At 58.9% G+C, this 57,671-nt stretch carries 49 protein-coding genes and 2 riboswitches (2 of these 51 cut by a window edge); of the genes, 36 read left to right on the top strand and 13 right to left on the bottom strand.

Translation table 11 applies throughout. The features are described from left to right. The 6 genes from PHU01S_RS10390 to PHU01S_RS10365 form a co-directional block, all read left to right on the top strand. Positions 1-558, top strand: partial view of a phospholipase D family protein gene (locus PHU01S_RS10390; protein WP_084781540.1) — the 3' portion only. It extends 969 nt beyond the left edge of the window; the window shows 558 of its 1,527 coding nt (coding positions 970-1,527); the start codon falls outside the window, past its left edge; its stop codon occupies positions 556-558. 294 nt (positions 559-852) lie between these two features. Further along, positions 853-1,623: an HAD family hydrolase gene (locus tag PHU01S_RS10385; protein ID WP_049868520.1), complete on the top strand. Its 771-nt coding sequence runs from the start codon at positions 853-855 to the stop codon at positions 1,621-1,623. Positions 1,624-1,716: 93 nt separating this feature from the next. Continuing rightward, positions 1,717-2,919 (top strand): MFS transporter, encoded by a 1,203-nt coding sequence (locus PHU01S_RS10380; RefSeq protein ID WP_127507506.1) that lies wholly within the window; start codon positions 1,717-1,719, stop codon positions 2,917-2,919. A 151-nt stretch (positions 2,920-3,070) separates the two neighbouring features. Beyond that, on the top strand, positions 3,071-3,847 hold the full coding sequence (locus PHU01S_RS10375; protein WP_049868518.1) for a tyrosine-protein phosphatase: 777 nt from the start codon (positions 3,071-3,073) through the stop codon (positions 3,845-3,847). 23 nt (positions 3,848-3,870) lie between these two features. After that, positions 3,871-4,623, top strand: a complete 753-nt coding sequence (locus tag PHU01S_RS10370; protein ID WP_069202613.1) for a GNAT family N-acetyltransferase — start codon at positions 3,871-3,873, stop codon at positions 4,621-4,623. A 95-nt stretch (positions 4,624-4,718) separates the two neighbouring features. Then, complete coding sequence (locus PHU01S_RS10365; protein WP_164763047.1) at positions 4,719-5,729, top strand: hypothetical protein; 1,011 nt, start codon at positions 4,719-4,721, stop codon at positions 5,727-5,729. An 81-nt stretch (positions 5,730-5,810) separates the two neighbouring features. Here PHU01S_RS10365 and PHU01S_RS10360 read toward each other — a convergent pair whose 3' ends face one another. Beyond that, the gene (locus tag PHU01S_RS10360; protein ID WP_048745776.1) at positions 5,811-6,755 is read right to left on the bottom strand and encodes an aldo/keto reductase family protein; all 945 of its coding nucleotides are present in this window, start codon (positions 6,753-6,755) and stop codon (positions 5,811-5,813) included. A 154-nt stretch (positions 6,756-6,909) separates the two neighbouring features. On the opposite strand from PHU01S_RS10360, the gene PHU01S_RS10355 reads away from it, so the two are divergent. Beyond that, on the top strand, positions 6,910-7,242 hold the full coding sequence (locus PHU01S_RS10355; RefSeq protein ID WP_048745775.1) for a winged helix-turn-helix transcriptional regulator: 333 nt from the start codon (positions 6,910-6,912) through the stop codon (positions 7,240-7,242). A 95-nt stretch (positions 7,243-7,337) separates the two neighbouring features. Here PHU01S_RS10355 and PHU01S_RS10350 read toward each other — a convergent pair whose 3' ends face one another. Continuing rightward, the gene (locus PHU01S_RS10350; protein ID WP_127507501.1) at positions 7,338-8,288 is read right to left on the bottom strand and encodes a cation diffusion facilitator family transporter; all 951 of its coding nucleotides are present in this window, start codon (positions 8,286-8,288) and stop codon (positions 7,338-7,340) included. 269 nt (positions 8,289-8,557) lie between these two features. On the opposite strand from PHU01S_RS10350, the gene rlmN reads away from it, so the two are divergent. The 4 genes from rlmN to greA all read left to right on the top strand — a co-directional run bounded on the left by rlmN (position 8,558) and on the right by greA (position 12,032). After that, the gene (gene rlmN / locus PHU01S_RS10345; RefSeq protein WP_021878700.1) at positions 8,558-9,649 is read left to right on the top strand and encodes a dual-specificity RNA methyltransferase RlmN; all 1,092 of its coding nucleotides are present in this window, start codon (positions 8,558-8,560) and stop codon (positions 9,647-9,649) included. Between the two features lie 255 nt (positions 9,650-9,904). Then, positions 9,905-10,231: a YnfA family protein gene (locus PHU01S_RS10340; RefSeq protein ID WP_048745773.1), complete on the top strand. Its 327-nt coding sequence runs from the start codon at positions 9,905-9,907 to the stop codon at positions 10,229-10,231. A 99-nt stretch (positions 10,232-10,330) separates the two neighbouring features. Then, positions 10,331-11,386, top strand: a complete 1,056-nt coding sequence (locus tag PHU01S_RS10335) for a GNAT family N-acetyltransferase (RefSeq protein WP_164763046.1) — start codon at positions 10,331-10,333, stop codon at positions 11,384-11,386. A gap of 172 nt (positions 11,387-11,558) precedes the next feature. Continuing rightward, positions 11,559-12,032 carry a transcription elongation factor GreA gene (greA, locus tag PHU01S_RS10330; protein ID WP_048745770.1) on the top strand — a complete coding sequence of 158 codons (474 nt, stop codon included), beginning with the start codon at positions 11,559-11,561 and terminating at the stop codon, positions 12,030-12,032. A 128-nt stretch (positions 12,033-12,160) separates the two neighbouring features. On the opposite strand, the gene PHU01S_RS10325 is transcribed toward greA, so the two are convergent. Both PHU01S_RS10325 and thrC read right to left on the bottom strand, forming a co-directional pair. After that, positions 12,161-12,775 carry an HD domain-containing protein gene (locus PHU01S_RS10325; RefSeq protein WP_049868511.1) on the bottom strand — a complete coding sequence of 205 codons (615 nt, stop codon included), beginning with the start codon at positions 12,773-12,775 and terminating at the stop codon, positions 12,161-12,163. Between the two features lie 195 nt (positions 12,776-12,970). Beyond that, positions 12,971-14,359, bottom strand: coding sequence for a threonine synthase (gene thrC / locus PHU01S_RS10320; protein WP_048745768.1), 1,389 nt, complete (start codon positions 14,357-14,359; stop codon positions 12,971-12,973). Positions 14,360-14,555: 196 nt separating this feature from the next. On the opposite strand from thrC, the gene PHU01S_RS10315 reads away from it, so the two are divergent. Beyond that, entirely contained in the window at positions 14,556-15,143 is a 588-nt protein-coding gene (locus PHU01S_RS10315; protein WP_127507499.1) for a DNA-3-methyladenine glycosylase, read from the top strand. A gap of 227 nt (positions 15,144-15,370) precedes the next feature. Here the strand turns inward: PHU01S_RS10315 and PHU01S_RS26285 are convergent, their stop codons facing one another. Further along, complete coding sequence (locus PHU01S_RS26285) at positions 15,371-15,508, bottom strand: hypothetical protein (RefSeq protein ID WP_218032439.1); 138 nt, start codon at positions 15,506-15,508, stop codon at positions 15,371-15,373. A 1,007-nt stretch (positions 15,509-16,515) separates the two neighbouring features. Here PHU01S_RS26285 and PHU01S_RS10310 point away from each other — a divergent pair. The 9 genes from PHU01S_RS10310 (at position 16,516) to PHU01S_RS10270 (ending at position 29,926) form a co-directional block, all read left to right on the top strand. Next, positions 16,516-17,955, top strand: a complete 1,440-nt coding sequence (locus PHU01S_RS10310; protein ID WP_127507497.1) for an FAD-binding oxidoreductase — start codon at positions 16,516-16,518, stop codon at positions 17,953-17,955. After that, positions 17,952-18,521 (top strand): MFS transporter, encoded by a 570-nt coding sequence (locus PHU01S_RS10305; RefSeq protein ID WP_049868506.1) that lies wholly within the window; start codon positions 17,952-17,954, stop codon positions 18,519-18,521. Before PHU01S_RS10310 ends, PHU01S_RS10305 begins: the two co-directional genes overlap by 4 nt. A 62-nt stretch (positions 18,522-18,583) precedes the next feature. After that, a riboswitch (purine riboswitch) is annotated at positions 18,584-18,687 on the top strand. Positions 18,688-18,843: 156 nt separating this feature from the next. Further along, a complete protein-coding gene (locus PHU01S_RS10300) occupies positions 18,844-19,473 on the top strand; it encodes a xanthine phosphoribosyltransferase (RefSeq protein WP_127507495.1) in 630 nt (209 codons plus the stop codon). Next, positions 19,467-20,771 (top strand): nucleobase:cation symporter-2 family protein, encoded by a 1,305-nt coding sequence (locus PHU01S_RS10295; protein ID WP_127507493.1) that lies wholly within the window; start codon positions 19,467-19,469, stop codon positions 20,769-20,771. The genes PHU01S_RS10300 and PHU01S_RS10295 overlap by 7 nt, the downstream gene beginning before the upstream one ends. A 96-nt stretch (positions 20,772-20,867) precedes the next feature. Next, a riboswitch (cyclic di-GMP riboswitch) is annotated at positions 20,868-20,953 on the top strand. A 127-nt stretch (positions 20,954-21,080) separates the two neighbouring features. Then, a complete protein-coding gene (locus PHU01S_RS10290) occupies positions 21,081-21,974 on the top strand; it encodes an amidase (RefSeq protein ID WP_127507491.1) in 894 nt (297 codons plus the stop codon). Between the two features lie 123 nt (positions 21,975-22,097). Further along, complete coding sequence (locus PHU01S_RS10285) at positions 22,098-24,305, top strand: family 2 glycosyl transferase (RefSeq protein ID WP_218032438.1); 2,208 nt, start codon at positions 22,098-22,100, stop codon at positions 24,303-24,305. Positions 24,306-24,357: 52 nt separating this feature from the next. Next, entirely contained in the window at positions 24,358-27,384 is a 3,027-nt protein-coding gene (locus PHU01S_RS10280) for a hypothetical protein (protein ID WP_127507489.1), read from the top strand. Positions 27,385-27,421: 37 nt separating this feature from the next. After that, on the top strand, positions 27,422-28,471 hold the full coding sequence (locus PHU01S_RS10275; RefSeq protein ID WP_127507487.1) for a HEAT repeat domain-containing protein: 1,050 nt from the start codon (positions 27,422-27,424) through the stop codon (positions 28,469-28,471). A gap of 30 nt (positions 28,472-28,501) precedes the next feature. Continuing rightward, positions 28,502-29,926, top strand: coding sequence for a glycosyltransferase family 2 protein (locus tag PHU01S_RS10270; protein ID WP_127507485.1), 1,425 nt, complete (start codon positions 28,502-28,504; stop codon positions 29,924-29,926). 144 nt (positions 29,927-30,070) lie between these two features. On the opposite strand, the gene PHU01S_RS27135 is transcribed toward PHU01S_RS10270, so the two are convergent. Next, complete coding sequence (locus PHU01S_RS27135) at positions 30,071-30,958, bottom strand: general stress protein (RefSeq protein ID WP_127507483.1); 888 nt, start codon at positions 30,956-30,958, stop codon at positions 30,071-30,073. A gap of 316 nt (positions 30,959-31,274) precedes the next feature. On the opposite strand from PHU01S_RS27135, the gene PHU01S_RS10260 reads away from it, so the two are divergent. From PHU01S_RS10260 to lepB, 4 genes are all read left to right on the top strand, one after another. Beyond that, on the top strand, positions 31,275-31,769 hold the full coding sequence (locus PHU01S_RS10260) for a hypothetical protein (RefSeq protein ID WP_127507481.1): 495 nt from the start codon (positions 31,275-31,277) through the stop codon (positions 31,767-31,769). An 83-nt stretch (positions 31,770-31,852) separates the two neighbouring features. After that, positions 31,853-32,635: a hypothetical protein gene (locus tag PHU01S_RS10255; RefSeq protein ID WP_048745762.1), complete on the top strand. Its 783-nt coding sequence runs from the start codon at positions 31,853-31,855 to the stop codon at positions 32,633-32,635. 79 nt (positions 32,636-32,714) lie between these two features. Further along, on the top strand, positions 32,715-33,227 hold the full coding sequence (locus tag PHU01S_RS10250) for a hypothetical protein (protein ID WP_127507479.1): 513 nt from the start codon (positions 32,715-32,717) through the stop codon (positions 33,225-33,227). Positions 33,228-33,262: 35 nt separating this feature from the next. Next, positions 33,263-33,883, top strand: a complete 621-nt coding sequence (gene lepB / locus PHU01S_RS10245; RefSeq protein ID WP_049868498.1) for a signal peptidase I — start codon at positions 33,263-33,265, stop codon at positions 33,881-33,883. Between the two features lie 80 nt (positions 33,884-33,963). On the opposite strand, the gene PHU01S_RS10240 is transcribed toward lepB, so the two are convergent. The 3 genes from PHU01S_RS10240 to PHU01S_RS10230 form a co-directional block, all read right to left on the bottom strand. Continuing rightward, entirely contained in the window at positions 33,964-34,161 is a 198-nt protein-coding gene (locus tag PHU01S_RS10240; RefSeq protein WP_281279762.1) for a response regulator transcription factor, read from the bottom strand. Between the two features lie 6 nt (positions 34,162-34,167). Next, entirely contained in the window at positions 34,168-34,596 is a 429-nt protein-coding gene (locus PHU01S_RS10235; RefSeq protein ID WP_164763043.1) for a response regulator, read from the bottom strand. A 188-nt stretch (positions 34,597-34,784) separates the two neighbouring features. Next, on the bottom strand, positions 34,785-35,807 hold the full coding sequence (locus tag PHU01S_RS10230) for an LLM class flavin-dependent oxidoreductase (RefSeq protein ID WP_049868497.1): 1,023 nt from the start codon (positions 35,805-35,807) through the stop codon (positions 34,785-34,787). A 331-nt stretch (positions 35,808-36,138) separates the two neighbouring features. Between PHU01S_RS10230 and PHU01S_RS10225 the strand changes: the two genes are divergently transcribed. Together PHU01S_RS10225 and PHU01S_RS10220 are read left to right on the top strand one after the other, a co-directional pair. Then, positions 36,139-37,890: a methyl-accepting chemotaxis protein gene (locus PHU01S_RS10225; RefSeq protein WP_127507473.1), complete on the top strand. Its 1,752-nt coding sequence runs from the start codon at positions 36,139-36,141 to the stop codon at positions 37,888-37,890. A 139-nt stretch (positions 37,891-38,029) separates the two neighbouring features. Further along, positions 38,030-40,090: a catalase gene (locus PHU01S_RS10220; RefSeq protein WP_049868495.1), complete on the top strand. Its 2,061-nt coding sequence runs from the start codon at positions 38,030-38,032 to the stop codon at positions 40,088-40,090. A 53-nt stretch (positions 40,091-40,143) separates the two neighbouring features. Here PHU01S_RS10220 and PHU01S_RS10215 read toward each other — a convergent pair whose 3' ends face one another. Next, entirely contained in the window at positions 40,144-41,313 is a 1,170-nt protein-coding gene (locus tag PHU01S_RS10215) for an MFS transporter (protein ID WP_164763042.1), read from the bottom strand. Positions 41,314-41,645: 332 nt separating this feature from the next. Between PHU01S_RS10215 and PHU01S_RS10210 the strand changes: the two genes are divergently transcribed. The 3 genes from PHU01S_RS10210 to PHU01S_RS10200 all read left to right on the top strand — a co-directional run bounded on the left by PHU01S_RS10210 (position 41,646) and on the right by PHU01S_RS10200 (position 45,723). Then, a complete protein-coding gene (locus tag PHU01S_RS10210; RefSeq protein WP_164763041.1) occupies positions 41,646-43,469 on the top strand; it encodes an ABC transporter substrate-binding protein in 1,824 nt (607 codons plus the stop codon). Positions 43,470-43,565: 96 nt separating this feature from the next. Continuing rightward, positions 43,566-44,468 (top strand): LysR family transcriptional regulator, encoded by a 903-nt coding sequence (locus tag PHU01S_RS10205; protein WP_049868493.1) that lies wholly within the window; start codon positions 43,566-43,568, stop codon positions 44,466-44,468. A gap of 115 nt (positions 44,469-44,583) precedes the next feature. Continuing rightward, positions 44,584-45,723, top strand: a complete 1,140-nt coding sequence (locus PHU01S_RS10200) for a 5-methyltetrahydropteroyltriglutamate--homocysteine S-methyltransferase (protein ID WP_049868492.1) — start codon at positions 44,584-44,586, stop codon at positions 45,721-45,723. Between the two features lie 253 nt (positions 45,724-45,976). On the opposite strand, the gene PHU01S_RS10195 is transcribed toward PHU01S_RS10200, so the two are convergent. Continuing rightward, entirely contained in the window at positions 45,977-46,474 is a 498-nt protein-coding gene (locus tag PHU01S_RS10195) for a GNAT family N-acetyltransferase (RefSeq protein WP_246029201.1), read from the bottom strand. 332 nt (positions 46,475-46,806) lie between these two features. Between PHU01S_RS10195 and PHU01S_RS10190 the strand changes: the two genes are divergently transcribed. The 3 genes from PHU01S_RS10190 to PHU01S_RS10180 all read left to right on the top strand — a co-directional run bounded on the left by PHU01S_RS10190 (position 46,807) and on the right by PHU01S_RS10180 (position 51,350). After that, positions 46,807-49,860 (top strand): efflux RND transporter permease subunit, encoded by a 3,054-nt coding sequence (locus tag PHU01S_RS10190; protein ID WP_049868491.1) that lies wholly within the window; start codon positions 46,807-46,809, stop codon positions 49,858-49,860. A gap of 306 nt (positions 49,861-50,166) precedes the next feature. Continuing rightward, positions 50,167-50,607 (top strand): GrpB family protein, encoded by a 441-nt coding sequence (locus PHU01S_RS10185; protein ID WP_232313075.1) that lies wholly within the window; start codon positions 50,167-50,169, stop codon positions 50,605-50,607. A 242-nt stretch (positions 50,608-50,849) separates the two neighbouring features. Then, a complete protein-coding gene (locus PHU01S_RS10180; protein ID WP_049868490.1) occupies positions 50,850-51,350 on the top strand; it encodes a GyrI-like domain-containing protein in 501 nt (166 codons plus the stop codon). Positions 51,351-51,516: 166 nt separating this feature from the next. Here PHU01S_RS10180 and PHU01S_RS10175 read toward each other — a convergent pair whose 3' ends face one another. Continuing rightward, entirely contained in the window at positions 51,517-52,680 is a 1,164-nt protein-coding gene (locus PHU01S_RS10175; protein WP_049868489.1) for a glycosyltransferase family 4 protein, read from the bottom strand. Positions 52,681-53,052: 372 nt separating this feature from the next. Continuing rightward, a complete protein-coding gene (pepT, locus tag PHU01S_RS10170) occupies positions 53,053-54,285 on the bottom strand; it encodes a peptidase T (protein WP_049869763.1) in 1,233 nt (410 codons plus the stop codon). A gap of 195 nt (positions 54,286-54,480) precedes the next feature. Between pepT and PHU01S_RS10165 the strand changes: the two genes are divergently transcribed. The 3 genes from PHU01S_RS10165 to PHU01S_RS10155 form a co-directional block, all read left to right on the top strand. Next, entirely contained in the window at positions 54,481-55,377 is an 897-nt protein-coding gene (locus tag PHU01S_RS10165) for a DUF6492 family protein (RefSeq protein WP_069202484.1), read from the top strand. Beyond that, complete coding sequence (locus tag PHU01S_RS10160; RefSeq protein ID WP_069202483.1) at positions 55,377-56,771, top strand: glycosyltransferase family 4 protein; 1,395 nt, start codon at positions 55,377-55,379, stop codon at positions 56,769-56,771. Before PHU01S_RS10165 ends, PHU01S_RS10160 begins: the two co-directional genes overlap by 1 nt. A gap of 82 nt (positions 56,772-56,853) precedes the next feature. After that, a protein-coding gene (locus tag PHU01S_RS10155) for a sugar phosphate nucleotidyltransferase (protein WP_164763040.1) crosses the window boundary here: on the top strand, positions 56,854-57,671 show its 5' portion. It continues 559 nt past the right edge of the window; the window shows 818 of its 1,377 coding nt (coding positions 1-818); its start codon is at positions 56,854-56,856; its stop codon lies beyond the right edge, outside the window.

The raw sequence follows: 57,671 nt of genomic DNA, 5'->3' as shown, positions 1-57,671 counted from the left end.
CGCAAGCATGTGCTTGCCGATCTGAAGGAGGCCGGCGCCGGCGACACCGTCTGGATGGGCATGTTCTATCTGGCCGACCGCAGCGTCGTGCGGGCTCTCCTCGATGCGTCCGGGCGGGGCGCCGAAATCCGGCTGATCCTGGACCCCAACGAAGTCGCCTTCGGCAACAGCAAGATCGGCATCCCGAACCGTCCCGTGGCGCAGGAGCTTGCTAACAAGTCGGACGGGAACATCCAGATCCGCTGGTACAACACGGACAAGGAGCAGTATCATGTCAAGGCGATGCTCATCGCAGGTCCGGAAGGCTCGGTCATCCACAACGGCTCCGCCAACTTCACGGCCCGCAACCTCGACGATCTGAACCTGGAATCGAATCTGAGAATAACGGCCCCTTCCGGAAGCCGTGCGGCGATGGAGGCGGAGGCATATTTTCAGCGGCTCTGGTCCAATGAGGATGCGCCGTATACGGCCGAATATGGCCAGTACGAGAATGACACGGTCTGGATCAAGCGCGTGCTTTACCGAGTGCAGGATTTGCTTGGCTTTACGACATTTTGACAAATCAAGCCGCATTCGGCCCTAAGGGGCCGGGGCGGTTTTTTGCCGCTTGCGGCGAAGCGTCCTGGATTGCCATGAACAGCAGCGGATGGCATGGGCCGCACAGACGACGCTTGAGGAGGTTGTCTCTGAAAGTAGGGGGCATTGCGGCCTAATAGCCAGAGACAAGCGCGGAAAGCCGCCTTGCCGGCCTTCCGCATGGCTATGCAAGTGCTATGCCGATCCTATATAGTGGAAAAAAAAGAGCGCTCCGCACAACGGACGGGAAGCGCGACAAGGGAGAGGACAAGCCATATGCCGCAAATTCTCGCAGCAGGCCGCATATTCGAAGCGGAAGCCATTTTGTTCGACAAGGACGGAACGCTCCTTGATTTCGTCCATACCTGGGGAGCTTGGGCGCGCCATATGAAGCAGCATTTCAGCGACAAGCTCGAGGAGCGGGGGCTTGAGCCTCTCTCTCTGGAAGAACTGGGCAACGAGTGGGGAATCTCGTTCTCGAAGGACGGCAAAGCCGAGAGCTACGACCGCAGCGGCCCCCTGTCGATGGGAACGCTGCATGAGCTGCTGGCGCTGCTGAGCGCATGCGGCTACCGGCGCGGCCTGTCCTGGGCCGATGCCCGGGTGGCGGTGCACGAGAGCTGGCAGCATGCCGATCGGGAGCTCGACCGGGAGCGTGCCGCTCTAGCCCTGCCAGGCGTAACGGAGCTGCTCGATGCCTGCCGCGCTGCAGGCATCCCGATGGCTGTCGTGACGGCGGACGAAACGATCGCGGCGGTCAAGCATCTTTCCTGGCTCGGCCTCGACGGACACTTCGGCGAAATCATCGGCACCGACCTTGTCGAACGCGGCAAGCCCTATCCCGACATGGCGGAGCTCGCCTGCCGCCGGATGGGACTGGACATCTCCAAGGTCGTCATCATCGGCGACTCCAACGGGGATATGCTCATGGCCAAGGCGGCCGGAGCGGCGGCTGCGATCGGACTGGCTGCGGGCGAGGCGGCCCTTCAGCTGCCGGATGCCGACGTCGTCGCGGCCTCCTGCGAGGATATTCGGCTGCTGCCATAGTGCCGAAGCTGTCACATTTTCCTTATTGTGGAACATGGAATCCGTGATAGATTGAAGAAAACGGTTTCTTTTCCACGAGGAGGATAGACAGCCTTGAAATCCTGGAAGCATGCAGCCCTTCTCGTCGGCGGGTTGGGGTTTTCGCATCTCGGCAACTGGATTTATTTCGTCGCCATCAACATCGCCCTGCTGGAGCTGACGGACGGCTCCGCTGCCGCTATGGCGGGACTGTTCGTCATCCGGCCGATCGCGCTTCTGCTGACCAATTTCTGGTCGGGCAGCATCGTCGACCGCACCGATGTGCGCAAGCTCATGGTTTTGACCGACGTCGTGCGCGGCACGCTCATGCTTTTTATTCCGTTCGCCTCCTCGGTATGGCTCATCTTCGGGCTCCTTTTCCTCATCAGCCTGGCCGGCTCGTTCTTCGGCCCAAGCCAGTCGGTCTACATCACGAAGCTCATCCCGGCGGAAGACCGCCAGCGGTTCAACTCCATTCTCGGCATGAGCAGCTCGGGCGCCTTCCTGCTCGGGCCTGCCCTATCGGGGCTGCTCATCTACCGTTTCGGCACGGACTTCAGCATCTATTTCAACGCCGCCACCTTCTTCGTCTGCGCCTTGATGATCTCCCTGCTGCCCGCGGTTCCCCGGCTTGAAGGGACGGCCCGGGAGCCCGTCACGCTGCGCATGCTTCGAGCCGATTGGGGCGCCGTGCGCAGCTTCGTCCTGACCGCGCCGTCCTTCCTGGCCATCTATCTGCTGTTCCAAAGCGCCGTCATCATCGGCTACTCGATCGACTCCCAAGAATTGACGTATATCAAGCAGCATCTCAAGCTCTCCACGGAGCAATACGGGTTCATCGTCAGCGTGACGGGCATCGGAGCGCTGGCGGGCTCCTTTACGGCAGCCCTGCTCGCAAAGCGGATCTCCTGGCGCTGGTATCTCGGTCCGGCGACGCTTCTGACGTGCATCTTTTACTTTCTTTTCTATTTGTCGCATACGTTCTTCCTGGCTGCAGCAGCCTTTGTCCTGCTCGGGTTTTTCATGTCCTATGCCGGAGCCGGCTACGCCACCTGGTTTCAGAAGCAGGTTCCTGCCGACAAGATAGGCCGTGTAGCCAGCCTTGCCGACGCCGCGCAAGGTGCGCTTCAGATCGGCCTCACTCTTGCGGTCGGAGGGCTTGCGGATGGACTCGGTCTTCAAGCGGTCTGTCTCATCTTCTCTGCCGCAGCTATCGTGCTCGGCTTGTTCTTGAGCATCAAGGTGCTGGGTCAAAATCCGTCTAAACCGATTGCGTAATACTTAGAGTTACTTTGTATGACTTGGCCAAGCCAATCGGGCTTGTGGCGGCCGATGCCGCAACCAGGCGGCTTTTGCAGGATGAGACCCTGGCAGCCGCCAGCTTTTCGACTTGCGTTTTCCAGAGCGGATGAATAGGGGAGTGAAATCCATGAAGAAACAGCTGGAGGCCCGCTTGAACATGAGAGAGCTCGGCGGGTTCATATCGGCGGATGGAAGGCAGGTGAAGGAAGGCGTTCTGTTCCGTTCGGGCGAGCTGCACGGCTTGACGGCGGCGGAGGCCGCTTATGTGGAATCGCTCGGCTTGGCGGCCGTCTGCGATCTGCGCACCGAGGAGAAGAGCTCTTCCAAGCCTAATCCGGAGCTGAAGGGTGTGCGGCTCGTCTCGCTGCCCGTCATCGGGGGAGAATTCAGCCTGAGCGAGATGCCCCGTTTATTGCAGCAGTGGAAGGATGAAGGCGGCAAGGGCAATCCGATCCTGGAAATTTACCGCAGGTTCGTGACCGACAGCCAAGCTCTGGCGGCTTATCGCGGGCTGATGCAGGTGCTGCTGCAAGCGGAGGGACGTCCCGTTCTGTGGAACTGCACGCTCGGCAAGGATCGAACCGGCTTCGCCGCGGCGGTCGTGCTGCTGGCGCTTGGCGTACCGGAGGCTGCGATTGCGGCGGACTATATGCGTACCGGGGAAAACCGCCGGGAAGCCAACGAAGCCATTCTTCGCCAAGCCTCCGCTTTTTTGAACGACGAGTCTCATCTGGAGCTGGTGCGTACGGTTCTGGCCGTGAGAGAGGAATATATTCAGGCCGCATTCGACGAAATCCGCCGCGTCCACGGGACGGCGGAAGCCTATCTGAGGGATGGAATCGGCTTGACGGAGCCGCAGCTGAAGCAGCTGAGGGATCGGTATCTGGAGCCGGCCGCGTGTTGATCCCGACCGCCAAGGCCTGCGCCATGGATGAGATCGGTGCTCTGATGGACGAATATTTGAAGAGCTTGGCGGCGCCGTTCGATTCCTTCCTGGAGGAGCACATTACGGAATCCGTCTTCTATTCGTTCCGATCCGGTACCGAATGGGCCGGCTATTATGCCATCCATGGCGAAGCGCTGCTGACGCAATTTCACATCCGCCCTCCTTGGCTGAAGCACTCTCAGGAGCTGTTCGGACAAGTGATGGAGGTTCATTCGATCCATTCGCTGCTGCTCCCGACCTGCGACGAGCTGTTCCTCAGTCTGGCGCTCGACAGGGGCTTCCCCATCCGGAAGCAGGCCTATATGTTTCAGGAAGGCATCCCGTGGCACGCCGTTCCGGCGCCGGCTTCATCGGAAGCTCATTTCCGTCCGGCCGAGCTCGGGGATGCGGAGAAGATCGGGAGCGTGTGCGGCGAGTTTCTGGACCAGTACGAGCAGCGGATCGCCAGCGGCGAGCTGTTCGTCCTTTTCAGGGGAGACCTGCTGCTCGGAATCGGGGTGCTGGAGAAGTCGAGGCTGTTCGAAGGGACAGCGAGCATCGGGATGTTCGTGAACGAATCGTGCCGCAATCAGGGCGCTGGACGGAGCCTCATCCTGCGGCTGAGGCAATGGTGCGCGGAGCGCGGCCTTACGCCGGTCTGCGGCTGCGGGTACGGCAACGAGGCTTCCAAGCGGACCTTGGAGAGCGCGGGCATGGTAACGAAGACGAGGCTGCTGAGAATCGCCTTGGGTTGAAAAGCGAAGCCTCTGAGAAAAGCGGGAACCTGGAAACATGTTGAAGACGAAGCCCGTCGGGAAAGAAAGACGATGGAGAACGGGGGGCGGCGGGGATGATTCAAGTCTCGAACAAACGACGACTCGGCAGATCAAGCGGGGCCGCAGCCGCGAGGGCTCCGCTCTTCCGGCTAAGCTTGGCGCTGCTGCTCCTGCTGGCGCTCGTTTTGTCGGGATGCTCCGACCAGGCCAACAGCGGACCTCCTGTACCCGAGGGGAAGAACGAGATCAGCGGATACGTCGTCAAGCGGGACAAGAACCGATTCCTGCTTACCTCCTACAGCTCCGGCCAAGGCCGGGGAACCGAGGCCCTATGGATTCGGTTCAAGGGAGATGTTCCTTTGGGCGGCCGTGTAGCGGTGGAACTGGAAGGGGATATTCGGACGAGCTATCCGGGCATGGGACAAGCCAAGTCGGCAAGGCTGCTGGATAGCTCTGCCACGGCCGGATCCGCCAGGCCGGAGAGCAGCGCCGTCGCGGAGGCTCTTGCCCGGCATGCCGGCCTTCGGGTGCCCGTCATCAAGGAAACCCGGCTTGACCAAGCCTCCGGACAGTGGGCGGTCATTCTGTTCGATGACGATGCTTCTCCTCGCCGGGAGCGGACGGCAAGGGTCAAGGGCTTGGACTGGGGCTTCAGCAGCCGGAAAGACAGCACACTGTTCACCGGTTACGTCGTTCGGAAGGTCGGGGGCCGCTATCTCCTCACCGCCTATAACGGAGCGCCGTCAAGCGGCAGGGCGGAAGCCTTGCTCATCCATACGGGCAAAAGTCTGAGGCCGGGCCAATTGGTGGAGGCTTTCGTGAGCGGAGGAATCGATGAATCTTATCCGGCTCAGGGCAAGGCAGAGGACGTCCAGGCCATTGAAACGGACCGGCCGTCCGGGGCTTTCCTGCTTCCCGAGCAGGCTGTGGCGCGAGCGTTGGAGCGCCGCCTGGACCCGCCTCTGTCTGTTCCCGCAGTCAAGGATATCCGTTATGAGGCGGGAACGAAGAGCTGGACGATCCTGCTGATGGATGCTATGGCGGAGGACGATGGGGAGAGTACGATCGAGGTCGCGGATCAATAGGCGGCGAGGCGGCAACTAAAAAAGAGTCCGAGCGGTCTGGATACCCAGATGCCCGGACTCTTTTGATCGAATGGGAAGCCGTTACTTTCCTTCGAGAATGGTTTCGATCTTGTCGACGATTTCCTGCGTCAGCTTGACGCCGGAAGCCTTGGCGTTCTCGACGACCTGCTCCGGACGGCTCGCGCCGACGAGGGCGCTGGCTACGTTCGGCTGGCGCAAAATCCAGGCGAGCGCCAGCTGGCCGACGGTCAGGTCCAGGTCGGAAGCAATCGCGCCGAGCTCTTGGACTTTGGCGATCTTCTCTTCCGTAATGCCGTTTTTCATCCACTCGAGCTTGGCGGCGCGGCTGTCGGCCGGGATGTTGTCCACGGAAGTGTACTTGCCCGTCAACAGGCCTTGGGCGAGCGGCGAGAAGACGACTTGTCCCACTCCGCTGCGCTCGCTGTACGGAATGATCTCCGGCTCGATGTAGCGGTTGAACATGTTGTACTGCGGCTGGTTGACGACGATGCGGTCCAGCAGGTAGCGGTCGGCGATGGCATGCGCTTCCGCGATCTGGGAGGCGGTCCACTCGCTGACTCCGACGTACAGCACCTTGCCTGCGCGGACGAGATCGTCCAGCGTGCGCAGCGTTTCATAGAGAGGCGTCTCCGGATCGTGGCGGTGGCAGTACATGATGTCCACGTAATCGACGTCGAGGCGCTTCAGGCTCGCATGGAACTGATCCGTCAGATGCTTGCGCGAGAGGCCCCGGTCGTTGGGCAGATCGCCCATCGGCCAGAATGCCTTCGTCGCGAGCAGGTAGGAGTGGCGGGGGAACGCTTTGATCGTTTCGCCGACGAGCGTTTCGGCCGCTCCTCTTTCGTACACGTTGGCCGTATCAAAAAAGTTGATTCCCAAATCGTAAGCGGCATGAATGGCCTTCACCGCGTTCTCGCGCTCCACGTAGCCGCCGTAGGTCAGCCAGCTGCCGAGGCTGATCTCGCTCACCTTGGCGCCGGTGCTTCCGAGCCTGCGATAATCCATAGAGAATACCTCCTATAATCAAATGCTTGCCCTGACACGGCTAATTGTACGCACGTTTCTATCTCAGGGAAAGTAGTGAAAATATCCTCACTTTATTATATGAAGGATATCTACTATACTGAGGTTTACTAGCTTTCAAAAAGGAGATTTTTCCATGGCAAGCAGCAACTACATTCCCAAAAACCCCGACACGATCGATTGCAACATCGAAAAAACGCTGGATGTCATCGGCGGCAAATGGGCCTTCCTCGTCCTGCGGGAGCTGTTCTGCGGCACCCGCCGCTTCGGCGAGCTGCAGCGCCTGATTCCGGCCGTCAGCCCCCGGGCGCTTACGAGCACCCTTCGCCATATGGAGGAGAAGGGCGTGCTGGAACGCAAGGTCTATCCGACCGTGCCTGTCACGGTAGAATATACGCTCACCCCCAAGGGCGAGGATCTGCATCAGATTATCAAGGAAATGAAGCTGTGGGCGGCCAGATGGACATGAAAAAACGCCCGGACAAGGGCGCTTAATTGAAGGTGTTATTCAATAATCCTAAGTAATGCCTATCTGGCATGTGTGCAACTCGACTCGCGCTGGGCTCAAACTCGGCTTTCAGCCAGCGTACGGCGGCTTTTCAAAAATTCCCGTCCGTATTCCCCGTGCGGATTGATGCCGGCATGCTCGATCTGAATTGTCGAGTGGGAGATGCCGTACTTCTCTTTCAACGTCTCGTTGATATTGAGGATGATGCAGAAAGGCTGAATGTTCTCATTGGCGAAGACATGCGCCGTAAGCGAATAATGCTCGGTCGAAACGGCCCATAGATGCATCTCATGCACATCCTCGACGCCTTCGACCTCACGGATCGAGGCGCGGATCGCCTCCAGATCGAATTCGCGGGGCACGGACTCCATCAGCACGAGATAGGCTTCGCGCGTAATGCGGGCGCCGCCGATGAAGATGATGCCTCCGATGACGAGACTGATGAGAGGATCGAACCAGACTCTGCCGGTCAGCAGGATGAGCAGCGCCGAGACGATGACGCCGACCGAGCTCAGCAGATCGCCGAAGAAATGCCAGAGGGCGCTCTTCACGTTCAGATTGTCCTCTTCCTTCATGCTGCGGCTGAGGACGATCGTCAGCACGAGGTTGACGACGAGGCCGATGGCAGCGATGGCGAGCATCAGGCCGTACTGGATCGGCTCCGGATGAAGGAAGCGGCGGATGCCCTCGATGAAGATGCCGAGCGAGATGACGCCGAGCGCGAGCCCGTTGAGGAAGGATGCGATGATCTCGAAGCGCAGGTAGCCGAACGTGAACCTTGCATCGGGCTGCCGGGAGGCCATGTAGATGGCCGTCATGCTGAGCCCCAGGGCGATGACGTCGGAGATCATATGGGCGGAGTCGGACAGCAGGGCGAGCGAGTTCGACAGGAGGCCGCCGACGATCTCGACGATCGTGAAGAACAAGGTCAGAAGCAGCGTGATCCATAACGTCTTCTTGGACCGGGATTGCTCCTTGACGTGCTGGAGATGATGAAAATCAGCCAAACGGATCCCGACCTTTCATTTAAATTATATTTATTATTATATTACTCCGATTATTAGATGGTTACAATTCTTTTAATTGAGACTCGTTTTCAGCGCAATGACGATGATTATCAGCTTCATAGCGGACTTTTCCGGCGAAAGGATGCAGGTCGTCGGGCCCTGCGTGCCCGCGTGCATGGCCAGGCCTGTCCCGGCTTGAAATATCGGGCGGCTTATGGGACGATAAAGCGAGCCTGGATGCTGAAAAGAAGAAAGAGGTTTGAATATAGATGAACACGCTGTACGGACTTACCCAGGAGCAGCTGGAAGCTTGGCTCGGGGAACGCGGACACCGCAAATTTCATGCGATGCAGGTATGGGAAAGCCTCTACCGCAGACGCGTCCGGACATTCGGCGAAATGGCCGAAGCCGGAGTGAAAAAGGAATGCGTTCAGCTGCTGGAGGACAACTGGCGGCTCGGCACGCTTGAGGAGCATACGCGCCAGGAGTCGGTGGACGGCACGGTCAAGTTCCTGTTCCGTCTGCAGGACGGCAATCTGATCGAGACGGTGCTCATGAAGCACAAGTTCGGCTTGTCGGTATGCGTCACGACCCAGGTCGGCTGCAACATCGGCTGCAGCTTCTGCGCGAGCGGCCTGCTCGCCAAGAGCCGCGACCTCACTGCCGGCGAGATCGCGGAGCAGATCATGCGGGTGCAGCTGTATCTGGACGAAGCCGGCCTGGACCAGCGGGTCAGCCATATCGTCGTGATGGGCATCGGCGAGCCGTTCGACAATTACACCCATCTCATGAATTTCCTCGCGATCGTGCAGCATCCGAAGGGACTGGCGATCGGTCCGCGGCATATCACCGTCTCGACGAGCGGCCTTTCCGCCAAAATCCGCGACTTCGCCGACAGCGGCGTGCAGGCCAATCTGGCCGTGTCGCTGCATGCGCCGAACAACGAGCTGCGTACGCGGATCATGAAGATCAACAAGGCGATTCCGATCGAGAAGCTGCTGGAGAGCATCGATTATTATCTCGACCGGACGCGCCGCCGCATCACGATCGAGTATATCCTTCTCAAGGATGTCAACGATCTGCGGGAGCATGCGCAGGAGCTGTCGGATCTGATGTCCTCGCGGCCGCAGCTGATGAAGCTGGCCAACGTGAATCTGATCCCGTACAATCCGGTCGACGAGCACAGCCAGTACCAGCGCAGCACGCCGGAGGCGATCGACGGCTTCTACGACACGCTCAAGAAGAACGGCGTCAGCTGCAGCGTGCGGCTGGAGCATGGCGCGGACATTGATGCGGCCTGCGGCCAGCTGCGAAGCAAGCAGCTGCGTTCGGACGGCGGCAAGAGCGAGGCGGCGGTCTGAGCCGTCCCAGCCATTCCAAGACACCGGCAGTCCGCTTAGGCGGGCTGCTTTTTTTCGCTTGTGCGCACCCCCAGGCTGAGAAGCCGGGGCGGGAGCCTGTCCGCCATTTGCAGGGACAGGAACGGCAGGATTCCAGCATCCCGGCATCGGATCGGTACGCCGCTCTGCGGCTGGACAATCGGTTTTCCCGTGTATACGATAAGCGGAGACAAAAGCATGGAGCCGGGAGGCTTGCACGGAAGGATGTGAATAAGTATGGGAAAAGCGCTGCTGCTGTTCTTTCTGGCGGGACTTGCCGAGATTGGCGGAGGTTATATGGTTTGGCTGTGGCTGCGGGAGTCCAAGCCGCTCTGGTTCGGAATCGCAGGTGGCATCCTCCTCGTCTCCTACGGAGTCATCCCGGCGCTGCAGGGCTTTCCATCCTTCGGCAGAGTGTTTGCCGCATACGGCGGCGTGTTCATCGCGATGGCGGTTCTTTGGGGATGGCTCGTCGACCGCAAGCCGCCGGATCTGTACGACTGGCTTGGCGCGGCGGTATGCCTGGCGGGGGTATCGATCATGCTGTGGGCTCCGCGCGGTTAAAGGCGGATATAGCGGTCTTTTACCTTTACCTGGAAATGGGTGGACTCCATAATGAATCTCATGAACAGCGGGAAACCGCGCTATAAGGGGGATTCGAACATGGAGTTCAACATACGTCCGCTGGTCTTGCCGGATGACTACGAGGGCATTGCCGCTGTATGGAATGAGGAGCTGGCTGAGCCGACGACGGCGGAGAGCCTGGAGGAAGCCGACAGCAAGCTGTATGAGCACGGACATCTGTATGTGAATGAGGATGGCCTGCTGGAAGGGTATGACCGCTTCCGGAGAGCGGCGGTCGATGAAGACGGCCGCATTGTCGGCTATTTGTGGACCTGGCGCGCTCCGTGGACAGAGGCGGGCGGATTGTACCACACCTTGGTCGTATCCAAGGCATTCAGAGGCCGCGGCGTTGGCCAAGCCTTGCTTGCGGAGGCGGCCGCTTGGGCGTCATCCATCGGGGCCGGCCAGATCTATACCGAAGTATGGGACGACGATCTGCGCTCGCTTCGGTTCGCCGAGCAGTCCGGATTCGGGATCGAGCGCCGTTCCTGGCAATCGGTGCTCGAGCTCAAGCAAGCGGAGGAGGCGGCGTTCCACGCGGATCTCTCCGTCATCGAGCGTCTCGAGAGCGAGGGCATCCGCTTCGTTTCGTTGGCGGCTATGCCGGAGGAGGAAAGAGAGCAGCTGCTTTACGAGCTGGAGTCTCCCACCTTCAAGGATATCCCGGGGTTTCTGGGGACGCCTCCGGGCTTCGGGGATTGGCAGAAATGGTATTTGCGCGGGGACGGCTATGCGCCGGAACGGGTTATTCTTGCGCTGGACGGCGACCGGTATGTGGGCGCTTGCAGCCTGCGTTACTTTGAGGAGACGCGCGGGATGTACCATGAATATACTTGCGTGCATCGGGACTACCGGGGCCGCGGCATCGCCATTGCGCTGAAACTTCTTTCCATTCGGCTCGCTCAGCGGACCGGGGCTCTCTATCTGCGCACGGACAACGACTCTCTGAACGAGCCGATGCTGGCTGTGAACCGGAAGCTCGGCTACCGCTCGCTGCGTGGGAAATACCGGATCAAGGGCGACGTCGGCGGCATCGCCGCAGCGAACGGGAAGCTCGATTCCGCTGATCGGGATGCGGAGATATCGAAGCTGTGATCTTCCCATGAAACAAGTCCAAGCCCGGTCCTATGCTCGGAGTTGGACTTGTTTTTTCCTTCTCGTCCTCCCCCTCCGAGAGGAGTGGAAATGGCCAACCGGGCTCGCGGAGCATTCGCGAGGCCTTTTTGTGCTACACTAGAGGGAGCAGGACTTGAAGGAGAGATCAGGAATGGACAATAACGAAATCATCTTGACGGCTGAAGGTCTGGCCAAGCTCGAAGCGGAGCTGGAGGACCTCAAAGGACCGCGTCGCAGGGAACTCGCCCAGCGCATCAAGACGGCGATCAGCTACGGCGATCTCAAAGAGAACAGCGAATACCACTCGGCCAAGGACGACCAGGCTTTCATGGAGACGAGAATTCTTCAGATCCAGGCGATGCTGAAGAAAGCTCGCGTAGCGACCACGACGGATACTTCCTCGATCAACGTGGGTTCGGTCGCTGTCCTTCATGACCGGGAATTCGACGAGAACGTGGAATACCGGATCGTATCTCCTGCCGAAGCCGATGTGCTGGAGAACCGGATTTCCTACGAAAGTCCGCTCGGCAAGAACTTGCTCCGCAAGCGGGTAGGCGACGTGGTGGAAGTGGACGCGCCCATGGGCAAGATCAGCTATGAGGTGCTTGAGATCAAGACGATATAAACGAAGGTCTGACAGCCGAATGGCATGCGGCAAGCGCATGGCAGGCCGGCAATCAGAAGCAGTCCGCGCCTCGACAGCAGGCGGCGGGCTTTTTTTATTGCCCGGGCAATGGCTGTAGCGGGGGCTGCTTATGCAAGCGCGGCGGATAATTCCAGGTAGGAATCCCGCAGCCACGGATGGACTACCCGCAGCCTGTCCCGCTGGTTCCACATGTACGTTAGATAGGCGAGCGCGGCATGCGCCACCGACCGCTCCAGCGCCGGCAGCAGGAGATCCAGATAGGGAGGCTCTCCCGTCTGGTCCCACTTGATTTTATCCGCGACAAACAAGGCCTGGTCCAAGGGCGTGGAACCCGCCCGAAGCGTCGTATGGCAGCCTGCGGCATCCAGGACGGCCGTATCGCGGATGCGGAACAGGTCATGTCCCATTTGCCTGGAAAGCTTCTGGTGGACAATCATCGGGAAGGCCTTTTCTTCAGGCAGCACGTCGAGGCCCAGCCTGCTCGCTGTCTCTATGCGGATGTCGTTGGGATAGACGGCGCTGATATCATGCAGCCAGCCGGCCTGCTCCGCCTGGGCGGGACTGCATCCGGCGGCTTCGGCCAATCGGCGGGCTTCCGCTCCTACGGCCAGGCAGTGCTCGGCGGTATCCTCACGGCCGCTGCGGACAAGGAATTCATAGATATCCTTTCGGAGATCGCCGCTGAGCGGAACCGGCTTCAGAAATGAATAAGCTTCATTCATGAGAGAATCCTCCTTGGACCGCCAATCAGCGGGAAATAGTTCTCGAAGGGCATCATAGTTCGAACAAATGGAAGGAAGCAGCGCCTGAATGCCTCCTGGCTTCAAACAGGGCGTGCCGATGCCCTCTGAACGGTGAGGCGGCGTCATGCACGCAGCAAAAAGACCGGCGCCATGAGGCTCCGGTCTTGAATGGATTCAGAAGAACTCAGCCAGCTTCTCCGCGATCGCCTCGTTCGTGGCAGGGGAAAGCTGCTGATGCTGCGGCAGGTCGAACAGCTTGGCGATCTGCGGCGGGAACGGCTGCTCGATGCCGACGAGCCGGATCGACTCGTCGAATTTGGCCGGGTGGGCCGTGGACAGCGCCACCGTCGCCTCGCCGGGAGCGGCCAGACGGTCTGCGGCCGCTACGCCGCATGCAGTATGAGGATCAAGCAGGTAGTCCGTATCGCGATAATAGCTGGCGATCGTATCCAGGCATTCCTGATTGCTTACCGCGTAAGCGGCAAAGTCCGCCTGGACCGCGGCCAGCTTCTCCGCCGGGATGCTCAGGCTTCCTTCTTCCTTGAACCGGGCCATCAGGCGCGAGATGGAAGCCGCATCCTGGCCGTAGAGATAGAACAGGTAGCGCTCGAAGTTGCTTGCGACCTGGATGTCCATCGAAGGGCTGTACGTGCCGCGGAACTCTCCGGGCTGATAGACGCCTTCGGCGACGAAGCGGGCGAGAATGTTGTTCTCGTTGGTCGCGAGAATCAGCTTGTTTACCGGCAAGCCCATCCTCTTGGCCAGGTATCCGGCGAAGATGTCGCCGAAGTTGCCTGTCGGCACGCTGAAGCTGACCGGAGCGGTCTCGCCGCGGCGGGCAAGCTGCAGGTAGGCGTAGAAGTAATAGACCGTCTGCGCCAGAATGCGCGCGATATTAATGGAGTTGATGGCGCGGAGATGGTAGCGGTGCTTGAACTCTACGTCGGCGAACAGCTCCTTGATGATGCGCTGGCCGTCGTCGAAGGTGCCGTCGATCGCGAGATTGAGCACGTTGGCGTCGTCGACGGTCGTCATCTGCAGCTCTTGAACCTTGCTGACCTTGCCGTGAGGGTGGAGGATGCAGATGCGGATGCCTTCCTTGCCGCGGACGCCTTCGATGGCGGAAGCGCCGGTGTCGCCGGAGGTCGCGCCGAGAATATGGATCGTCGAGCCTGTGCGGCGGGCTACGTAGCTGTACAGGTTGCCCAGGAATTGCAGAGCGACGTCCTTGAAGGCGAAGGTAGGGCCATGGAACAGCTCCAGCACGTCGAGGCCGCCGCGGAGGCTGCGGACCGGCGTGACGGACTCGTCCCGGAACGTCGAGTAGCTGTCGTCGACAAGCGCGCGCAGCTCATCTCTTGGGATTTCGTCTCCAATGTACAGGGTGAACAGCTCCAGGGCGAGCTCCTGATAGCTCAGCTCCTGCCACTGCTTCAGCGTCTCCGCCGACACCTGCGGAATCTCTGCGGGCACCAGCAGGCCGCCGTCGTCCGCCAGTCCCATCAGAATAGCGTCGATGAAGCCGACTCCGGTTACCTTGCCTCTCGTACTGATATATTCCATGCCAAGTCCCCTCGTCCGGTTTGAATTTTCCGTTATTGTATCAGAAATTCGCCCGCTCACCTACCCCGTAATTGCAATTTTCCGCCAGATTGAGGCCGTTGGAGCTGTCTTTGAAGGAAGATGATGAGCGGCTGGGGCGCCGAGAGGCAGTCCTTGGATGCTATAATCTATCCGAGGAAACAAGGAGGCGCAGAGCATGATTTGGCAGCCGGTAAGCAGGGAGTTTTTCAACCAGCCGACGCTGGAGCTGGCGCAGGCATTGATCGGGATGCTGCTCGTCAAGGAAACGCCGGAAGGCGCGGCGGCGGGATGGATTGTGGAGACGGAGGCGTATCGCGGTCCGGACGACCGCGCGGCGCACAGCTTCGGCGGCCGCAGGACCAAGCGGACGGAGGTCATGTTCGGCGAGCCCGGACATGCCTATGCGCATGTGATGCATACGCATTGCCTCCTCAACGTCGTCAGCGCGGAGCCTGGCAGCCCGGAGGGCGTGCTGATTCGCGCGGTGGAGCCTTGCGAAGGGTTCGAGCTTATGATCGAGCGGCGGGGCGCGGACAAGAAACGGCGTGATCTGACGAGCGGTCCCGGCAAACTCACCAAGGCGCTCGGCATCACGATGGCGGATTATGGACACCCGATGTATGCCAGGCCGCTATATATCGCAGCTGGAAGGAAGCCAGGCGTCATCTCGTCGGGTCCCCGTATCGGCATCGACAACAGCGGCGAGGCCCGCGGCTATCCGTGGCGATTCTGGGAGAGCGGAAATCCGTTCGTCAGCAGGTAGCCGCTAAGGATGTGTTGTCCTCTACAAACGGGTTCAGCTCACGGAGGGGTGAACCTAGGTTCTAATGCTTTTACGTATGCGCCTCGTCTCTGCCGGCCTTAGGGCCGACCGGAGACGAGGTTTTTGTACAGAAAAAAGGTGGTTTACAATCCGAGCGTCATCCGCTGAATAAGGCAGGACGGCCAGGGGAGGCGCTGACAAGCATGAGAAGATTTCGAATCAGGCGGTCAACCCAATCTCCGCCCGAGGTTTTCGGTCCGTCTGAGCAGAGCGGCCAGGCGCTCCGGAGAAGAACCCTTCATGCCGCCGATTCGGGTCGTATGGACAGGGGCGATTCCGCAGAAGTCCAACGTTCCTTTTTTCATGGCATGGATGCCGGAATCCCTTCGTATGGTTCGGTAATACCATGCTAGAGCGTCTATCGTGACGATTTATTCGACCGGACCGTCCCTTGAGAAGCTTCTCCCAGCCGGAGGAGCCCTCCTTGAAGCGGTAGGCATATCCGGGCACAGTCCGGATGGGTGGAAGGGCGCCGCCAGATGAAGCTATGCCAGTCGAAGAAATTTGATTTCGTGAAGGCGGAAAGGATGTCCGTCTAAGGCATGAATTTGGCGGTACGCGTCGGTTGATGGCGAGCAAGTGTTTGGATGAGCGAAGATAGCAAAATGCGGTAATGGAGCGATGTCACGGTCGGGCTAAAGTGGAAAGCAGTCGGTCCGAACCAAGTTGAAAGCGGGCAGGTGCGAACAAAGTTGAAGGCGTGTATGTCCGAATCAAATTGATAGCGGGTATGTCTTAATCAAGTTGAAAGCAGTCGGTCCGAACCAAGTTGAAAGCGGGCAGGTTGGGATGCAGCTGGAGGCAGTCAGCCTGATTCAAGCTGGATGCAATCGACCTTGACGGAGCAGGAAAGCAGGAGGTTGGAGTTGAAATACAAGCAATCGGTCTGAATCCGATTGGGAAGCAATGGATGGATTCAAAAAGCAGGAAGTCGGTTGTACCAAGCGGAGGCCCGAGTTGTCCATTCACATTTGTTCTAGGTCGGCATCGAAAGGCATGAACAGGGATGACGGAGCTTTTTATCGGACATAGGATCCGCTATTTTAGGATAAACCGCATGGATGATCTGTTTATCGGACATACGATCCCTTATTTGTCTCAGTGCTATCGACATGAGGGGATTTGTTCACAAATAGCGGATCCTATGTCCGATAGATGGTCCAAAAGAGCCCCTTGCTCGAAATAGCGGATCGTATGTCCGATAGATGGTCCAAAAGAGCCCATTGATTGAAATAGCGGATCCTATGTCCGATAGATGGTTGAAAGAGGCCGATCGATGCAAGATTCCTAAACCCGGAAGGAGAGCGCAAGCATGACCGCAAGAGCCCGCTTGTTCACAGCCGTCGCGGTCATCCTCTACGCCGGGGCGTTCGCTCTTTCCCTGACGGTCCGCTCGGCCATGCCCCGGGGCGAGGAAGCGACCGACGTCGGCCGCATCGTGAGCGCCAAGGTCGACAAGACCGTTGCGGTCCGCACGACGGAGGACGTCGCAGCCGCTATCCGCGAAGCGCGCCGTGAAGGGCGGAAGGTGAGTGTCGCCGGGACGCGCCACAGCATGGGCGGCCAGACCTTTTATGAAGGGGCGGTCGTGCTGGACATGAGACGGTATGATGACATTCTCGACCTCGATACGGCGGCGAAGAAGATTACCGTCCAAAGCGGAGCCACGTGGGAGAAGGTTCAGGAAGTCATCAATCCCCATCATCTGTCCATCCGCGTGATGCAGTCCCAGAACATCTTCACCGTTGGCGGGTCACTGGGTACGAACATCCATGGAAGAGATCCCTCCGAAGGCTCGCTGATCGAGACGGTGGACTCTTTCCGGCTGATGACGGAGGAAGGCAAAATCATGACCGCCAGCCGCAGCGAGAACGCCGATCTGTTCCGGGCAGCCATCGGTGGTTACGGCCTGCTCGGCGTCATCCTCGATGCCACGCTCCGGCTGACGGACGATGTCGTCTACACGCAGCATACGTCGCTGCTGGACTACAAGGAGTTCCCGGACCGTCTGCGGGCATCGGTCGAATCCGGCTCTACAGGCCTTGTCATCGCCCGGATTTCCACCGCTCCATCCGGTTTCCTCCGCGAAATGTACATGACCGAATACATGGACAGCTCCATTCCGCTGGCCGATGCCGACACGAGGCTGAATGGCGAGCGGGCCGTGGAGCTGACCCGGTTCGTGTACGGTCTGCAGCGCAAGTACGGCTGGGGCAAAAATATGAGCTGGAGCCTGCAGGAGCGGCTGTTCCGCTCCAATGAAGGCAAGCCGATCACCCGCAATAACGCCATGCGTCCGGAGAGCGGGTTCCTGGAATACCGCGATGCGCAGAAAAGCGATCTGCTGCAGGAGTATTTCGTGCCGCTGGACCGTTATCCGGAATTCGTCGACGGGCTGCGGACGCTTCTGCGCGAGGAGCCGATCAACCTCGTCAACATCACGGTCCGCTACATGCCCCGCAGCGACGAGTCGCTGCTGGCCTATTCCCGGCAGGACAGCGCGGCGCTGGTGCTGCTCATCAACGAGAAGCGTTCTCCGGCAAGACTCGAGCGGCTGAAAGGCGTGACGCAGAAAATGATCGGGCTTGCCGAACAAGCCGGCGGCACCTATTATTTGACCTATCAGCCCTTCGCTTCGAAGGAGCAGTTCCGCGCGGCCTATCCGGCAGCGGACGGATTCAAGGCAGCGAAGCTTGCTTACGATAAGGAGTCCTTGTTCATGAACGAATGGTACGCGGAGTATTTGCGATGAAAGCCGTCGCGATGCGGTATGTGATGCTTTCACAGAACGTCATGACGCTCGGTTCGGGCATCGTGTTTCCTTTCTATCTGATCAGCATCAAGGAAATAGGCGGCGACTTTACCCAATACGGCATCGCCTACGGCTTGTTCACGATCTGCTCGGCTTATCTGAACGGTTATTTCGGCCGGTCCTCCGACCGGTTCGGCCGCAAGCCATTCCTCCTGCTCGGCTCCTGGGGAATGGCGGCTCTCTTCCTGCTGTTCCCGCTCGTCACCAGCATTTGGCAGGTCTATGCGCTGCAGGTGGCGATGGGGGTGTTCGGAGCGATGCAGCGGACATGCGAAAAAGCCCTGCTCGCGGATCTAACGGAGGAAGGACGGCGCGGGGAGCAGATCGGACGCTACCATATGGGCTTGTCGCTGTTCTCGGGGCTGGCGGTCATCGCCGGGGGATTCCTCGTCGATTATTTCACGCTGGATCTCATCTTCTACTTCGGCTCCGTCCTATTGTTCGCCAGCGGTCTTGTGCTCATGCGGGTGCAGGAGAAGTCAGGCCGGGCGGGAATGGAGACATGACGGATCTTGTCAGATTTTACTCTTGCCAGCATTCGTGTAACCGTGTAGGATAACAAAATAACAACGAACGCAATTTCATAACTCGTATAATCATGGGGATATGGCCCATAAGTTTCTACCGGATGACCAATGCAATCGTCCGACTATGAGTGAGAACGCCTTTTTTGGTTCCGTCTGCGCGCAGCTTGGCGCCGGACGAGCATGAGGCGTATCAATGACTTGTCTTATCAGGCAGATCTCACTTGAGGGTACCAGCTCAGTGGGGTCTGTTTTTTGTTTTTCCCAAGAGGCCGGACAACAGGAAAAGGGGCGCTGAACAACGATGAAACAGCTGGAAGAACGCATTCGCCGGGAAGGTCAAATCCTCTCGGACAAGGTGCTTAAGGTGGACTCGTTCCTGAACCATCAGGTCGATACGGAGCTGGCGCTGGAGATCGGACGCGAGTTCGCGCGAATGTTTGCGGATCGGGGAATTACGAAGGTGCTGACGATCGAGGCGAGCGGCATCCAGTTCGCTATGGCGGCGGGCATCGCGCTGGGAGTGCCTTTCGTTTACGCCAAGAAGAAAAAAGCAGTCACGCTCACCGAGAACCTGTACACGGCTCAGGTCCATTCCTTCACTCGCCAGGAGACGTATCAGGTCAGTATTTCCCAGAACTATCTCGGACCGGAAGAGCGCGTCCTGATCGTAGACGATTTCCTTGCTACCGGAGCGGCGCTTGTCGGCCTCGTCGATATCGTCAAGCAGTCTGGCGCTCGGTTGTGCGGCGTGGGCTGCGTCATCGAGAAGAGCTTCCAGGAAGGGCGCGGCCTGCTGGAGGAGCGCGGAGTCGAGGTGCATTCCCTGGCCCGGATCGCCTCGATGGCGCCCGGACGAGTCACGTATGTCAGCGAACTTGAAGCCGAGCCTGCTGCGGCCGGCGCCGCCGAAATGGACGGGGCCGGATGCTGAGCCGCCGCAAAACCGTCACGCTCGGCCTTCAGCATGTGCTCGCCATGTATGCGGGCGCCGTCGTCGTTCCTCTGGTCGTCGGAGGAGAGCTCGGGCTCACGCCGACCAAGATCGCGTATCTGATCGCCGCCGACCTGTTCACCTGCGGCCTCGCCACTCTTTTGCAGGTCATGAAAACGCGCTTCTTCGGCAGCGGCCTCCCGGTCGTGCTCGGCTGCACGTTCACGGCGGTCGGGCCGATGATCGTCATCGGCAAGGAATACGGCCTTGCGACCGTATACGGAGCCATCATCCTGTCCGGCTTGTTCGTTCTTCTGGCCGCACCTCTGTACGGCAAGCTGCTGCGTTTCTTCCCGACCGTCGTCACCGGATCGGTCGTCACGATTATCGGGCTTTCGCTCATCCCGGTCGCGATGAACAACGCCGCCGGCGGTCAAGGAGCGGCTGACTTCGGCGCTCCGCGCAATCTGCTGCTGGCGCTGCTCACCCTCGTCGTCATTCTGGTCGTCAGCCGCTTCGCCAAAGGCTTCATGCGAGCCATCGCGGTGCTCGTGGGCCTTGCCGCAGGCACAGCAGCCGCGTATGCGATGGGCATGGTCAGCTTCTCCGGCGTCTGGGACGCTTCGTGGTTCAGCATCGCGCAGCCGTTCTACTTCGGCGCTCCGCATGTGAGCCTCGTCGCCGTCGTGACGATGATCCTCGTCAATATCGTCAGCATGGTGGAATCGACCGGCGTATACCTCGCTGTCGGCAAGACGACCGACCAGCAGGTCGACGAGAAGCAGATCGTGAACGGCCTCCGCTCGGAGGGAGCTGCGATCATGCTGGGAGGCATCTTCAACGCCTTCCCTTATACGGCCTTCTCCCAAAATGTCGGGCTCATTGCGCTGACGAAGGTCAAGAAGCGGAGCGTCATCGTCGCTGCCGGCGCCATCATGGTGCTGCTCGGCCTGCTGCCGAAGCTCGCGGCGCTGACGACCGTCGTGCCCAGCGCCGTGCTGGGCGGCGCCATGATCGTCATGTTCGGCTCCGTCGCCGCTTCCGGCATGGGCATTCTCTCGGAAGTCGACCTGCGCAAGGAAGGCAATCTGATGATCGTGGCATGCAGCCTCGCCGTCGGCCTCGGTTCCGCCACCGTGCCGGCGATGTTCGGCCAGCTTCCGTCGGAAGCGTCCATGCTGCTGCAGAGCGGCATCGTCACGGGATCGCTGACCGCGATCATCCTCAACATCATGATGTCGCGGCGCCAGCGCGAAGCTGCTCCGGCCGCATACCAGGAAGCCCAGGAAGCTTCGTAGAGCGTTTTTAGCCGTGTCTGCTGGGAAGGGCTCTGAATGGATAAGGTTGGACTTTTAGCGGTTCATGGATTATGATTTCATTATTACTGATGTGCTTCACGATAATGGCAAACCTGTCGGAAAGGCAGGGACGCAAAACTAGAGGGCCTAAGGGCGAGAGCCTATGGCAGCCAGTTGCCGAACGAAGAAAGAAATAAGAAGGTTCCCTTCTTCTTATTTTTTATGTGTATCCTACACAGTTCGGGTTGCTTTCCCGGACTGTTTTTTATTTCCGGGCCGCTGAAGCCGTTGCAGGCGGGGGATACCGTGATGAAATTAACTTCATTGATCTGCATTCTTTCCTTGCTTCTTCTCGCTTGTTCCGGAGTCGCAGATGCCAAAGCGAGCCATGCTTTCACGAAAGCTCCGACCCTATCCACTTGGCTGTGGGATACTTCAAAAATCGTCTCTCAGACGGATGTTATCATCGAGGACTTGGCTGCCAATGGAGTGAATCTGCTGCATCTGCAGATCAATCCCGCCATTGAGCCCGGCTGCTACAAGGATTTCATCCGAAAAGCCTCCCAGCGCGGGATTCGCGTTCACGCTCTGGACGGAGCTCCCGAGTGGGTCGAGGCCGGAGGATCCGCCCTTCAACAGACATTTCTGACTTGGCTTCAAGGCTATCAGCAGTCAGCCTCCGACAAGGAGAGGTTCGGCGGAATCCATCTCGATGTCGAGCCTTATGAATCCGAAGGGTACGAGCAGAACGCCAATCGGTACATCGAGAACTATCAGACCATGATGCGGTCGTTTCAGGAATGGGCCGATCGAAATCAGCTGGAGCTCGGAATCGATATTCCCTTTTGGTTCCATGGCGTCAAATATGACAATAAGTATGGAGCCGGGTTGCTTGCCGAGTGGCTCTGCAAGCAAGTGAAATTCATCACGATCATGGCTTACCGTGACAAGGCCGCCGGAGACGAAAGCATCCTGTCGGTATCGGCAGCGCAGATGAAGCTGTTCGAGAAATATCAGGTAAGAGGGTCGGTTGCCGTCGAGACCGGCAAGCTGGCTCCCGATTACAGCTTCGTGACCTTTTATGCAAAGAAAAAGGAATATATGTATGAGCAGCTTGATCAGGTGTACCAACGATACAAATCCAATTCTGCTTTTGAAGGCATAGCCATTCATCACTACGACAGCTGGATGAAAATGACCTAACTCTTCCTTCAAGCGGGCTCCGGAATTCCTCCGGAAGCTCGCTTTTTATATGGGACCAATTTACTGGGAATTGCGTTGACATATGGGTGAAACTGCCTATAGAATGGCAAAGGAGGTTATGACATGACTGGAAAAATGAAGATATTAACCGGATTTTTGGCGATTTTTGTCGTTCTAGGGGCCGTAATCGTTTATCAATATTCACTCTCTCCCAAGAAGGAGAGTTCTGAAACCGCTTTCCAACAGGAGGGCGGTTTAAGTTTTGTCAGCAAGACGGATTCGGCTTCGTTTTATGTCCATGACGGACAGAAGTGGAGCAGGATGTTCATCAAAGGCGTTAACCTTGGCGCCGGAAAACCAGGGGCTTTTCCCGGAGAAGTCGCCATCACTTACGAGGAGTACTTTCGGTGGTTCAAGTACATAGCGGAAATGAACGCCAATGCCATCCGGGTCTACACGATTCAGCGCCCGCAGTTTTACAATGCCTTGCTCGATTTCAATGAACAGCGGGAAAAGGACGGCAAGCAGCCGATCTATGTGATCCATGGCGTATGGGTGAACGAAAATGATGTGTTGACGATAGAGGATGCGTTCGGTGAAAAGGATAAGATACTGAATGATGTCGTCGAGAGCGGCAAGGAAATCGTCGACATCATTCATGGAGACCGATACCTGCCCGTCAACAAAGGGCATGCGGACGGCACGTATACCTCGGATGTGTCGCGTTATGTCATCGGCTGGATTCTCGGAATCGAATGGGAGCCTTCCTTTGTCGTCGGAACCAATGAAAACAATCCCGCCCGCAGCGAATACAACGGCAAATATCTCTATACCGAACAAGCTTCACCCTTCGAGGCCTTCCTGGCCGAAGTGGGCGATAAGATCATCGGTTATGAATCCGAGAAATACAAGATGCAAAGAGCCCTCGCCTTTTCCAATTGGGTCACGACCGATCCGCTCAAACACCCCAACGAACCTTACAAGAACGAAGATCTCGTGTCTGTGAACGTGGAGCATGTCAAAGGACATGAAAGCTTCAAGCCCGGCATGTTCGCATCCTATCATGTCTATCCTTATTACCCGGATACCTTCAGCTTCCAGACCGACTACATCAACTACAAGGGGCTGGACGGAAAGCCGGATCCCTACCTTGCCTATCTGGAGGATATCAAGAAAATCCATACCATGCCCATTGTGGTATCCGAATTCGGCATCCCGGCGTCTAGGGGAAAGGCTCATGAAAACAGGGTTACAGGCTTCAATCAGGGATTCATCGACGAGAAGACCCAGGGAGATATGCTCGTTCATATGATCAATGACATCCATGCGGCCAACCTCGCCGGAGGTCTGGTCTTCGCGTGGCAGGACGAGTGGTTCAAGCGGACCTGGAACAATAATGATCTCGATTTACCGGACTCCCGTCCCTACTGGTCGAATCCTCAGACGAACGAGCAGCATTTCGGCCTGCTTGCTTTCGACCCCGGCAATGGCGAGACCATCCGTTCCGTGGACGGCCAGGTCGATGACTGGGCCGGGGACGCTCCCCTGTATGATGATGAGGAAACGAAGTTGTACGTGAAGAGCGACGAGGCGTATGTATACTTCAGAATCGATGCCCGGAATTATGATTTTGACAAGGATACGCTGCTTCTTCCCATCGACAGCATCGAAGGTCAGGGCAGCGACCGCTTCTCGGCCTATGGAATCAGCTTCGGCAGGCAAGCTGACTTTGTATTGAAAATACATGGGAAAAACGACTCCCGCCTTCTCGTTGATCCCTATTATGACAATTATCTTTTCCGCTACGCGGTGCAGACCAGTTTAATCGAGGATCATCCGGATGCCAGCCGCAAGAATTCGGGCCTGTTCAACCCGATCCGGCTCGCTCTGAACAAGAGAGTCGTCATTCCGCCCGGGAATGCCGTGATTCCTTTCACCGGTTACGAGACGGGGCAGCTGACTTACGGAAATGCGAACCCCAAAAGCCCGGACTACTACTCGCTGAGCGATTTCTACTACTCGGAGGGACAGCTGGAAATCCGGATTCCATGGCAGCTGCTGAATGTGATGGATCCTTCCAAAAAAATGATCATCGACGATATGCGCACCCGCGGCAAAATATCCCCGATCAAGACAGAGGGGTTCAATATCGGCATCAAGAAGCTGGCCGGCGACTCGGGCGCAGCCTCCAAGCAGCCTGTGGCCATGGAGCCGTATGCTTGGGCGGAGTGGGACCAGCCGTCCTATCACGAGCGCCTGAAGCCATCCTACTATATTCTCCAAAAGGGATTTGCGGCATTGCCGGAAAATGAGGGTTTGACGGAAAAATGAAACTAAAAAAATCAAAGCGCGGTACCTTCTGCTCCTTCTGCTGCTCGTTGCTTTGGGAGCGCCGTTCGCACTGTGGCTCGCTGCGCCATCGAAGGATCTCGACATCGTCGTGCTCAACAAAACCTTTCCTGTCGAAACGAAAGCATCCGGCAACGTGAAGCAGCTCGATTACAGCAAGCAGCGCGGCTTGTTCTGGCTGATGGACCATTTGAAAATGCGGAAGCCCGAAACCGGGAAGGCTTATGGTTTCCGCACGGATTATTACGGGAATTTCATGTCCGGAGGGAAGCTGGTGAACAAGCCGCTTCAAAAGCTGGACCGGATTCCCGACGCCATCTTCATCTCGGATACTTACGGCACAGGAAATTCAAGGGCCGAAGGTGTCGAGGCAGCCGGAATTTCGGGTTTGACCAAAGAAGAAGTCGGTTTCATTGCTACAAGTTACGCCAAGGGCGCAACCGTAATCGGAGAGTACAATATTGCGGGCGATCCGACCTCGCCGTCGGTATCCAAGGAGCTTCAGTCCATCTTCGGCGTCGCCTTTACCGGCTTGGCAGGAAAGTTCTTCTCGGACCTGACGTCAACCGCCGATGTGCCCAACTGGATTCGTGCTACCTACGAACAGCAATACGGCAAAAAATGGAGTTTGTCGGGAGCGGGCATTGTCATCGCGGGCAACAGCCGAATCGTTGTCCTGCAGCGCGATGCCGGATTTACGGGAAGCTCCGTCCAGCTGTCTATGGATGAGGAGCATCAAGGCGATTACGGCGCCCAGAAGGTGGATTTCTACAACTGGTTCGAGATCGTGGAGCCCGCCGAGGACGCATCTGTCATCGCATGGTACAAGCTGAATCTTACGGATGAAGGACAAAACCAGCTGAAGCCGTTTGGTCTCGATGGCCGGTTTCCTGCCATTGTTTCTCATTCTGCCGGAGGCAAGCGCGCTTTCTATCTCGCCGGAGATTTCACCGACTATCGCGGCCCTTCCAAAATCAATTCCTTTATCGGCGCTTCCACGCTTTACCGGTATTTCAGCGTCAAGAGCGAAGGGGATCTAAGCTATTTCTATTGGCATTTTTATGTGCCATTCATGTCGAAAGTGCTGAAGGATACCAAGCCTGCAGAAAAAATCGAAGCTCTTGGCGAGGAACAACGGGCGCATCTGCCTTTACTGGACGGAAAGCAGTTCTCCGTCTATAAGAACGGGAGCAGGCAGCAGCTCTATGTGAACGGCGTCGACATCGGGGCAAGCATTCCGGGCTACGACAAAGGCGAGCTGCCGGACGATCCTGCCTTCTATGCGGATTGGCTCTCCAAAATCGCAGGCATGAACGCCAATACGATTCGGGTATACACCTTGATGCCATCGGCATTCTATCGCGCGCTGGATATATACAATCATGACCATCCTGACCGAATGCTGTACCTCATGCAAAACATAGCCGTGGATGCAAAGCCTCGCGGCGGCAATTACCTGGATGCGGATTACCGGGCGGCGTTCGCCCAACAAACCGAAACGGTGATTGACGCAATGCATGGCCATGCCGAAATCAAGCAAGCGGATGGCAAGGGAACCGAGCTGTATGCCAATGATGTGTCCGGCTATGTGCTGGGATACTTGATGGATCCGGAATTAAGTGCGGAGAACGTGCAGGCAACGGATGACGGGAATGCTTTCTTTGCCTTCGACGGCGACTATGTGACGACTGGCGGCAAGGGCACTCCAACCGAGAATGCACTTGCGTCGCTTCTAGAAAAAACCTACGCCTATGAGCAGACCAAGTACGGGATGCAGCATGCTGCCGGAATGGTAGGCATTCCCGAGATTGAGTCGGTGTACCAGAGGGGGTACAAGAAGGCAGGCGAAGCCGATCGGCCAACAGTAGATTTCGATCGCTTGATGCCGACTTCCAAAGCGGCTGGCGGCATCTTCAGCGCATACAACGTCTTTCCGGACAAGCCTGCGTTCCAGGCAAGGGACTCGGCCGGGAAGCCGTCTTACCGAGAATACGGAACCTATGTCAGCGAGTTGATCACCCGCAGCGAGCATCCGGTTCTGATCAGTGAATTCGGTCTGTCTACAGGAAGGGGGATGACGGAGGCCGGGCAAGGGGAGGGGCTTGCCTCTCTCATCCGCTTGATCCGGGACAGCGGAGCCGCTGGGGGGCTGCTCTATGAATGGGCAGATGAATGGGGCACAGGCAGCGGGGATTTCCAGGCCGCCGCGGTTCCGTCCATGCGGGGCAGCCTCTGGCATAACACGGTGGATCCGGCTCAGAATTACGGCATTCTCGCCTTGGAGTCCCAGGCGCTCACGGATTATTCCATGACACTTCGAGGCTCCGGGCCTCTGAATTCCATTGCCTATGCGGCGGACGAGTCCTACTTCCACATCAAGGCGGAGTTCAACCGATGGCCTGATTTCAATCGGCAGCAGCAGCTGATCTATCTCGACACCGTCGATCGCAAAAAAGGCGAGTACATGCTGGCGCCCGACGTCAACGAGAACTGGTCCGGCGCCGAGTTCCAAATCCGAATGGACAATAAGGACAAGGCTGAGCTGCTTGTGATGCCGAGTTACAATGCAAGCCGGGGTTCGTATTATACAACGGTCTCGTCTACGGGACTTTTCGAGCGGATGAAGAGAATGGAGTCCTCCGAGTATGTCACCAAAGGGGGAAGGAAAATAGAGGCCGTCTATACGGACGAGTCGGCTTTGACCCCCGGGGCGTTTCAAACGGGCGGCAGCAACTTCTATTTGGACGGAAAGACGCTGCATGTGCGGATTCCGTGGGCACGGCTCAACTTCATCGACCCTTCCAGCCTGCTTGTATGGGACGATGACAAGAAAAAGGGAATGGGTGTGGCTTCAGACTCCCTTTCCGTCAGGATGACCGATGGCATCGTTGGCTCGCTGATCCTCATGGATAAAAAAACTCAGCATGTCGATTACCATTTTCCGGAAAGCGTTACTTCATCGGGTTACCGGACGTTCTCATGGAGCACTTGGGATGCGCCGGACTATGCTTCCCGTACAAAAGGCAGCTACGATGCGGTCAAAGAAGCCTTTACCAACTGAATGCCGATGAAAATCATTTCGCATTAGGAGATTCTACATGACGAAGCAAGCTTTTTATTTACTCTGGATATCAGGCGGATTGATTTCCGTCTTTTTCCTGGCCATTGTCGTTACATGGCTGTACGGGCACTTCTTAACAAAAAGCCTCGCCCATTTGAACCGCAAGCTGAATGTGCTCTTCTCCTCCTTCAAGCTCGCGACGCATGAGGAGGAGCAGGAGGCAGTAACTCGGATTGCAGATTACGTGGGACGCAGTCCGCGCAAAAAAGAGATTCTCATCGGCATCATTGTCGCGCAGGGCGAGGATTTCATCGAATCAAATGCGGAGCGTCTGGCCCGATTGTATGAACAAACGGGAATCAGAACCTATCTAGTTCGTCAGCTCTCCTCCAAGCGGGATTATATCAAGGCTCTGGGGTGCCGCTATCTGGGGGATTTGGCGATAAAACCGGCTGAAAAAGACATTCATGCTCTTATGGGCAGCAGCAACAACGACGTGATCTATCATGCGCTGCTTGCTCTGGCCAAGCTAGGCAATCCGCGAAGCCTGGCCGAAGTTCTGGTCGAGAATTCCGACCGGATATCCTTGTCCTTCCGTGCCGTCGTCGAAATCCTGACGGTATTCAAGGGCTCCAAGGAAGAGCTGTTCATCAATACGATCGAGCGCAGCGACGATTATCTCAAGGGAATCCTGATCAAGGCGGCGGCCGATTATGAGTTCGAAAGCCTGAGCAGCTATTATATCCGCTACCTGGACAGCGACAACAAGAACCTGAAGATCGCCAGCATCCGGGCCCTGGGACAATTGAAGAATGCTGCCTTTGAGGTCTATCTGCTTGAGATGCTCCGGGACCAGGAGTGGGAAGTCCGAGCGGCCGCGGCTAAAAGTCTGGACAAAACGGGAACCAGCAAAAGCTTCGCGGCTCTGGAAAAGATGGCTGGCGATCCGGAATGGTGGGTCAGGCACAATGCCGCGGCTTCTTTGGTCGCTATTCCAGGAGGCAAGGATTATGCCGCGCGCATTCTCGACGGCGAGGATCAGTTCGCTCGGGAAGCGATCATCGGAGTCATGGAGAGATCCGTCTAGGCGGCGATATCGGGAGAGAGTTGGTAGGGTATGTATTATTTTTGGAAGTTCATTCTGTATTTCAGTGAATTCTGCATCATATACACCATTGCAATCAATATTTTCTACAATGGGCAGATGCTCATCTCGGTCGCCGATCTGTTCGGCTACCTGAAGAAAATGAAGGCATCGGACTACAAACGATACGTGAATTCAAAAAACATGGTTCCGATCTCAATCCTTGTACCGGCCTACAACGAAGAAAACACGATCGTGGACAACATCAAGTCGCTGCTTGCGCTGAACTACTATGAGTACGAGATCATTATTGTGAACGACGGATCGACCGATTCCACCCGCGACAAGATCATTCGGGAATTCGATCTTGTCCAGATCAGCCAGCCGGTCAAGAAAAGCCTGGAGACCAAAGAGATTCTGGGATTGTACCGGAATCCCAAATACGAGCGGCTGATCTTGGTGGATAAGGTGAACGGCGGCAAGGCGGACGCCCTCAATGCCGGAATCAATCTTTCGACCTATCCGATATTCGCCAGCATCGATGCGGACTCCATCCTGGAGAACGATGCGCTGATCAAGCTGACGATGCTGTTCGTGGAGGATCCGGAGACGATTGCCGTCGGCGGAATCGTCCGCATTGCCAACGGATCCGTCATCAAGGAAGGCAAGCTGGTCAAGATGGAGATTCCGAAAAACAAAATCGCCGTCTTTCAAATCGTCGAATATTTGCGGGCCTTTCTGACGGGGCGCACCAGCTTGAGCAAGCTGAATTCGATTCTGATTATATCCGGAGCGTTCGGCGCCTTCAACAAAAGCGTTGTCATTGAATGCGGCGGCTACAAGACGAACACGATCGGCGAGGACATGGACATCATCATGAAGCTGCACAAGAAAATGCTGGACGAGAAAAAAACCTATAAAATCAAGTTCCTGGCCGATCCGATCTGCTGGACCCAAGCCCCGGAATCATTGAAGGATTTAAGGGTGCAGCGCCGTAGATGGCAGATCGGGCTGTTCGACAACTTGCTTCAGTATAAATCCATGCTTCTTAACCCGAAGTACGGCAAGGTGGGAATGGTGACCATTCCTTATTATTGGTTGTTCGAGCTTATTGGCCCTGTGGTGGAGTTTCTCGGATACATCTTCATCCCGCTCGCTTATTTATTCGGTCTTCTGGAATTCAACAGCTTCCTCATCTTCTTCCTCATCGCCTTCCTGCTCGGAAGCACCTTGTCGATGGGAAGCATCCTGCTGGAGCAGATTTCTTTCCGCAAATACACGACTTTCGGCGATACCATGCGGCTGGTGCTGTTCGCTCTGCTGGAGAATCTGGGCTATCGGCAGCTCACTATCCTCTACCGGATCGAGGGCCTGCTGAAATTCAATAAATCCAGACATTCATGGGGAACGATCAAGAGAGAAAAGTTCAAAGGAAGCGAGAAAGGGACATCGGCTTAACGGAAATTTGGCTGACGTGTTGAAATCGCCATTTATCGGCAAATCAAAAACGGTACTGGAACGCTGCGTCCTTAAAGGGGCGGCGTTCCAGTACCGTTTTGTTATTTTTTGGTCGGGCTAGCTGGGAAATGCGGAAACGGTTGATCAGAAGCGGTTTTTCACATTGTCGCCCAGATTCTCCGCCCGCTCGCGCAGAGTGACGTCGCCGTCCCCGTTGCGGTCGCGGTTCAACGGCACATGGCCGTCCCGGCGTTCTTCATCGCTGTAGTAGCGGGAGTCATGCGTGCGGTCCGGCTCCGCATAGCCGTCTCCGGCTCTGTAGCTGCCGTCGACCGGATCGCGGTCGCTTCCCATGACGCGTCCATCCCGGTCGCGGCCGGCGTCGGAGAGACCGGGGCCTGCCCCTGGCGAGGGGTCAAGGCCGGCTCTGCTGACCGGCTCGCCGTCCGGGTACACGTCGGCTGCAGGCACGGCGCCGTCCGCTCCGACATGCTCGGACGCTGCGGCCGTTTGATTATAAGGCTGAATGTCGCGTTCGTAAGAAGGCGCGTTGATGGAGCCGGTCGAACGGAGCGAATCGTAAATATCGTGGTCCCGTTCGGTTTTGGATTCGACCAGCACCAGAATATTGCCGTCCTGTACATATTCATTGTACATGTTGGCTTCATTCTCCGGAATGCCAAGGCCGATCAAGCCGCCGACAAGTCCGCCGGCTCCGGCTCCTACGGCCGCGCCTGTGAGCGCAGCAGCGATCGGTCCGGCCGCGACGATCGGGCCGATGCCGGGAATGGCCAGGGCGCCGATGCCTACAAGCAGGCCGGTAAGGCCTCCGAGCACTCCGCCGCCTGCGGCTCCGGCCGCGACCCCTTCGGGAGCCATCGTGCCCGTTTCCTCCTGGATCGCCGCTACGTCGCCCTTGTCCCTCGCCAGAATGGAGATGTCGTCGCTGTCGACACCACGAGCCTTGAGATCCTCGATCGCGCTGATCGCCGCGTCTTCCGTGTCGTATACGCCTACGATTTTTTTGCTCATTTCTTCCGCCTCCTTCAGATTTGATGTCGTGAACGTTATATAACCGCTGTTCTTTCAACGTAAACGAGCCCAATTGCTTCCAATCTGGATCTAAAGGAGTAGATCATCTACTCCCATTGGAGATGGCTGCCTTCCGGCTTTTCCCCAAAAGGGCTCGCGGGGAGAAAGAATCAATACCCCATATACTCGATTTCTTTGGAACTTACTGGGATATCCAGAATTATCCTTAATAGTGACGATTAAGCCGTTCTCAAGCCCTATACTGAGTTCAGACACCAGGAATATAGTCCCGGAGACTGAAAGCGGAGGTGAGGATATGAAACGCACGGTTCTGACGGCAGGCATTGCCGCTTTGGCGCTCGCGGCGGCCATTGGTTCGGGAACAGCCAGCGGCGCCTCGGACGCCGGAGGGCAGCTCAAAGCCTGGTACAAGGATGCCTTCTCGCAGAAGGCAGGCTCCCTTCGCTGGGGGCGGGAGGAGCCAGCCGGCGAATCGATCCGAGCCTCTGCTGCCGGTCTTGTCCAGGAACAGACGCAACAATCCGCCGAGCAGCTGAAGGCATTTGCCGATCTGGCCGGACAGCAAGCTTCCGACGCCCTTCGGGCGAGAAGCGAATCCTACAGCAGGCAGATCGATGAAGCCGCTGCCGAGCTGCGGGGAAGCCAAGGCGTCGAGGGAGCCATCCAGAAGAAGTTCCGGGATGCTGCCCAGGCGAGGACGGTTGAAGCCGAGACCGGTCTGGAGCAGGCATTGGAACAGACTCTGGATCAATGGCTGAATCAGCAGACATCCGGGGAAGAAAGTCCTTGATCGGCTCGTAAGCCGGATCAGGAGGATTACATAACTTGTTCATACCCGACAAACCCAAACCCATTTAAAGGAGACAATCAATCATGGCAATGAAATCCCTTAAAAGCAAAGTAGCAGTAGGCGTTCTGGCAACAGGTCTCATCGCAGGCATGGGTTCCGTCTTCGCAGCAACGGACATCTCCGGACAATTCCAAAGCTGGTACAAAACGAACTTCACGAACACGGTTACCGTTCCGGTGACGGCTAACGCGGCTCTCGAGCTGAAAAACCAGCTGAGCGGATACGCAACCGAGTTCACGGCGCTTACGGCCAGCTCCAAGCAAGCCATCGTGTCGGATCAGCAGGCGCAATCCAACGCTTCGATGACGACGATCAACTCGAAGAAAAACGACTACGTCAACCAAGTCACGACTGCTAAAAACGACATCAAGAACAACCAAATCGGCCGCGATACGCAAAACCTGATCACGGGCCTCAACTTCGTGGGCAACCTTGCGGTCAAAGGTGCTGAAGAAGCAGGCAAAATCAGCCTGAACAGCGACCTCGACGCTCAAGGCAAGGAAAGCGTGAAGCAGGTCAAAAAAGACGTGGCTGCTTACCAAGCATCCTCCACAGGCGATTTGGCTTCCAAGATCCAAGCGGCCAAAGACGAGCTGAAAGCTCTGATCGATCAAAGCGCAACGACGGCAGACGCTGAGGTGCGCAAAAACCTCGAGCAAAAAATCGCCGGACTTCGCAAAACGCTGAGCGACTACGCCGCTCAACAAGTCGCGGAGAACAAAGCTCTGGTTAAAGCGGCTGCGGATACGGATACGGCTGCAGCGCTGAAAGCGCTGGAAGACGTCGCCAACTCCATCAACAAGTAATTGCATTCGCGGGTCGACACGGGGATTGGAGCCAATCCCCGTGATTTGATCTGAAAAAACATCGAAGGGAGAGAACGGAATGAGAAAACAAAGGGGTTCAACCGGCGCATCGTCGAAAAAATGGAAATCCCGGGTTTTGCTTGGAGTTGTGGCTGCAAGCGTGACGGCCTTCGCTTCGCTTGGCGTATCGTTCGCGGACGTGGATCTTAAGGAAAAATTGCGGTTCGCGATGCAATCGAGCGCCGACCAGGTCATCGCCAAGATGAGCGATGAGATCCGTACGGATACCGAAGCCGAGAAAATCGTCTTGCAGAAAGAACTCCAAGCGAAACTTCAAGAGCATCAAGCGGCTTTGCAGGCTTATGCGGCCGAACAGAAGCAGGCCGCTATCCAGGCGATCAAGAATCGATCGAGGGAGCTTGCCGCCAGCCGCGAGTTCAGCAGCGAGGAGCAGAAGAGGGCCTACGCAGAGAGCATCCAGTCCGTGGAGAGCCGAGCGCTCGCGGAACTCAGCGCCATCACGATATCCGAGCCGATTCCTCCTGCGCCTTCCGTGACCGTTGATGTATATGCTGCCCCGGAGCAGCCGTAACCGTTGAGTGGACATGAGGAAAGAAGGTTGCAGCTATGAGCGAGCAGACGTTTGAACAGGATAGATCGATATCAAGCGGCTCGGCCTCCTCTGCGAGCCAAGCGGCTGAAGAGAAGGCGGCTCCGGCCAAGCCAGCCCGAAAGTCCGAGCTGATCGGCTGGATTCGCTATATCATCCTGCTCGCGCTGGGATTGTTCCTGCTCACGCATACGATCGGGCTCGACCGTGTCAACGGGCATTCCATGGCGCCGACGCTCGGGGACGGCAATATTCTGCTGATCAACAAGGTCTCGACCTACTTCGCGAAGCCGGATGCCGGCGATGTGGTCATCGTGGACAGCGCGGCGCTCGGGTACAGCATTGTGAAGAGGGTCATCGCGACCGAAGGGGACCACGTGGCGATCCATGAAGGCATCGTCTATGTGAACGGCAAGTCCCTCCCCGAAATGTACACGACCGGCAAAGCGATGGACATGGAAGAAATTGCGGTCCAGCCGGGCTGCGTATTCGTGCTTGGCGACAACCGCGATCCGGGCGAGAGCCTCGACAGCCGCAGTGCCGAGCTGGGCCAGGTGCCGGTGAAGGAAGTCAAAGGTTATGCACTCGTAAGCCTGCTGCCATGGAAAGGCATCGCGGGGCCGCTCGAAGGTATCTGACCATCCGAGAGGGAATTCCGGACAGCTTCAAGAATAGAAGAAAAACCCGACCGGAACCGGACGGGTTTTTCGAAACATCTTCAGCCGATGTTCTGGAACATGGCGTTCTGATGATAGAACAGCGCAGCCTTGGTGCGGTCCGTCAGCTCAAGCTTCGACAGCACCTGGCTGACATGTTTCTTGACCGTATATTCCGTAACGACGAGGCGCGAAGCGATCTCCTTGTTGGACAAGCCCTCGCTCAGCATCTGCAGCACCTCAAGCTCCTTGGGCGTCAGATTATGTTAGTTCTCGGCAGGCTTGTCGGCCAGTCTGGATTCCAGCAGCTCGACGTCATAATACTTGCGGCCGCGATGGATCATCCGAACCGCGTGAATCAGCTCTTCCGGGAGCGCTTCCTTGAGCACCAGACCCTCGATGCCGAGGTCGAGCGCCTGCTGGAGCTCGGCCGGCCTCATGGACGAGGTGAGGTACATGAATCGGCATCCCGCCCCGGCCTGCTTGAGCTTGCCGATGACGTCCAGGCCGCTCTGCTGATTGATGCGGTTGTTCATGATGCAAAGATCCGGCTGCAGGCTCTGGATATGAGCAAGCGCTTCCTTGCGGTCGGAGGCTTCGCCGATGACTTCGATGGATTCTTCGCCGGACAGGATGGAAGTGAGTCCTCTGCGGACCAGCTGATAGGGATCGACAACCAATACACGTATGGACATCGTACCTGCAGGGCCCCTCTCTTTGATCAATATATGGGGTGAAATGAATCGATCCGATATGTACATGCTTCAGTAGTAAAAACAACTGGAGCGGCATTCTATAGTATACAGTTTCTTACAAACGCTATCAATAAAAAAGACCGGTATATCCAAGCTGAAGAAGCTCTGGATACACCGGTTTTTTCCATTCAGCCATTCCATTCGTTCACGGCTTCGGCTGCGATCCGGTACGATTTCAGCCTGGCCTCCTGATCGTAGATCTGGCCGGCAATGATGAATTCATCCGCTCCGGTCTCTTGCTGAATCTCCGGCAGACGGGTTTTGATCGTCTCCTTCGTGCCGACGATCGAGTACCGGAGCGTGCTGGCGAGAACCGCCTTCTCCTGCTCCGACCACAGTCCGTCCATGCTGTCGACGGGAGGCTTCAGCATCCCGGTGCGTCCGCGCACGATGTTCAGGAACTGCTGCTGCTGGGAGGTGGCCAGATAAGCCGCCTGGGCTTCGGAATCCGCGGCGACGATATTGATGGCTACCATGGCATACGGCTTGTCCAGGTGGCGGGACGGCTTGAAGCTGCTGCGGTACAAATGGAGCGCCGGGATCAGATAATCCGGAGCGAAGTGGCTGGCGAACGAGAACGGCAGGCCGAGCTCTCCGGCCAGCTGGGCGCTGAAGCCGCTGGATCCGAGCAGCCAGATCGGAATGTCGAGCCCTTCGCCGGGAACGGCGCGCACGCCGGGAGCAGCCGTGCCTAGCGACGGGTCGAAGTAGCCGCGCAGCTCGCTGAGCAGCTCGGGGAAGTCCTGGCCGCCGGCCGTCAGGCCCCGGCGCAGCGCGCGGGATGCCGGCTGATCGGAGCCGGGAGCGCGGCCGAGACCGAGGTCGATCCGGCCCGGGTAGAGCGACTCCAGCGTGCCGAATTGCTCGGCGATCTGGAGCGGCGCATGGTTCGGGAGCATGATGCCGCCGGAGCCGACGCGGATGCGGCTCGTGCCTCCGGCGACATGCCCGATCACGAGCGAGGTTGCCGAGCTGGATACGCCGGGCATGTTGTGATGCTCCGCCAGCCAGTAGCGGGTATAGCCGAGCTCTTCGGCATGGCGAGCCAGCTCGAGCGTGCGGCGGAACGATTCGGCGGGAGTGGAGCCTTCCACGACGGGGGCGAGATCCAGCACCGAGATCGGAATTCGTGTATGGTCAGATGCAGTCATCGTACATCCTCCTTTGGGAGCGTTGAAATCAGGGGCGGAAGCCCCTGCTTACTTATTATTCGTGATCAGGTTTCAAAAAGCAAGTGAACCGGTCGGATATGGAAGGGGATCAGACATCCCTTCATGTATGAAGAGTCATTTCCAGCCGATTTCGCGCTTTTGCATCCAGTTGACGGACCCTCTCAAATCAGTCCATTCTTTAAATGCCTTCCCGATTTATTTTTTTTTGTTTAAAGGCGGTAAGAATGGTTTAGCTTAATCCGATCAAGTCTAATATACTCATGGGTATAAATATTTTTTTTAGTATCTAACTTATCGGGGGTTAAAGAGGATGAAAATCCGGACCAATCTTTTGCTAGGCTTCTCCGTTGTGCTCGCGCTTACTCTTTTGGTCGGAGCTGTGAGCTGGAATCAGCTCAACTCGCTTCATCGAACGTATCAATCCCTTATTCAGGACCGTGTCGGAAAAATACTGCTGATCAAAGATTTGAAATATCGGGCGGCCAGCGAGGCGAAAAACGTCCGCGGCTATCTGATTACGGAACAACAAGCATCGTTCGACGCTTACAAGGCCGACCGGCAGTCCTTCGCCACAGGGATGGAGAAGCTCAAAGGAAGCTTGAAGCAGGAGAAATCCAAGGAGCTTGCAGGCAAGCTGGAGCGGCTGGAAGCCGAGTACGCGGGAATCGTAGCGACGATAGCCGGCTACAAGGAGAGAGGAGATACGGCAGGTTATATCAAGCTGGTGGAGGAGCAATGCATTCCTATGGCGCTCAAGCTGTCGGCCGCCGCGGAGGAGCTGGAGAGCTTCCAGCAAAGCCAGCTTGCGGCATCTCAAGCAGAGGCGGCGGCGCATGTGGCCGACGTGCAGAAGCTGCTTGCAGCCGTGGTCGTGCTCGCGCTGCTCCTCGGAGCCGCTGCGGCTCTGCTCATTTCAAGGCGGATCTCCCGTCCGGTGGACGCGGCCGCACGCGCCGCTCGGCGAATCGCGGAGGGGGACTTGACCGGAGATGATCTGGCCCCTGCCTCGATCCAGGAGCTGAACGTCTTGACCCTTGCCGTGAACGGCATGAAAAAGCAGTTGAGCCAGCTCCTTCGAACCATCGATCAAAATGCCCGAGAGCTTGCGGCTTCTTCCCGCCAGCTGGCGGGAGCATCGGCGCAAGCTGCCTCCGAATCGGAGCGCATCTCCCTATCGGTCCGCGCCATCGCCGAATCCGCCTCCGGTCAACGGGAGCGGATGAATGAAAGCCGGACCGCCATGGAGGAAAGCGCCATAAGCCTGCAGCGGGTAGCCGAAGCGGCCTCTATTACGGCCGAGTCCTCCGAGCAGGCTCTGCAGCAAGCGGACATGGGGAGCCGACTGATGTCGGAGACGAAAGGAAAAATGGGCGAAATCCGGGTCGTCATGGAAGGAGCCGCTCAAAACGTCGAGAATCTGGTCGAACAATCCGGCCGGATCAAGGAAATGGCCGCTTTTATTCACGAAGTGGCTTCCCAGACGAATCTCCTTTCCTTGAATGCTTCCATAGAGGCCGCCCGGGCGGGAGAGGGCGGAAGAGGATTCGCCGTCGTGGCTCAGGAGGTCAAAAAGCTGTCGGAGGAAACGAAGGAAGCTTCGGCCCGCATCTCCGAATTCGTTCTCGGCATCGCGGAGCATGCGGACCAGGCTGTCGAGTCGGTCAAAAAAGGGATGGAAGAGGTGCTGCGGGGATCGGAGAGCATCGGGAATACCGAATTGGCGTTCCGTTCCGTGGCGTATTCCATGACGACCGTGGCCCAGCAAACTCAGGAGGTATCCGCCTCCGCGGAGGAATTGTCCGCCTCCATGGAGCAGATGCTGGCTTCCAGCGACGAGCTGCTGTCGCTTGCTTCCACGATTGCCGAACATTCCGGGGCTTCGGCGATTGGAAGCAGACAACAGATGGCGTCCATGCAGGACATATCCGGCTCTGCGGAATCGCTGCAGGCGATGGCGGCGCTGCTTCAGGAGAAGCTGGACGCCTTCCATATCGAAGCAGAGCCCTCGCGCGCGGCCGTCGGTACGGCGCAGCCGCTGGTCCCTGCCATCTCCGCCCCTTGATCAGCCTTGTTCGGTCCCATCCGCATCTCCGAGCGTGATTGGCCGGGGACGGCCGAGGGTAAGGAAAAGTGCTCATGTTCAGCTGATCTTTCAGCCATGCAAAAGCACCTTCCAACCCCTTAAGGAGGAGATACGAAGAATGAGCCAGGACCCGAAGCAGACCGCAGCCGGAAGCAGCAAGGACGAGCAGCTCGCGCAGCATACCGTCGACAACGACGGGCAGAGGCTCACGACGAATCAAGGCCTGCATGTGGCGGAGGACGAGCATTCCCTGAAAGCCGGCGTGCGCGGTCCGACCTTGATGGAGGATTTCCATTTCCGGGAGAAGATGACGCATTTCGACCATGAGCGCATTCCGGAGCGCATCGTCCATGCCAGAGGCTTCGGCGCTCATGGCTACTTCCAGGTGTACAAGCCGATGGCGGAGCTGACGGAAGCCGGCTTCCTGCAGGACCCGTCGGTCAAGACGCCGGTATTCGTCCGCTTCTCTACGGTAGCGGGCTCGCGCGGCTCGGCGGATACGGTCCGCGACGTGCGCGGCTTCGCCGTGAAGTTCTACACCGAGGAAGGCAACTTCGATCTCGTCGGCAACAATATGCCGGTTTTCTTCATTCAGGACGCGATGAAGTTCCCTGATTTCATTCATGCGGTGAAGCCGGAGCCTCATAATGAGATTCCGCAAGCCCAGTCGGCGCATGATACGTTCTGGGATTTCGTCATCAACAACACCGAGACCGCCCATATGATCATGTGGGCGATGTCCGACCGCTCGCTGCCCCGCAGCTACGGCATGATGGAGGGCTTCGGCGTCCATACGTTCCGGCTCGTCAACGCCGAGGGCAAGGCGCGCTTCGTCAAGTTCCACTGGAAGCCGGTGCTCGGCACTCATTCCCTCGTCTGGGACGAGGTCCAGAAGCTCGCCGGCAAGGACCCGGACTTCAACCGCCGCGATCTGTACGAAGCGATCGAAGCCGGCAGGTATCCGGAATTCGAGTTCGGCATCCAGGTGCTTGAGGAAGAGGACGAGTTCAAGTTCGACTTCGACATCCTCGATCCGACCAAGCTGTGGCCGGAGGAGCTCGTGCCCGTGCAGCGCATCGGCAAGCTGACGCTGAACCGCAATACGGACAATTTCTTTGCGGAAACGGAGCAGATCGCCTTCCATCCGGGACATCTCGTCAAGGGCATCGATTTCTCCAACGATCCGCTGCTGCAGGGCCGGCTGTTCTCCTACACGGATACGCAGCTGTCCCGTCTCGGCGGTCCGAACTTCCATGAGATTCCGATCAACCGTCCGATGTGTCCGGTCCACAACAACCAGCGCGACGGCATGCACCGGATGACGATCAACCGCGGTCCGGTCGCTTATCACAAGAACGGCATCGCCGGAGGCTCGCCGCATACGACCGAGGACGGCTACAAGCATTATCAGGAGAAGGTCGACGGCCGCGTCACGCGCGAGCGCAGCGACAGCTTCAAGGATCATTACAGCCAGGCCATCCTGTTCTGGAACAGCATGTCCGAGGTGGAGAAGCAGCATATCATCTCCGCCTTCAGCTTCGAGCTCGGGCATGTGAAGGACAAGAACATCCGCCAGGGCGTCGTGGACATGTTCGCGCAGGTCAGCGGCAAGCTCGCTGCGTCCGTCGCGGCCAACATCGGAGCGCAGCCTCCGGCGGACCTGAACGGGGGCTCGGAAGTGAGGGCTTCCTCGCCGGCCCTCAGCATCATGAATACGGTCAAGTCGGCGAAAAACCGCAAGGTGGCGATTGTGGTCGCGGACGGCTTCCGCGGCGCGGAGACGGCTGAGCTGGCCGCTGCCTTGACGGCGGCCGGAGCGCTGCCGGAATACCTCAGCTCGACTCTTGGCACGGTAAGCGGAGACGACGGCAGCGAGGTGGAAGCGGCGCACAGCTTCCTGACGAGCGACTCGGTGCTCTTCGATGCCGTATTCGTCGCCGGCGGGGAGGCGAGCCTCGCGATGCTGAAGCCGAATCCGAAGCTGCCGGACTTCCTGAAGGAAGCGTTCCAGCACTTCAAGGCGATCGGCTTCGGCAGCCCGGAAGATGCCGCTCAGCTGCTGGAGCTCGCCGGACTGAAGGCGCAAGCCGGCGATCCCGGCATCGTCAGCGCCGAAGGCTCGGCAGAGGCCTTTGTCGAAGCGGTCGCGGCGCATCGCCACTGGGCTCGCAAGCTTTAATCGATTTTTCAAAAGAGGCGTATGACCAGGCATTACCTGGTCATACGCCTCTTTCATGCTGTTTTCCATAAAGAGCTGAACCGGCATGCGGCGGCCGTGGACAGATGGATGAAGGCGGCGGCAAGGAACACGTGAGCCGTGGAGCCGAGCTCGCTCGCCCATCCGCCGGCATAGATGGCCAGCGGCATGCCAAGCTTGAAGATGGAACCGGTGAGGCCGTTGATGCGGCCGATCAGATGGGCCGGCGTCGATTCCTGCCGGTAGGTCCAGATGCAGACCGTGCTGACGGCTCCCGCCATGCCGTCCACGAACAGCCCCGCAGCCATCATTCCTGCAGAGGCGGCCAGGGCAAGCATCAAGCCGCCTATCGCCGAGAGCAGCGAGCTCGCGGCGAGCAGCGCTCCCAGCCGGAAGCGCCGCTTGAGCGGCGGCAGCAGCAGGCTGCCGGCCAGTCCGCCGGCGCCGGCGGCGGAGAGCACGAGGCCCAGCATGCCGGAGCTCAGGGCGAGACGGTCCTTGGCGGTGAAGATCACCGTCGCATCCACCATGCCCGATGCGGCGTTCATGAAGACGACGAGCAGCGTAATCTGCCACAGCGCGCGGTTGCGCATCAGCTCCCGCCACGCCTCGCCGAGCTCCCGGCTCCAGCCGGCCGGCTTCGGACGCGGCGAGCGGTCATCGGCCGGAAGCAGCGAGAGCAGCAGCAGGGCGGGGATGTAAGCGGCCGCCGTCAGAAGCAGGCCGTCCTGCAGGTTCGAGAAGGAGAGGATCAGCCCGGTCAGCGCCGGGCCTCCGATGCCGATAAGCGTCGTCATGAACGAGTAGGAGGCGTTGGCTGGCGCGAGCAGGCCGGCCGGGAGGCATTGCTTGACCAGTGCTACCCGCGCGTTGTTATAGGCATAACCGAATGTCATCAGCAGGAAGCCGCCGATATAGCAGGCATATAGGGAGGATGCGCCAGGCCCCTTCTCGGTCCACAGGTACAGGCCGGCCAGCACGGCGATCTGGAAGAAGACCGACAGGATCGTCCAGCGTTTCTTGCGGGAACGGTCGACCAGGACGCCGATGAATACGGCAAGCAGCAGATTGGGCAGAAATTCGATGCTGCGCATCGCCGACATCGCGACCGCGGAATGCGTGAGGTCGTAGAGGAGCAGCGGCAGCGTCAGCTCATAGAGCTTGCCGCCGAGCGCCAGCACGAAGCCGGAGGCCAGCAGCAGCATGAACGGGCGGCTCCTCCACAGAGCGGGCCGGAGGCGGTTCGGATGAGAGTCTGCGGCGGCGGAGACAGGATGCGGAGCCGCTGGGGAAGTCGGTCGGTCATCGGGCGGCATAACGGCATTCTCCTTGGTTTATGAGAACAGAAAGGATATCATACGAGTACGATCTTTTCTTCTCGAGTCGCAAGCTCCTTGCTTGCTTTCGGTTTGCCGAATGGCTTGGGCAGGCTTGCAGCATCAGTATAATCGGCCTATGCGAAGCCAAAAAGCGAAAGATATCGCGGCGCCGTTCGCCTTTTCGGGCGAAAGTCCGCCCTGTGGAGGGAGCCTGTGGAATGGAAGCGGAATGGTACTATTACAAACTGAGAGAACGGCATGCTTCCGTTCCGGAGGGTACGGCCTTCGAGCTGCCGATGGATCAGGTGTGCGAGGCGCTGGCCTGCACGAGGCGCAATGCCCAGCTGCAGCTGGCGTCTATGCAGGAGAGAGGGCTGCTGACGTGGGAGCCGGGCAGAGGACGGGGCAACCGCTCCCGCCTCACCTTCCGGGCTTCCCTTCGGGAGCCGATGCTGGACAAGGCCCGCCGCCTGGCTTCAGCGGGCAAGCTGGCCGAAGCCCGCAGGCTGCTGGAGCCGTTGGGCGATGACGCTCTGAACTTTGCCTTCGGGGAATGGCTGAGCGGGCAATTCGGCGTGCATCGTCCGGATGCAGGCCGGGATGTGCTGCGCTTCCCTTTTTATCGGCCGGTACCGGCTCTTGATCCGGCTATGGTCATGCGGCGCACCGAGGCGCACTGGGTCGCTCAAATCTTCGATACGCTATGCGCGTACGATCCGGATAGAGGCGGGCTGAGGCCTGCTTTGGCCCACGCCTGGGAACGGGACGGACAGGCAAGGCGCTGGCGGCTTTACCTGCGCAAGGGAGTGAGGTTCCATCACGGCAAGCTGTTGACCGCCGAGGATGCGGCATTTACGTTCCGGCGCATTCTGCGGCTGAACGGGGAGGACTTCGTCCTGCGGGATCTGCAGGAGATCCGTGTTCTGGACGACTACAGCCTGGAGCTTCGCTTCGGCCGGCCCGCCGCCCTGCTCATGCATGCCCTCTGCCTGGAGCGGTATTCAGTCGTGCCCTCGGATTTGAACGAGGAGACGTTCGCCCGCCTGCCGGTCGGAACCGGGGCGTTCCGCGTGACGGGCAATGACGAGTCGATGCTCGCCTTGGAGGCGCATGACCGCTATTTTCTCGGGAGGCCCCATCTGGACCGGATCGAGATGTGGGTATGGACGGATTATGATGGCATTCTCGAGCATGCGGAGAAGCTGGCCGGATCCCAATTGCTCTATTTGGAGACGGGCATCGGCAGCGAGGGGGAGAAGGCGCTCAGCCGCCTCGAAGCGGGCAGCACGTATGCGGCGTTCAACCTCAACAAGGCCGGACCGATGCAGGACCCCATCTTCCGCGAGGCTGTCGATGCCGCTCTGGACCGGCAAGCTATGGTCGAGGAGCTGGGGGGAGTGCGTGGAATGCCTTCCGGAAGCTTCTTTCCGGAAGGCTCCGCGACGGGGGACTCCAATCAACATGCCATGGATTCCGACCCGGCGGCCAGGAGCGGCAAAGCGGAGGGACTGCTTCGCCGCTCCTCTTACCGCGGGGAGACGCTGCGGCTGTTCACGTATGCCATGCCGGACAATGAACGGAATGCGGCCTGGATTCGGGACCGCTGCGGAGAAATCGGCATCGTGCTGGAGATCGTATCCATCCCGATCGAGCAGCTGTCGGATCCCGCTGTCCTGGCCGAAGCCGATCTGGTCGTGGCGGGAGAGGTGCTCGGCGAGCAGCCGGATCTGACCTTGATTGAAATGTACCGGATGACGAGAAGCTTCATTCCGAACCTGCTGAGTCCTTCCCTGCGGGCCGAGAACGAAAAGGCGATGGATGCCTGCATGTCCGAGATCAGCGCGGAGCGGCGGATCGCGCAGCTGAGAAGCTGGGAGCGGAGGCTGAGCTCGGAGCGGTTCCTGCTGTTCCTCTTCCACTCCAAGCACACCGCCAGCCTGGACCGGCGGCTGGGCGTGAATGCCTTGAACGCCTGGGGAAAGGTCAGTTATAAGGACGCATGGGTGAAGCCCGCCAAGGCCGAGGATTGGCCGCATGGTTGAGGATAGCCGAAATAGGGGCTGAAGATAGCCGGAATCAAGACATGCCTGGTAATACTTTTTATTTCCATAAGTGTGAAGAGGAGAAGGGGGAAATCCATGACGCTACAGCAGCTCAAATATGTCATTGAAGTTGCGGTCCGCGGATCGATGAACGAGGCGGCCAAGCGGCTGTTCATCTCGCAGCCGAGCCTGTCCAAGGCGATCCAGGAGCTGGAGAACGAATTGCAGATTACGATCTTCCGGCGCACCAACAAGGGAATCATCTTGTCCGCCCAGGGAGCCGAATTCCTCGCCTATGCCCGGCAGGTCATCGAGCAGGCGGAGCTTCTGGAGAGCCGCTACCTCAGCGGCAAGCCGTCGCCGCAGCATTTTTCCGTCTCGACCCAGCACTATGCCTTTGCGGTGAATGCTTTCGTGCAGCTCGTGCAGGAGTACGGGCAGGAGGAATACGAGCTCGCTCTTCGAGAGACGAAGACGCATGAAATCATCGAGGACGTGCGCACCCAGCGCAGCGAGATCGGCATCCTGTACCGCAATGAATTCAATGCCCAGGTCATCCAGAAGCTGCTGTCATCGGCCAATCTGGAATTCCGGACCTTGTTCACGGCGCAGCCCCATGTGTTCATCAGCATCCGCAATCCGCTTGCCAAGCAGGCCAGCGTCACGATCGAGGATCTTCAGCACTATCCGTACCTCTCCTTCGACCAAGGGGAGTACAACTCGTTCCACTTCTCGGAGGAGATTCTCAGCACGCTCTCGCATCCAAAGAGCATCCGGGTCAACGACAGGGCCACGCTGTTCAATCTGCTGATCGGCCTGAACGGCTATACGATTTCGACGGGCGTGCTGAGCGCCGATCTCAACGGCAACGAGATCATTCCCGTGCCTCTCGAATGCGAGGAGACGATCGAGGTCGGCTGGATCAGCCACCGGCATATCACCCTTTCCAAGCTGGGAGCCGCTTACGTAGAGGCCTTGCATGAGGTCATAGGCGGTTGATATAGCTGAGAGGCATAACTGGCTATAGAATATGGGAGTTACTTGATAACGGCTCCGGCATGGTATCTTTCCTTTACCAACCAAGAGACGCAGGTCCGAAGGAGAGATGATTTCCATGTGCCAAACGATTTCCACCCATCCCCATGCCCGCCATACGACTCCCTACCGCTTCGACATGGTGGGAAGCTTCCTCCGCCCCGAGGCATTGAAGGAAGCGCGCCGCCGCCATGAAGCCGGAGAGCTCGGCGCCGAGGAGCTGCGCACGATCGAGGACCGGGAGATCCTGGCCCTGGTCGCCAAGCAGAAGCAGGTCGGATTGAAGGCCGTAACCGACGGGGAGTTCCGCCGGTCCTGGTGGCATCTCGACTTCATGTGGCATTTGGACGGGGTGGAAAAAGCGGCCGTGCCGCAGGGCTATCTGTTCGAAGGCGTGGAAACGCGCGCCGAGACGGCCAGGCTGACCGGCCGGATCTCCTTCGGCAGCCATCCGTTCATCGAGGACTTCCGGTTCCTGCTGGCCGCAGCGGGCACGGATGCCGTCGCGCGCCAGACGATCCCGGCGCCGGCACAGCTGCTGGCGGAGCTGCTCCGTCCGGAGAACAAAGCCGGCACGGATGCCGTCTATGCCTCTATCCATGACTTGGCTGCGGACGTATCCCGGGCTTACCGCGACGCGATCCTGGCCTTCTACGACGCCGGCTGCCGCAGCATCCAGCTCGACGACTGCACCTGGGGCATGCTGTGCGATCCGAAGTTCCGCGACGGGCTCAAGGCCGCAGGCGCCGATCCGGATGATCTGGCCAAGCTCTACGCGCAGGTGAACGGCGCCGCAATCGCCGATCTGCCGGGGGATCTGGCCGTGACGACGCATGTATGCCGCGGCAATTACGCCTCCACCTGGGCGGGCGCCGGAGGGTACGAGCCGGTAGCCGAGCAGCTGGCTGCCATCGGCTCGCTGGACGGTTATTACCTGGAGTTCGACACGGACCGCGCGGGCGGCTTCGAGCCGTTGCGCCATATTGGAGAAGGACAGATCGTGCTGGGGCTGTTCTCTTCCAAAAACGGCGAGCTCGAGGATAAGGAAGCCATTCTCGAGCGCATCCGGGAAGCCGGGCAATACGTCGACATCAACCGGATCTGCCTGAGCCCGCAGTGCGGCTTCGCCTCCACGGAAGAGGGCAATATCCTGACCGAGGAGCAGCAATGGAGCAAGCTGGCGCTGATCAAGGAGATCGCGGATGAGATTTGGAAGTAGAGGCAAGGCAGCTGTCCAGAGGTGATCGTATGGTCTGCTTACGAATTGTAGAGCATGAAAAATAGGGGAAATGAAATAGGAGACTTGTTCCCGAGAGGAGGCAGATCTCCTTTTTTGGGTATGGATGGCATCATTCCATCGATGTCGAACCTGATTCCGGCTCCATTCAGTCAGCGGCCAGCAGTCCGGTCCACTGCGCAGCCGCATGCGACAGGCGGAGGAGGATTCTCCTAAGCTCATGCACTAAACCTCTTCAATAGAGATAACCAAGAAAATCGAGTTCGCCTTCATTCCAGCGGTCGGGTCCGACCTGCTTGACCATCAGGGCGTCCATGTCCTCCGATCCGATGCCGGCGGTGCTCAATGTCTCGTGATTGACTTTCATCCATTTGCATTTGGCTTGAACAGAATGGTAGCCGTTTTTCAAATACAGGGTCCTGTCATCCGCGAACAGAAGAATGAAGTCGATCGCTCTTCCTTCGCAAAAACGATCCATTGCGGCCAGCAGGGCTGACCCGACTCCCCGCAAGCGCGAGGAAGCTTCGACGCACAGGTCGATGACGCCCAGGACGCGAACGAGCTTTCCGCCGGCATTCATCATTCGGTAGTCTGCCGCGGCATGTCCAATCAGCCTGTTTTCCGAGTCATAAGCCAAAAACCGAAAATGGGGCAGCTGCTTGAAAAAAATCCGGTCCTTCGGATAGATATCCGGGAAGCTCTGCAAAAGCAGCCCTTGAATGGCTGCCGTCATCTCCTTGTTCTAATCCGTCTCCCATACCTGCTCGATCCTCAGAATCATCTCTCCCCGTTTGTATACCGTTCAGCCGTCGTTCCTTGGCAGCCGCCGTCAAGCTTGCCGCCGCCTCATCTATCGGCTGAGAACTTCTATATGAAGACGCTGAAAAGCCCTTCGGGTTGCTGTCCCCGTTGCCGGCCTCCGCCTCCAGACCGATGCCCCGCCCTCCTTCAGCCCGGACTCAAGACCGTTCCCAAGCCGTTTCCCGCCCTCTCTTCCGGCGGGTATGCTAGAAACTGGCTTTCATAAAGAGACAGGGAAATTCGGATGAGGAGAGGATTCAAGGGATGAGGTCGTTGATCGAAGGGGCTTTCCGCAACAAGGCTGCTGTTATTTTGTGTGTGATTTTGGTATTGGGACTCGGCGTATTCAGCTACTCGAAGCTGCCGATGGAGTTTTTGCCGGAGGCGGACAATCCGCAAGTGACCATTACCGCGATCGGTCCCGGTTATGACGCGGCTTCCATGGAGACGCTGGTGACCAAACCGATGGAGGAGGCGACGGCGGGCATCAAAGGGAAGACCGCTTCGTTCGCTTCTTCCGGAGACAGCTATTCGCAAATCAATCTGTCGTTCGATTCGTCGACCGACATGAAGCAGGCGAAGATCGATGTCGACCGGGCGATCGCCGCCGTGCCGCTGCCGGAGCGGGTCGGCGCGCCGTATGTCGTCCAGCTCAACACGTCGATGATTCCCATCAGCTGGGTGACGCTCACCTACGGCGACAGCCTGGATGCGGCGCATCAGGAGCAGGCTCAGAAGGAAATCATGGAATCGTTCCAATCCATCGACGGCATCGGCTCGGTAACGGTGTCGGGCAGGCCGCAGCCGCAAATCCGGATCGTGCCGGATGCGGCGAAACTGCAGGAGAAAGGCGTTCCCCTGCAGGCGCTCTATGCGGTCATGAACGGCCGCTCCGCCTCCGCCTCGGTCGGTTCGGGCATACTGGACGGAGCGGCGGTCAACCTGAACGTCAGCTCCGTCCTGCATGACGAGGCGGCGCTGAAGAAGCTGCCGGTGGCGGCCGGCGTCGCTCTTGGCGATGTGGCATCCGTCGAGCGGGAGAGCGGCAGAGAGAATATAAGCCGCATCGACGGCAAGGATGCGATGGTGCTCACCTTCACCAAGGCCGCGGGAGCGAATGCGGTCGATGTCGGCAAGCAGGTCGAGCAGAAATCGGAGCAGCTCAGCAAGGAGATTCCGGGCGTGCAGCTGAGAGTGCTCATGAGCACCTCCGAGCAGGTCGTTCATTCCGTGAACAGCATGATGCGGGAGGTGCTGATGGGCGCTTTGTTCGCGACGATCGTCATTCTCGTCTTCATGCGCAACTTCCGGGCGACGCTGGTTACGATCGTATCCATTCCGCTGTCGCTCGGGTTGACTCTGTACCTGCTAGACGCCTCCGGCGTCACGCTCAACATCCTTACGCTCGGCGGCGTCGCCGTTGCCGTCGGACGGCTGGTGGACGACAGCATCGTCGTTATCGAAAATATATTCCGAAGGCTGCAGAAGGAGCCGTTCTCGCCGAAGCTGGTCATCGATGCGACGCGGGAGGTCGGCACGGCCATCACGGCATCCACGCTGACCACTGTCGCCGTGTTCCTGCCGATGGGCCTGCTGCGCGGTTCGCTGCAGTCGTTCCTGCTGCCGTTCGCCTTGACGGTCACCTATTCCCTGCTGTCGTCGCTGCTTGTAGCGCTGACGGTCATTCCGCTCATGAGCTCCCGCATGTTCCGCAATGTGCGAATTGCCGAGCATGCGCCGTCGCGCCGCTTCCAGAAGATTCTGGAGTGGAACCTGCGCCGCAAATGGGTGCCGCTGACGGCTGCCGTCATTCTTCTTGCCGGCTCGATCGGCGCGTATGCGGCCATGCCGAAAGGGGCGATCGATTCCTCGGACGCTTCCAACGTCAGCATTACGCTTGCGTTCAAGGCCGACGCGACCCAGGCGCATCTGCTGGAGGAAGGCAAAAAGATGGAGACCTTCCTGAGAGGCTTGGACGGCCAGGAATGGGTTTATATGTCGGCAGGCAACAGCTCGGACGGAGCCAGATTCGGAGAAATCTCCTCCCCGACGCAGGTCACCTTCCTGCTCGGCATGAAAAAAGGCGCGGATGCCGAAGCCGTCATCGAGTCGATCAAATCGAAGCAGTCCGACTACCCGGATGCGGAATTGACCGCTTCGGCGATGAGCCTGATGTCCGGAGGCGGGGGATCGCAGGTGTTCGTTGACGTCGCCGGCTCCGATATCGCGGCCGTATCGAAAACGGCGGACGAGGTGATGGCGCGGATCAAGCCCGTCAAGGACGTGCTGAAGGTCGAAAGCAACCAGCAGGAACGCAAGCAGGTCTATACGCTGGAGGTCGATCCGGCGCAGGCCAAGGCGGCGGAGATCGCCCAGCAGCTGCAAGGCATGCTGAACCCGGTTCCGGTCGGCCAACTGACCGAAGCGGACGGCAGGCAGACACCGGTCATTCTGGAGCCGATGCTGAAGCCGGAAAAGGCTTCCGACCTGCCGGGGCTTACCGTGATCACGGACGCGGGACCGAAGCAAGTTTCGGCCGTCGCCCAGTGGAAGAAGGAAGAGAAGGCGGCCGTATCCTATCTTAAGGACGGCAAGCCTTATGTGAGAATAACCGCATCGGCGGAGCCGAGCCGCCTGTCGATCGTCGGAGCCGACATCAAAAAGGCAGCCGAGGAAGTGAAGGCTCCGGCCGGAGTCAAGGTTCTCGTCGGCGGAGCCTCCAGCGACCAGTCGCAGGATTTCGCGGATCTCGGCATGATCGCGCTCGTCTCCATCGGAATCGTGTACCTCATCATGGTGCTGACGTTCAAGACGCTGCGGGCGCCGCTCGCCATCATGTTCACGCTGCCTCTGGCCGCAATCGGCGCGGTGCTGGGCCTGATAGTCACGCAGGTGACGCCGGACTTCACGGCGATGTTCGGGGCGCTCATGCTGATCGGCATCGTCGTCACCAACGCGATCGTGCTCATCGACCGCGTCAAGCAGAACGAAGAGCGCATGACCATCCGGGAAGCGCTGCTTGAGGCGGCGGGAACCCGCATGAGGCCGATTCTGATGACGGCCGTCGCCACCGTCTGCGCCATGCTCCCGCTTGTGTTCGGCTCCTCGGAAAGCGGCAGCATCGTGTCGCAGAGCCTCGCCATCGTCGTCATCGGCGGCTTGATCGTGGCGACTGTGCTCACGCTGATTATCGTGCCGTGCATCTACGAGCTGCTGTTCTTCCGCAAGTCGGCGCGCCAGCGCCGGGATGCGGCCGCGACTGCGGCCGCGGGCCAGGCTTCCGCAGCGGGCCAGCCGGCCGTGCAGGGAACTCTCTAAGAGGAGCGCCGAGCATCGCTCCCTTGTGGCGCTGCCGCTTAAATGTGCGGCATGGAATGGGATTGCAGATGTCCCCTTCAGGCAGATGGCCTGAAGGGGATTTCTTTTATCTCGACAGGCTGTTTTGTATGGAGGGGATGACTCTGTTCTGTCTGCGGCACTAGTCGCTGTTATAATAGCCATGGATTGGGAAATCGGGGGGCTGCCGCATGGAGGACCAGTGGAGAATTTCGGAGCATGCGCCGGAGTGGAGAACGCACTTTGCGGAGACGGCGGACTAGCTGCGGAGAGGGCTCGGTTCGAGCCTTGCGCATCGACCCTATCGGCTCCACGGCTGTCGAAGGCCTGGATGCCAAGCCAGTCGTTGACATCCAGATTTCCATCGCTTCGTTTGCACAGTTCCAGGCATGCAGGGAAAGAATAGAGGCGGCCGGCTTTCTGTTCCGGGAAGGAAACCCCGACCTCACGAAAAGGTATTTCCGCGAGCTTCCAGGAGCGAGACGAACGCATATCCATGTTCGGGAAGCGGGCAGCTTTGCGGAACAGGCCGCGCTGCTGTTCCGGGACTATCTTAGGTCCAATCCGGATGCATGCCGGCGTTACGCAGCCGGGAAGCATCGACTGATGGCCCTCTTCAAGGAGGACCGTCCCGCATACGTGGAAGGAAAAGGAGCCGATAATCTGGGAGCTGCTGCGGGAAGCAAGCAGCTGGTCGCAGACGGAGGGCTGGCGACCTGGGCCATGTGATGGCTGAGCCACTGGAAGCCGATTCTGATCGGAATCATGACCGCAGAGGCGGGAAGATTTCGCCCTTCTGGGGACAGCGCCATCTCTCCGCCGTGAAGCGCCTTCGTTCGTATGCGAGAGCCTTCAGCTCCAGAAGCCGCGATGTTATCGTCATCGTTTTTCTTCTCTTTCCATGACACAATTTGTCTGTATAGTATAGTGCGATGATTCCATAAAAGTTAAATTAAAGGAGGATATGGAATATGGATAATCAGATCGCCGAGGCCCGGCTGATCAAGCGGTCCGCCTTTCGGGCCGTCGGAATTCGGTGGGAGGGGACGTTCGCAGAGGCCGGCGCGGGAGGCATCCGGATCTTGCAGGAACAATTCAAGAAGAGGCTGCGCGAGATTCACGGGGCGGTGCAGACAGATGTGCTGCTCGGCTTGTCCTATCACGCGTTTCCCGCTGCGGAAGGTTTTGTCCATTATGCGGCCGTGAAGCTGGGAGAGCAGGGTTCCGGGATCCTTCCGGAAGGCATGACGGGCATCGCAGTCCCGGAGCTGGATTATGCCTGCTGCTTCCATCGCAAAGGGCAGAGCATAGACCTCTCTTACAGGAATCTGTATGCCTGGATCGGGGAGCAGGGCATGAAGGAGACCGCTCCCGAAGGCTTGACTCATTACGAGGAGTACCCCATGAGCCAGGATCCCTACGACCGGGAACCGGAGTTCACCATTCTGATTCCCGTGGAGCGGGCTCTTTAGCGCAGGACGAATCCCCTGTCGGCCTTTTGGGCTGCAGGGGATTTTTTGCGGAGCCGTTACGTCCTTCAAGAAAGGGAGCGTTCACGAGCATATGCGTTGAGAAAGGCCGACATGGTTTAGAAGAAATGAAACGGAATTATCTGGTATTGCAAAGGAATACTTTTTCTCACGAGACGGAATTCCCTTTCCACGCGGGGGTGGATTCAGCTTGCAGGAGCAGAATCTCCTCGTATTGATCCACGATTCCTCCCAGCACCTGGTCCCAGGATCGGCCCAAAGCCTCTCTTCTCCCGGCTTCTCCCATGGAAGCGGCCTCCTCGGGACGGGCGAGCAGCCGCTCAAGCGCGTCGATGAAGGAGGCCGGATCGCCGGGCGGGCAGAGCAGGCCGCTGCGCCCGTGCCGGACGAGCTCCTTCACGCCTCCGGCTTCCGCTCCGATGACCGGAAGCCCGCTCGCCATGGCTTCCAGGACGACGTTGCCGAACGTCTCCGTGCTGGAGGGGAAGAGGAACAGGTCGGCCGAAGCGTACAGACGCGCCAGCTCCGTCCCTTCCCGATACCCGGCAAAGGTGACGTTGTCCGGCATTTGCCGGCGCAGCTCGGGCAGCAGCGGGCCGTCGCCGACGACGAGCAGATGGAGCTGCTCGCGGGTTTCGCCGGACAGCCCGTTCATGACGGCTGCGAGGGTGGCGAGATCCTTTTCCGGCGCGAGCCTTCCGACATAGAGAGCCAGCTTTTTCTCCGGCAGGCCGAATTGACAGCGCACCTCCTCCGGCGACCGGAGCTCCGGACGGAACACCCCGCAGTCCACCCCCCGCTGCCATAACCGGAGGCCTCCGAATTGATGCCGGTAGAGGGAGAACAGCGTCTCGCGGGAAGGGACGAAGGTCGCGGCGCAGGTGCGGTGGAACCAGTGGGCGTAGCGCCAGTAGAGTCTGGAGGCATGCTGGAGGCCGTAATAGGCCAAGTAACGGTCGAAGTGCGTGTGATAAGAGGCCACATGGGGGATGCCGTTTTTGCGGGCATAGAGCAGTCCGCTCAGGCCGATGTTGAACGGAGTCGCCAAGTGGATGAGGTCGGGACGGAAGCGGTCGAGCTCGGCTCGGAGTGAAATCGGGTTGGGCACGGCGATCCGGCATTCGGGATACAGAAAGAAGGGGATGCTTGGGTAGCTCCTTACGAAGCTCTGTTCCGTATCGGCGGAGCAGCGGGGCGTCAGTACAAGCGGCTCGATGCCCCTCTTTTCCAGATAAGCGGCCAGACGCCCGAGCGTGCGCGCGGCTCCGTTTTTCTGAGGCACATAGGTATCGGTGAACAAGGCGACCCGCATGGCTCATCCCTCCGTTCTCGGATGGGAAGAGAGTACCATGCGATTGTCAGCGGATCGTCAAGGAAATGTTGAGAGCGTTTGAAGGCTGCGTCCCGAACAGCAAAGCGGCGATAAAAGAAGACAGGGTTGAAATCGATAGGAAATGCAATAGGCTTCGCTTCATACGCATGCAGCAAGGTGCAGCTTAGAAGGCATATCCGAGATGGTTACAATAACAGCTCCTGCTTGATGAGGCAAAAGAAGGGAATCCCGTCCTTGGACCGGATTCCCTTCGACTGGTTTTGAAACGGCTGATTCATAGGCCGGCTGGCTTTGCATGAATGAAGGCGCATGCAGGCGGCGCTGGGGAAGATCTTGAGGCCGGGAAGCGGGCTAAGCCTGCTCCTGGGCGAGCGTGACGATCCGGATGATGACCTCCGCCGCCTTCTCCATGCTCTCGGCGGATACGAACTCATACCGGCCGTGGAAGTTCTCGCCGCCGGCAAAGATATTCGGCGTCGGCAGACCCATGTAGCTGAGCTGGGAGCCGTCGGTGCCGCCGCGGATCGGCTTGATGATCGGCTCCACGCCGGCATCCAGCAGAGCCTGGCGGGCCAGCTCAACGATTTCCATGACCGGCTCGATCTTCTCCCGCATGTTGTAGTACTGATCCGTCAGCTCCAGCTTGATGCTGTCCTCGCCGTAGGTTTGACGGAACTCGTCGGCGATGGTCTCCATGGCGCTCTTGCGGTTCTCGAAGCTCTGGCGGTCGAAATCGCGGATGATGTACTTGAGCCGGGTTTTATCGACGGTGCCTTCAAACGAGCTCAAGTGATAGAAGCCTTCGTATCCTTCCGTGAATTCAGGCACCTCTCCCGCGGGCAGCCTGCCGTGGAAAGCCATGCCGATCGCGGAGGAGTTGACCATTTTGCCCTTGGCGGTGCCGGGATGCACGCTCTTGCCCTGAATCGTGACGACCGCCTGGGCGGCGTTGAAGCTCTCGTACTCCAGCTCGCCCAGCGGACCGCCGTCCATCGTATAGGCGAATTGCGCGTCAAACGCCGCGACGTCGAAGCGATGCGGGCCGCGGCCGATTTCCTCGTCCGGCAGGAAGCCGACGCGCACCTTGCCGCGGGGGATTTCGGGATGAGCGGCCAGATAGGCCATGGCCGTCATGATTTCGGCGATGCCGGCTTTGTCGTCCGCGCCGAGCAGCGTGCGGCCGTCGGTCGTAATCAACGTCTGGCCCTTGTAGGCGGCCAGCTCGGGGAATTCGCGGGGGGAGAGCACGATGCCGTTCTCCGCATCGAGCACAATATCTCCGCCGTCGTAGCCCTCGACGATTTGCGGACGCACATCGGTACCGGTAAGGTCGGGAGAAGTGTCCATGTGGGCGAGAAAGCCGATCGTAGGCGCCGGCTTGTCCGCCGTAGCTGGAAGGGTCGCCATGACATAACCGTTATCGTCCAGCGACACCTCCGTCAGTCCGATTTCCTTCAGCTCGGCGGCGAGCTGCCGGGCGAGCACAAGCTGGCCGGGCGTGGAAGGACAAGTCTCGCTGTTCTCGTCCGACTGCGTATCCACCTGCGCATAGGCGATGAGCCTGCGGATCAAATCCTGCTTCAATTCCATCGTAATCCTCCTTCGGAATGCTCTTTGTCCTTTCATCATAGCAGGCAGGGACAGGGTAAGCCAGCATTGCCGGCCGGCCGTGCCGGAGGCTGACGCCTCTTCGCGCCGCTTGCCCAACCGCAGCGGGAGGCGCCCGCATATGTTGGTGGCAAAGCCATGGAGCGAGCTCCCAGCACAGGAGATGATTATATGACCAGCCATTCCGCCCGATCCGGCGCCGCCGCCCGGATCGACGTGCTTATCCCCGCAATCGAGAAGGACCTGGGGACGCTGCCGCATGCCGTCCAGGCCGTTCGCCGCCAATCTCTGCACCCCGTCGGCGAGATTGTCATCGTCGCGCCGCGCACGGAAGCGATGCAGTCGGCCTGCTCCACCCATGGGTGGAGGTTCGTGGACGAAAATACGGTGCTTCCCCTGACGAAAAAAGATATCACCTACCGCTCGGCCAAGTGGGACCGTTCCGGCTGGCTGTTTCAGCAGCTGCTCAAGCTGAGCGGCGACAAGATCGTCAAGGCCGAGCATTTTCTCGTTCTCGACGCCGATACGGTGCTGATTCGTCCCCATTCGTTCCGCTCGGGAGGGCGGACGACATTTTATACCCGAAGCTGGAGCCAGCCGGAGTATTTCCGCACGTACAAAAAGCTGATGGGACGCGCTCCATCGGCTCCCCGTTCGCTCGTCACGCACTATATGCTGTTCGAGAAAAGAAAGCTGCGGGAGCTGAAGCGCGATATCGAGCGGCGGCACGGCATGAGCTGGCACCGCGCCATCCTCAAGAGCATCGACAGGACCAAGCAGTTTGGCTTCAGCGAGTATGAGACGTACGGGAATTTTGTCTACAGCCGCTACCCCGGCAGCGTCCAGCTTCGCACAGCTTTGAACCGCGGGCTGCATGGGCGGGCGAGCCGGCTGACGCCGCAGCGCAGCAAGGAGCTTGCGGCGAAGTACCGCTCCGTCAGCTTCCATGAACGCAAAGGCTACGTCCGCAGCGGAAGCAAGGCAGCGGGCCGGAACAGGCGGCTGTCCTTGCGGGGCCGGACCTTCCTGCCGAGAGAAGCCGCTGCCTTGAAGGGAGGCCGCGGCTGATGGACGCCCGCGCTGGGCGGGTTCGGAGCAAGGGAGGGACGGGAGGAAGCAAAGCGCCGAAGCAGGCCGTGCATATCGATTGGCGCGGCCCGATCGGCCGCGGCAGCGGGCTTGGCAGCGCCAGCAGGGAATATGCGCAAGCGCTGCGGAGGCAGGGGTGGCGGGTCGAGGCCCGTGCCGGCATGGGCGTCCATGACGGGGGGCGCAAGAGCAAGGGCCGACGCATGCTCGTCTACCATTATCCGCCCCATACGATGAATCCGGCGGCAGCCAGAGGGCGGTATGACAAGGTTGTCCTGAATACCGTCTGGGAGACGACCCGCATTCCCGCACGATGGCGCTCCTCCATCAACCGGTACGACGCGGTGATCGTCCCGAGCCGGCATAACCTCAAGGCGATGCGCGACAGCGGGGTGAAGGTGCCGCTGCACCTGGCTCCCCATGGGGTGGACACGACTGCATTCCGGCCGTCCAATCCGCCTTTCCCAATTCCCGGCAGCAAAGGCCGATTCGTCTTCCTCTCCGTGTTCGGGTTCCAGCACCGCAAAAATCCGGAGGCGCTTCTTCGAGCTTATTGGGAAGAGTTCACCGACAAGGACAACGTGCTGCTGGTCATCAAAACCAGCGGGTACGGAGCTCGGGAGAGCGGGGCTTGGATTCGGGAGAAAATAAGGCGCTATCGGCGCTCCCTGCGCATCGCCCATCCAACCGCGCCGCTCGTCCTGCTCACCCGCCGCATGAGTTCTCGGGAGCTCAGGGGCCTGTATACGGCTGCATCCGCCTTCGTGCTGCCGACGCGCGGCGAAGGGGTGGGCATGCCGTTCATGGAGGCGCTGGCGAGCGGGGTTCCCGTCATTGCGACGGCATGGGGCGGCCAGATGGATTTCCTGAAGCCTTCCAATTCCTTTCTTGTTCCCTACTCGCTCAAAAGCCCCGCCGCCTCGATGGGCAAGCCGTCCGCCATCTCCCATACCTTCCGAAGCCTGTTCGCCGAGAAGGGCCAGCTGTGGGCAGAGGCCGATGCCTCCAAGCTCAAGGTGCAGATGCGCAAGGCGAGCTCGAATCCGGCCTTGTGCCGCGAGAAGGGAGCCAAGGGGCGCCGCGATATGATGGGCATGAGCTGGCGGAAGGCCGGCGAGGCTCTGGCGAAAGCGCTCGAAGCGGTCCGCTCCGGCAAGAAGGGGCAGCCGGCTGGAGCTTTCCCCGGAAAGCGCCTGCCGGTCCGGGCGTCCGGAACTAAGCCCGGGCCGTCTCGCCGAACGCCGAAGCGAGCCTTATCGGCCCGAATGGCGGGGGGAAGCGCGACTTCATCCCGGCAGGCGCCGGGCTGGGCTGTTCCGTCCCGGCGAGAGATGTTTGTTCCGCAAGGGGTCTGGCGGGCAAGGAAGCCGTGAGCAGGCAGCGGAGCGGCCCGAGCAAGCAAGCCGCTCCGCATAGAGAATGCAAGCAGGTCAAGAAGCAAGGAGGCTTCATCAGTTGCGCATCATTTTGTTATCGGGAGGATCCGGCAAGCGGCTCTGGCCGCTGTCCAACGACGTTCGCTCCAAGCTGTTCCTGAAGCTCCTTCCTGGCGAAGACGGGCGCCTGGAGTCGATGATCCAACGCGTCTGCCGCCAGCTCGCCGCGGCAGGCCTCGCCGCCCAAGCGGCGATCGTGACGCATCGCAGCCAGGCCGAAATCACGCGGAGCCATGTCGGGCTTGGCATTCCCATTATCGAGGAGAGCCGCAAGCGGGGCACCTATGCCGCCGTGGCGCAGGCATGCTCCTATCTCGCAAGCGAGCTGAAGGCAGACCGGGATGAGATCGTCTGCGTCCTGCCCGTCGATTTGTTCGTAGAGTCCGATTTCTTCGATCTCCTGCAGCGGCTGCCGCAGGCGCTGGAGCAGGCGGGCGCGGACATCGCTCTCGTCGGCACCGCCCCCTCTCATCCCTCCAGCCAATATGGCTATATCGTTCCGGAGCGGAAGAAGCGTGCCGCGCGCGGGAAGAAGGAGGCGGCAGGGGACGGCAAGGAGCTGCCCTGGTTTCCTGTCGAAAGGTTCGCGGAGAAGCCCGATCCGCCGACAGCCGCAAGCTTGATCCGCCGGGGGGCGCTCTGGAACTGCGGGGTGTTCGCCTTTCGCCTCGGCTATATGCTGGAGCGGATGAGCGGCGACGATCGGCTGGCCGCGGACGGGGAGCGGCGAGAGAATTTCCGCGGGCTGCGGGAGTCGAGCTTCGACGAGGAGGTCGTCGAGCGGTGCGCCCGCCGGGCGGCGCTTCTCTATGAGGGCCCTTGGCATGATCTGGGCAG

The sequence above is a fragment of the Paenibacillus humicus NBRC 102415 genome (genome assembly GCF_004000905.1).
Classification (GTDB): Bacteria; Bacillota; Bacilli; order Paenibacillales; family Paenibacillaceae; genus Paenibacillus_O; species Paenibacillus_O humicus.
This window is presented reverse-complemented; position numbering and strand designations above follow the sequence as displayed.

What these genes read in the sequence shown, in the direction of transcription:
- PHU01S_RS10385 (WP_049868520.1), top strand. Translation starts at nt 853, where the DNA reads ATGCCGCAAATTCTCGCAGCAGGCCGCATATTCGAAGCGGAAGCCATT.
- PHU01S_RS10375 (WP_049868518.1), top strand. Translation starts at nt 3,071, where the DNA reads ATGAAGAAACAGCTGGAGGCCCGCTTGAACATGAGAGAGCTCGGCGGG.
- PHU01S_RS10370 (WP_069202613.1), top strand. Translation starts at nt 3,871, where the DNA reads ATGGATGAGATCGGTGCTCTGATGGACGAATATTTGAAGAGCTTGGCG.
- PHU01S_RS10365 (WP_164763047.1), top strand. Translation starts at nt 4,719, where the DNA reads ATGATTCAAGTCTCGAACAAACGACGACTCGGCAGATCAAGCGGGGCC.
- PHU01S_RS10360 (WP_048745776.1), bottom strand. Translation starts at nt 6,755, where the DNA reads ATGGATTATCGCAGGCTCGGAAGCACCGGCGCCAAGGTGAGCGAGATC.
- PHU01S_RS10355 (WP_048745775.1), top strand. Translation starts at nt 6,910, where the DNA reads ATGGCAAGCAGCAACTACATTCCCAAAAACCCCGACACGATCGATTGC.
- rlmN (WP_021878700.1), top strand. Translation starts at nt 8,558, where the DNA reads ATGAACACGCTGTACGGACTTACCCAGGAGCAGCTGGAAGCTTGGCTC.
- PHU01S_RS10340 (WP_048745773.1), top strand. Translation starts at nt 9,905, where the DNA reads ATGGGAAAAGCGCTGCTGCTGTTCTTTCTGGCGGGACTTGCCGAGATT.
- PHU01S_RS10335 (WP_164763046.1), top strand. Translation starts at nt 10,331, where the DNA reads ATGGAGTTCAACATACGTCCGCTGGTCTTGCCGGATGACTACGAGGGC.
- greA (WP_048745770.1), top strand. Translation starts at nt 11,559, where the DNA reads ATGGACAATAACGAAATCATCTTGACGGCTGAAGGTCTGGCCAAGCTC.
- PHU01S_RS10325 (WP_049868511.1), bottom strand. Translation starts at nt 12,775, where the DNA reads ATGAATGAAGCTTATTCATTTCTGAAGCCGGTTCCGCTCAGCGGCGAT.
- thrC (WP_048745768.1), bottom strand. Translation starts at nt 14,359, where the DNA reads ATGGAATATATCAGTACGAGAGGCAAGGTAACCGGAGTCGGCTTCATC.
- PHU01S_RS10315 (WP_127507499.1), top strand. Translation starts at nt 14,556, where the DNA reads ATGATTTGGCAGCCGGTAAGCAGGGAGTTTTTCAACCAGCCGACGCTG.
- PHU01S_RS26285 (WP_218032439.1), bottom strand. Translation starts at nt 15,508, where the DNA reads ATGAAAAAAGGAACGTTGGACTTCTGCGGAATCGCCCCTGTCCATACG.
- PHU01S_RS10310 (WP_127507497.1), top strand. Translation starts at nt 16,516, where the DNA reads ATGACCGCAAGAGCCCGCTTGTTCACAGCCGTCGCGGTCATCCTCTAC.
- PHU01S_RS10305 (WP_049868506.1), top strand. Translation starts at nt 17,952, where the DNA reads ATGAAAGCCGTCGCGATGCGGTATGTGATGCTTTCACAGAACGTCATG.
- PHU01S_RS10300 (WP_127507495.1), top strand. Translation starts at nt 18,844, where the DNA reads ATGAAACAGCTGGAAGAACGCATTCGCCGGGAAGGTCAAATCCTCTCG.
- PHU01S_RS10295 (WP_127507493.1), top strand. Translation starts at nt 19,467, where the DNA reads ATGCTGAGCCGCCGCAAAACCGTCACGCTCGGCCTTCAGCATGTGCTC.
- PHU01S_RS10290 (WP_127507491.1), top strand. Translation starts at nt 21,081, where the DNA reads ATGAAATTAACTTCATTGATCTGCATTCTTTCCTTGCTTCTTCTCGCT.
- PHU01S_RS10285 (WP_218032438.1), top strand. Translation starts at nt 22,098, where the DNA reads ATGACTGGAAAAATGAAGATATTAACCGGATTTTTGGCGATTTTTGTC.
- PHU01S_RS10275 (WP_127507487.1), top strand. Translation starts at nt 27,422, where the DNA reads ATGACGAAGCAAGCTTTTTATTTACTCTGGATATCAGGCGGATTGATT.
- PHU01S_RS10270 (WP_127507485.1), top strand. Translation starts at nt 28,502, where the DNA reads ATGTATTATTTTTGGAAGTTCATTCTGTATTTCAGTGAATTCTGCATC.
- PHU01S_RS27135 (WP_127507483.1), bottom strand. Translation starts at nt 30,958, where the DNA reads ATGAGCAAAAAAATCGTAGGCGTATACGACACGGAAGACGCGGCGATC.
- PHU01S_RS10260 (WP_127507481.1), top strand. Translation starts at nt 31,275, where the DNA reads ATGAAACGCACGGTTCTGACGGCAGGCATTGCCGCTTTGGCGCTCGCG.
- PHU01S_RS10255 (WP_048745762.1), top strand. Translation starts at nt 31,853, where the DNA reads ATGGCAATGAAATCCCTTAAAAGCAAAGTAGCAGTAGGCGTTCTGGCA.
- PHU01S_RS10250 (WP_127507479.1), top strand. Translation starts at nt 32,715, where the DNA reads ATGAGAAAACAAAGGGGTTCAACCGGCGCATCGTCGAAAAAATGGAAA.
- lepB (WP_049868498.1), top strand. Translation starts at nt 33,263, where the DNA reads ATGAGCGAGCAGACGTTTGAACAGGATAGATCGATATCAAGCGGCTCG.
- PHU01S_RS10235 (WP_164763043.1), bottom strand. Translation starts at nt 34,596, where the DNA reads ATGTCCATACGTGTATTGGTTGTCGATCCCTATCAGCTGGTCCGCAGA.
- PHU01S_RS10230 (WP_049868497.1), bottom strand. Translation starts at nt 35,807, where the DNA reads ATGACTGCATCTGACCATACACGAATTCCGATCTCGGTGCTGGATCTC.
- PHU01S_RS10225 (WP_127507473.1), top strand. Translation starts at nt 36,139, where the DNA reads ATGAAAATCCGGACCAATCTTTTGCTAGGCTTCTCCGTTGTGCTCGCG.
- PHU01S_RS10220 (WP_049868495.1), top strand. Translation starts at nt 38,030, where the DNA reads ATGAGCCAGGACCCGAAGCAGACCGCAGCCGGAAGCAGCAAGGACGAG.
- PHU01S_RS10215 (WP_164763042.1), bottom strand. Translation starts at nt 41,313, where the DNA reads ATGCTGCTGCTGGCCTCCGGCTTCGTGCTGGCGCTCGGCGGCAAGCTC.
- PHU01S_RS10210 (WP_164763041.1), top strand. Translation starts at nt 41,646, where the DNA reads ATGGAAGCGGAATGGTACTATTACAAACTGAGAGAACGGCATGCTTCC.
- PHU01S_RS10205 (WP_049868493.1), top strand. Translation starts at nt 43,566, where the DNA reads ATGACGCTACAGCAGCTCAAATATGTCATTGAAGTTGCGGTCCGCGGA.
- PHU01S_RS10200 (WP_049868492.1), top strand. Translation starts at nt 44,584, where the DNA reads ATGTGCCAAACGATTTCCACCCATCCCCATGCCCGCCATACGACTCCC.
- PHU01S_RS10195 (WP_246029201.1), bottom strand. Translation starts at nt 46,474, where the DNA reads ATGACGGCAGCCATTCAAGGGCTGCTTTTGCAGAGCTTCCCGGATATC.
- PHU01S_RS10190 (WP_049868491.1), top strand. Translation starts at nt 46,807, where the DNA reads ATGAGGTCGTTGATCGAAGGGGCTTTCCGCAACAAGGCTGCTGTTATT.
- PHU01S_RS10180 (WP_049868490.1), top strand. Translation starts at nt 50,850, where the DNA reads ATGGATAATCAGATCGCCGAGGCCCGGCTGATCAAGCGGTCCGCCTTT.
- PHU01S_RS10175 (WP_049868489.1), bottom strand. Translation starts at nt 52,680, where the DNA reads ATGCGGGTCGCCTTGTTCACCGATACCTATGTGCCTCAGAAAAACGGA.
- PHU01S_RS10165 (WP_069202484.1), top strand. Translation starts at nt 54,481, where the DNA reads ATGACCAGCCATTCCGCCCGATCCGGCGCCGCCGCCCGGATCGACGTG.
- PHU01S_RS10160 (WP_069202483.1), top strand. Translation starts at nt 55,377, where the DNA reads ATGGACGCCCGCGCTGGGCGGGTTCGGAGCAAGGGAGGGACGGGAGGA.